This window comes from Pseudoalteromonas peptidolytica (assembly GCF_012641745.1).
In the GTDB taxonomy this organism is placed as follows: domain Bacteria; phylum Pseudomonadota; class Gammaproteobacteria; order Enterobacterales; family Alteromonadaceae; genus Pseudoalteromonas; species Pseudoalteromonas peptidolytica.
Genome location: NZ_WEHZ01000039.1, coordinates 1 through 41,905, shown reverse-complemented (window position 1 = coordinate 41,905; position 41,905 = coordinate 1). Strand labels below are relative to the sequence as shown.

Annotated in this window: 31 protein-coding genes; 27 read left to right on the top strand and 4 right to left on the bottom strand. The window is 40.6% G+C overall.

Annotated elements, in window-relative coordinates; genetic code table 11:
- Positions 1–520 precede the first annotated feature (520 nt).
- The gene (gene nosR / locus F9Y84_RS19380) at positions 521–1,846 is read right to left on the bottom strand and encodes a response regulator c-di-GMP phosphodiesterase, NosR family (protein ID WP_147389566.1); all 1,326 of its coding nucleotides are present in this window, start codon (positions 1,844–1,846) and stop codon (positions 521–523) included.
- Between the two features lie 407 nt (positions 1,847–2,253).
- Here nosR and F9Y84_RS19375 point away from each other — a divergent pair, with 407 nt between their 5' ends.
- The 6 genes from F9Y84_RS19375 (at position 2,254) to F9Y84_RS19350 (ending at position 13,377) form a co-directional block, all read left to right on the top strand.
- Positions 2,254–5,370, top strand: a complete 3,117-nt coding sequence (locus tag F9Y84_RS19375) for a glycosyl hydrolase family 18 protein (RefSeq protein WP_147389565.1) — start codon at positions 2,254–2,256, stop codon at positions 5,368–5,370.
- 49 nt (positions 5,371–5,419) lie between these two features.
- A complete protein-coding gene (locus F9Y84_RS19370) occupies positions 5,420–6,847 on the top strand; it encodes a lytic polysaccharide monooxygenase (protein ID WP_147389564.1) in 1,428 nt (475 codons plus the stop codon).
- Positions 6,848–6,893: 46 nt separating this feature from the next.
- On the top strand, positions 6,894–9,356 hold the full coding sequence (locus F9Y84_RS19365) for a glycosyl hydrolase family 18 protein (RefSeq protein WP_147389563.1): 2,463 nt from the start codon (positions 6,894–6,896) through the stop codon (positions 9,354–9,356).
- A gap of 203 nt (positions 9,357–9,559) precedes the next feature.
- The gene (locus tag F9Y84_RS19360) at positions 9,560–10,285 is read left to right on the top strand and encodes a substrate-binding periplasmic protein (RefSeq protein ID WP_128731029.1); all 726 of its coding nucleotides are present in this window, start codon (positions 9,560–9,562) and stop codon (positions 10,283–10,285) included.
- Positions 10,282–12,213, top strand: a complete 1,932-nt coding sequence (locus F9Y84_RS19355; protein WP_147389562.1) for a RecQ family ATP-dependent DNA helicase — start codon at positions 10,282–10,284, stop codon at positions 12,211–12,213. Before F9Y84_RS19360 ends, F9Y84_RS19355 begins: the two co-directional genes overlap by 4 nt.
- Positions 12,214–13,377: an anhydro-N-acetylmuramic acid kinase gene (locus F9Y84_RS19350; RefSeq protein ID WP_147389561.1), complete on the top strand. Its 1,164-nt coding sequence runs from the start codon at positions 12,214–12,216 to the stop codon at positions 13,375–13,377.
- Between the two features lie 109 nt (positions 13,378–13,486).
- Here F9Y84_RS19350 and F9Y84_RS19345 read toward each other — a convergent pair whose 3' ends face one another.
- Both F9Y84_RS19345 and F9Y84_RS19340 read right to left on the bottom strand, forming a co-directional pair.
- Complete coding sequence (locus F9Y84_RS19345; RefSeq protein ID WP_147389560.1) at positions 13,487–13,969, bottom strand: hypothetical protein; 483 nt, start codon at positions 13,967–13,969, stop codon at positions 13,487–13,489.
- Positions 13,970–14,195: 226 nt separating this feature from the next.
- Positions 14,196–15,335 carry a Na/Pi symporter gene (locus F9Y84_RS19340; RefSeq protein ID WP_147389559.1) on the bottom strand — a complete coding sequence of 380 codons (1,140 nt, stop codon included), beginning with the start codon at positions 15,333–15,335 and terminating at the stop codon, positions 14,196–14,198.
- Between the two features lie 289 nt (positions 15,336–15,624).
- Between F9Y84_RS19340 and F9Y84_RS19335 the strand changes: the two genes are divergently transcribed.
- A complete protein-coding gene (locus tag F9Y84_RS19335; protein WP_147389558.1) occupies positions 15,625–17,571 on the top strand; it encodes a sensor histidine kinase in 1,947 nt (648 codons plus the stop codon).
- Positions 17,572–17,624: 53 nt separating this feature from the next.
- Here F9Y84_RS19335 and F9Y84_RS19330 read toward each other — a convergent pair whose 3' ends face one another.
- Positions 17,625–17,807: a hypothetical protein gene (locus F9Y84_RS19330; RefSeq protein ID WP_125251300.1), complete on the bottom strand. Its 183-nt coding sequence runs from the start codon at positions 17,805–17,807 to the stop codon at positions 17,625–17,627.
- 241 nt (positions 17,808–18,048) lie between these two features.
- Between F9Y84_RS19330 and F9Y84_RS19325 the strand changes: the two genes are divergently transcribed.
- From F9Y84_RS19325 to F9Y84_RS19225, 20 genes are all read left to right on the top strand, one after another.
- Complete coding sequence (locus F9Y84_RS19325) at positions 18,049–18,546, top strand: YcgN family cysteine cluster protein (RefSeq protein ID WP_147389557.1); 498 nt, start codon at positions 18,049–18,051, stop codon at positions 18,544–18,546.
- An 822-nt stretch (positions 18,547–19,368) separates the two neighbouring features.
- Complete coding sequence (locus F9Y84_RS19320) at positions 19,369–19,884, top strand: hypothetical protein (protein WP_147389556.1); 516 nt, start codon at positions 19,369–19,371, stop codon at positions 19,882–19,884.
- 208 nt (positions 19,885–20,092) lie between these two features.
- Positions 20,093–20,413, top strand: a complete 321-nt coding sequence (locus tag F9Y84_RS19310; protein ID WP_147389555.1) for a hypothetical protein — start codon at positions 20,093–20,095, stop codon at positions 20,411–20,413.
- 203 nt (positions 20,414–20,616) lie between these two features.
- On the top strand, positions 20,617–20,925 hold the full coding sequence (locus F9Y84_RS19305; protein ID WP_208723409.1) for a transposase: 309 nt from the start codon (positions 20,617–20,619) through the stop codon (positions 20,923–20,925).
- 11 nt (positions 20,926–20,936) lie between these two features.
- On the top strand, positions 20,937–21,788 hold the full coding sequence (locus F9Y84_RS19300; RefSeq protein WP_225740823.1) for an IS3 family transposase: 852 nt from the start codon (positions 20,937–20,939) through the stop codon (positions 21,786–21,788).
- A 48-nt stretch (positions 21,789–21,836) separates the two neighbouring features.
- The gene (locus tag F9Y84_RS19295) at positions 21,837–22,301 is read left to right on the top strand and encodes a nuclear transport factor 2 family protein (protein ID WP_147389553.1); all 465 of its coding nucleotides are present in this window, start codon (positions 21,837–21,839) and stop codon (positions 22,299–22,301) included.
- Between the two features lie 107 nt (positions 22,302–22,408).
- Complete coding sequence (locus F9Y84_RS19290; RefSeq protein ID WP_147389552.1) at positions 22,409–22,702, top strand: hypothetical protein; 294 nt, start codon at positions 22,409–22,411, stop codon at positions 22,700–22,702.
- Positions 22,703–22,747: 45 nt separating this feature from the next.
- Positions 22,748–23,875, top strand: coding sequence for a serine hydrolase domain-containing protein (locus tag F9Y84_RS19285; RefSeq protein WP_147389551.1), 1,128 nt, complete (start codon positions 22,748–22,750; stop codon positions 23,873–23,875).
- A gap of 636 nt (positions 23,876–24,511) precedes the next feature.
- Positions 24,512–25,786, top strand: a complete 1,275-nt coding sequence (locus F9Y84_RS19280) for a sugar MFS transporter (protein ID WP_147389550.1) — start codon at positions 24,512–24,514, stop codon at positions 25,784–25,786.
- 352 nt (positions 25,787–26,138) lie between these two features.
- On the top strand, positions 26,139–28,028 hold the full coding sequence (locus tag F9Y84_RS19275) for a methyl-accepting chemotaxis protein (protein WP_147389549.1): 1,890 nt from the start codon (positions 26,139–26,141) through the stop codon (positions 28,026–28,028).
- A 248-nt stretch (positions 28,029–28,276) separates the two neighbouring features.
- Positions 28,277–29,026, top strand: coding sequence for a DUF3450 domain-containing protein (locus tag F9Y84_RS19270; RefSeq protein WP_125252894.1), 750 nt, complete (start codon positions 28,277–28,279; stop codon positions 29,024–29,026).
- Positions 29,027–29,040: 14 nt separating this feature from the next.
- Positions 29,041–30,408 carry a MotA/TolQ/ExbB proton channel family protein gene (locus F9Y84_RS19265; RefSeq protein ID WP_147389548.1) on the top strand — a complete coding sequence of 456 codons (1,368 nt, stop codon included), beginning with the start codon at positions 29,041–29,043 and terminating at the stop codon, positions 30,406–30,408.
- A gap of 2 nt (positions 30,409–30,410) precedes the next feature.
- Positions 30,411–30,938 (top strand): MotA/TolQ/ExbB proton channel family protein, encoded by a 528-nt coding sequence (locus F9Y84_RS19260; RefSeq protein WP_125252896.1) that lies wholly within the window; start codon positions 30,411–30,413, stop codon positions 30,936–30,938.
- Positions 30,939–30,960: 22 nt separating this feature from the next.
- Positions 30,961–31,371 (top strand): ExbD/TolR family protein, encoded by a 411-nt coding sequence (locus tag F9Y84_RS19255; RefSeq protein ID WP_010378708.1) that lies wholly within the window; start codon positions 30,961–30,963, stop codon positions 31,369–31,371.
- A 9-nt stretch (positions 31,372–31,380) separates the two neighbouring features.
- Positions 31,381–31,986: an energy transducer TonB gene (locus F9Y84_RS19250; RefSeq protein ID WP_125252897.1), complete on the top strand. Its 606-nt coding sequence runs from the start codon at positions 31,381–31,383 to the stop codon at positions 31,984–31,986.
- Between the two features lie 21 nt (positions 31,987–32,007).
- Complete coding sequence (locus tag F9Y84_RS19245) at positions 32,008–33,318, top strand: tetratricopeptide repeat protein (RefSeq protein ID WP_147389547.1); 1,311 nt, start codon at positions 32,008–32,010, stop codon at positions 33,316–33,318.
- A 191-nt stretch (positions 33,319–33,509) separates the two neighbouring features.
- On the top strand, positions 33,510–35,168 hold the full coding sequence (locus F9Y84_RS19240) for a hypothetical protein (RefSeq protein WP_147389546.1): 1,659 nt from the start codon (positions 33,510–33,512) through the stop codon (positions 35,166–35,168).
- 77 nt (positions 35,169–35,245) lie between these two features.
- On the top strand, positions 35,246–37,933 hold the full coding sequence (locus F9Y84_RS19235) for a TonB-dependent receptor domain-containing protein (RefSeq protein WP_147389545.1): 2,688 nt from the start codon (positions 35,246–35,248) through the stop codon (positions 37,931–37,933).
- A 448-nt stretch (positions 37,934–38,381) separates the two neighbouring features.
- The gene (asd, locus tag F9Y84_RS19230; RefSeq protein ID WP_147389544.1) at positions 38,382–39,497 is read left to right on the top strand and encodes an aspartate-semialdehyde dehydrogenase; all 1,116 of its coding nucleotides are present in this window, start codon (positions 38,382–38,384) and stop codon (positions 39,495–39,497) included.
- 307 nt (positions 39,498–39,804) lie between these two features.
- Positions 39,805–41,802, top strand: a complete 1,998-nt coding sequence (locus tag F9Y84_RS19225; RefSeq protein WP_168756782.1) for a methyl-accepting chemotaxis protein — start codon at positions 39,805–39,807, stop codon at positions 41,800–41,802.
- Positions 41,803–41,905: the final 103 nt, after the last annotated feature.

Below are 41,905 nucleotides of genomic sequence, written 5' to 3'. Positions count from 1 at the left end.
GGGCATTAAATGCCAGACCGAGAAAGTGTTTAGGGTATAAACAGCCTGCTGTTGTATTCAATAAATTACGCAAAGTACGTAAAGCAGCTTAATTTAGCGAGTGGTGCACTTCGGAGTTGAATTCGCGTTGATAAAAATTTCAAAATTCAACTCGGTTTATTAATTTGTAATTCCACTCATCATTGTACGATGTGTTCTTTTCAAAAAGAAATACTCACACATTTTAAATGTATGAAGAAAACTTGACGCTGTAACCTATTTTTAATAGTTCTTGCTCGCAGCTTATAACCAGTAAAGTGTTTAATAAAAATTATACCTATTTTCCTAATTCAGTGGTCTATTCTGAGGCGAGAAAATCTTGGCGATAACCCCGCTACCGCGTCCTGCTATCACCAAGGTACCTACATCCGTATCGGCAAAGCAAAATTTTTACTATTTATTTGTTCTAAATAAGAAATTTTTAATGCTGTTAGCGTCAGATTTACTCCTTCAAATTGAGCAAGTATCAAGTCAATTGGTATTAGTTACTTTTTACCATTATCCTAAAAGGGATAGGGCGCTGAGTTTGTAGTTGCTTAAGCTTATCAATAGATTTATCTGTAAATACATGGCCTTTGGGTAGTAGCAAGATCCCTTGATTGCTATGTAGAGCAAGACCTAAGGTCATCCCTGCTTGTAGCTTATCAGTTGTAATTATATCAACTGTTCCCACACTATCTTCAGCCAGATCGTTATTACTTACGGCTTTTTGCAAGGCATCAACAACTTCGGGGGCATAAAAATTTCCTCTATACGCTTTTATAAGCTCAAGAGAAGTTTGCGTTTTTTCCTCATCTGTACCGTTAGCTTGATAAAAATGATCATAATAGTCTCTCGCCACAGCCAATATTAAAGAGCCAAGAGGGATCTCCTTTCCCTTGAGTCCCTTTGGAATACCTTGTCCATTGTACCTTTCAAATTGGTGATAAATTGCTTCGGCAACATCAGATAAATGTTGTGCAGGCATTAACATAAGCTGTGCGATTGAGGGGTGTGTATAATATGTCTTTTTTTGCGCTTCGCTCAGCGTTCTCGGTGGTTTTTTGTAGATTTCAGGATCCATCGCAAGTAAGCCTACCTCAGCAAGATAACCTGACATCATTGTTGTTTCAGCAAGCTCTTTACTTAAATTAAGGCCAGAAGCCATTATTTTACATAATCTAGCAATATTCTTCGCTTTTTTCCCATCAATAAAGGGGTTGGCATTAATAAAGTTATACAGCAACTCAACTGTAGCACGGTGCTCTTTAACTTCTTTTTTATTCGCTTGCTCGAGCTGATTCAATACTTTTCTAATTTGTGTGGTACGTTTTTGTACCAATTCCTCTAGGCTTTCGTTTAGCTCCACTAGCTCCTTATTTTTTGTACTAATTTCTTTAGTAAGCTTTATATTTTGGTTCTTTAAACGAAATTTCTCGGCACACTGTTTAACTGTATGAATTAGAATTTCATTGTCCCACGGTTTTTGAATATATGCGTGGATCCCACTTTCATTTATGGCTTTAATTGTTGATGCCATGTCAGCGTATCCAGTAAGTAAAATACGTTGAGTTTCGGGCTGAATTTGCTTTACTTGTTTTAAAAAAGTAGCTCCGTCCATATCTGGCATTCTCATATCGCTAACAATGACATCATAAGTATTTTTTTTAATCGTCAACAACGCTTGCTCTGGTTCAGTAAACAATTCCGCTTCGATCCCATTTTGTCGAAACAGCCTGTTTAATGATCGCAGTACATTCTCTTCGTCATCGAGGCATAGAATACGAATGACTTTGTCTGAAGTAGTTGATTGTTCGCTAAAATCCAATGCAATACCTCCAAATTACCTTACTTTTAAACTTAGTAGAAAAACCAAGTAACAACAAGCATGATGAAAAATTCGAATTAATTCCTATATTCCTCTTAGAAATCATTTATACCATTAAGATATATCATTATAAAACAAATAGTTAAAGTAAAGATTTTGCATTCTCGCTTAATCAACTATCTATAAATCTCAAATAATCATGACATCGATTATTTCATTATCTGAGAAAGAACTAAGCATTATTTTCAATAGCTTAGTATTACATTTTTAAGTCTAAAACACATGAAATTACGTTTACGTAAACGTCAAACAAGGTGGTAAATTTCTTGTTGCCATATCCTTTTTATGTGTTAGGTTTATGTTGTTATTGTTAACCGAATACAATAAATGGTTGGAGAACCACACCTATGAAACAACATGTAAAGACCTTTAATTTATCCTATATGGCTTCGCTAATTGGTGCTGCTTTTTGCGCTAATTCATATGCTTACAATTGTGACTCACTAGCACAATGGTCACAAGGCACAGCATATAGCGGCGGTGAACAAGTACAAAAAGCACAACATGCCTATGAAGCAAAGTGGTGGACTCAAGCAGATCCCTCTACTAACTCTGGACCTTGGGATGACTGGAAAAAATTGGGACGGTGTGACAGCGCTGTCACCAACAAACCACCTCAAGTTCAATCATTACAGCCAATTGACGGAGCTTCTTTTTCAGAAAATGACAGCGTTACCATTTCAGTTGATGCAACAGACGCTGATGGTTCGGTTAGTCAAGTCGAGTTCTTTGTTGACGGTACCTCTGTAGGTATTGATACAACAGCAGTAGGTAACAACTATTCTGTTGATTGGTTGGCAACTGCAGGTAACCATACCATTTCTGTTGTTGCTACAGATAATGAACAAGCACGCTCTTCATCATTAATCAGCAATATCATCGTAAACTCAACGAGTAACCAACTACCGACCGCAAATTTAAGTCTTGAAGGTGGGATAACTGATGTCACTGTAAATCAACCAGTCATCATTACTTTGGATGGCTCAGATCCTGATGGTACAGTACAAAAATTAACGTTGCTTGTAGACGGTCAAGTCGTCTCTGAGAGTACTTCAGCACCGGCACAATACACTTGGCTACCGGCGCAACTCGGCACCGCGCAACTTAAACTAGTCGTAGAAGATAACAGCGGTGCAACAGCACAAAGTACATTAACTGTGAATGTTGTTGAAGTTCCTCCAGTTAGTAATAACTGTGTTCCAGCAGGGCTGTACGAAACTCCAAATGCTTCGCCAAATTACTGCAAAATCTATGATGAAAATGGCAGAGAGAAAATGGGTGCCGATCATCCAAGACGAGTTATTGGTTACTTTACAAGCTGGAGAACAGGTAAAAACGGTCAACCAAGTTATTTGGTTAATGACATACCGTGGGACAAGATCACGCATATTAATTACGCATTTGCACATGTAGATGCAAACAACAAGGTTTCAATAGGCAACCCAAATGCCGCTGAAAACCCAGCAACGAATATGACCTGGCCGGGAGTTGCAGGGGCAGAAATGGATCCAACTTTGCCCTATACCGGTCATTTTAACTTACTTAACAAATTTAAAAAGCAGCATCCAGACGTAAAAACGTTGATTTCAGTTGGTGGTTGGGCTGAAACTGGAGGCTATTTTGACGAAACAGGCAAAAGAGTCGCGAGTGGTGGTTTCTACACCATGACAACCAATGCTGATGGTAGTGTGAACCACGCTGGAATTGATGCTTTTGTTGCAAGCTCTATCGATTTTATACGTAAATATGGCTTCGATGGTGTCGATATTGACTATGAGTACCCCTCTTCGATGAACGATTCGGGTCACCCAGATGACTTTGCCATATCAAACCCCCGACGCGCAGCATTGAATCGCTCTTACCAAGTATTGATGAAGAAATTACGTGAGGCACTAGACCAAGCAGGTCAGCAAGATAATACCCACTACTTGCTCACTATCGCGTCTCCTTCCTCTGGTTATTTGTTGCGTGGTATGGAGACCTTCCAAGTCACCAAATACTTAGATTATGTGAATATCATGTCTTATGATCTTCACGGTGCATGGAACCAACATGTTGGCCACAATGCTTCATTATTTGATACTGGTGAAGACTCTGAATTAAAACAATGGAATGTTTATGGCACGAAAGAGTTTGAAGGTATTGGCTACCTGAATACTGATTGGGCTGTTAAATATTTCAGAGGATCAGTTTCTGCTGGGCGAATTAATATAGGTATTCCTTATTACACTCGCGGGTTTAGAGATGTGACTGGCGGTACCAATGGCTTATGGGGTCAAGCTGCATTACCAAACCAAGCGGATTGCCCTCCTGGTACTGGTAGTGGCGACAAGAATAAATGTGGTAATGGTGCAGTTGGTATAGACAACTTATGGCATGACAAAAATGATGTTGGTTTAGAGGTACCAGCGGGTTCGAACCCATTATGGCATGTTAAAAACTTACAAAATGGAGTACTGGGTAGCTACCTTTCAGATTACGGTTTAGACCCTATCAATAACCCAGCGCACCAAATTACCGGCAGTTATACACGCCACTATGATGCGGTTGCAGTTGCACCTTGGCTTTGGAATTCAACTAAAAACGTATTCTTGTCCATCGAAGATGAAGAATCCATGGCTGCAAAAGTTGATTATGTCATCAACCAAGAACTGGGCGGGATCATGTTTTGGGAGCTTGCCGGTGACTTTGACTATGACACCAGCAAAAATGAATATTTTATGGGTTCATCGCTTACCAGCTTGGCGTACAACAAGTTTAACCAAAGTGGTACGCCTTATTCGGTCAAACAGGGTAACAAAACGTTTGTGAAACCAGCTTCTGCTGTCAACGTGTCTTTTGAAGCAAAAGACTTCCCAGCAGGTGATGCAAACTACCCAATTGCTCCAACCTTCGCATTTACCAATAACTCAGGGATTGACTTAACCGGTGCAAAGATTTCCTTCGATGTACCTGTTGCAACATCAGCTATCTTCAAATCGAACTGGAATGCCCAAGAAAAACTTAAGATGGCGGTGGATGTAAATGGCTCTAACGCTGCTGGCAACAACATAGGTGGTTTTGAAAATGAATTCCATCGTTTTTCTATCACGTTAGTCAATGAGTGGGGGAGCACACCTAAGTCATTTGGCCCTGGAGAAACGGTGAACGCCCAGGTTATGTACTATATGCCGATTTCAGGTCCTGTTAATTTTGTCGTTGAGAAGGATGGTAAACGATACGCATTTGCCAGTGAATACAAAGATCTTCCAATAGCAAAGCCAGGAGATGGTTCAACGGATCCGGTGACTTCATGTAAAGGAACCCCTGTAGACCAAATTGTCACCTATCCTACTTTTCCTAAAGGCACCCATGCGGCTCAGGGCGACCTTATTAAAGATGGTAAAGCAGTGTACGAAGCCAAGTGGTGGAGTAATAAACAACCTTCAACGAGCAGTGATTATACCAAAGTTTGTAACTTATAAATAATGGATGGGGAGGACAGGCTCCCCACTTATTAGAAGGAAATTTAACATGAATAAATTCCAATCTAAGTTTGCATTTATAATGGTTGGCACCGTTTCAACGCTACTGTCCAACAACGCGCTATCTCATGGCTATATGGATTTTCCAAAGGCCAGACAAGCAATATGCCAGTCTCAAGGTGGTTACTGGTGGCCTGATGACGGCTCCAACATACCCAACCTAGCATGTAGGGCAGCTTTTCTAGAGTCAGGACACTTCCAGTTTGTACAAGAGCATGAGTTTTCAGCAAATACCGCCGATTATAACAACCTTGAAGCCGTTAAGACTGTAGTTCCAGATGGTACATTGTGTTCAGCCGGGGACACAAATAAAAAGGGAATGAGTGTTGTGTCGCCCCATTGGCAGAGAACTACGATTGAGCCAAATGCTCAAAACACAGTGGCCATTAGCTTTAGGGCAACCACACCACATAATCCCAGCTTCTGGCAGATTTTCTTAACTAAGCCCAGTTACGACGGAAATACAATGCCACTCAAATGGAGTGATTTAGAGCTCATCAATGAGTTCGACAATATCGACTTTGTTGTAGATCCAGAAGGCAAACGCTTTTACAAAATGGAAATTAATATTCCCGCAGGTCGTGAAGGAGAAGCAGTGTTGTACACCCGCTGGCAACGTAATGATGCCGGTGGCGAAGGATTTTATAACTGCTCAGATATTACCATTAAGTCCACAGGCGCGCCTGCGGATTGGGTTAGCAGTGGTTACTATTTAAAACAAGGACAAAATGCTAACGTTGGCGACAGTATCTGGTTTAGAACATTTGACCAAGCGGGTAACGAGCTAGTAAGCCATCAACTTTCCATCAATTCAACGAATGTCTCGCGCTGGCAAACTGAGCTTGCCTCATACTTAAATAGTAACTTTAGTAACCAACTAAAAATTGGTGTTATGCAGCAAGATGGCGCGATTGTTTTTGACGAAACAACATTGTTGGCCAATCAAGTATTTTTACCAAACGCACAATTTACAAGTAACCTGAGTATTGTAAAGGGGGATACCAATACACCTCCAACGATTAACCCGATAGCAAATATCGTGATTAACGAAAACACGCAAGCAACCGTTCACGCTCATGTTTTCGACGATCAAAATGATCCGTTGAGTTTTACTTGGTCAATTCCTTCACCTTTAACTTATACAGGAGATGGCGACACGATAGTTGTCACCGCCCCAGCCGTTAACACCGACCAGTCAATTGAAGGTTCACTTACAGTCTCGGATGGTAAAGCCAGTACCGCAGCGAGTTTTACTGTCACCATCAAGAATGTAAACGCAGGTGAATACCCACAATGGCAAGCAACTCAAACCTATGTTGCAGGGGACAAAGTAACTTATCAACAACAGAGCTATGAAGCGAAATGGTGGAATCGTAATGAGAAGCCAGGCAGCTCCGCTGTTTGGAAACCAATTTAATTAACCCACACTGGGTACAACATGTAACTACAAAAAGGTTGAAAATATGAAACTTAATAAAATAACTACATATATAGGACTGGCGTTATTAAGTGGGGGAGCACTAGCTGCACCATCTACGCCATCACTTGATTGGAAGCCGCAACAATACTCTTTTGTTGAAGTAAATGTTGATGGCAACGGCTCATACAAGCAGCTAGTTAAAGCCAAAGATGTGGTTAATATTAACATCAAATGGAATGCTTGGAGTGGCTCCGGTGGAGATAACTATAAAGTTTACTTTGACAATATGTTAGTCAATCAAGGAACTTTAACACCGGGAACCAAAAGTGGGGTTGTCGAATTTCCTTATACAAAATCAGGCAGACACCAACTTTATCTAGAGCTATGTGAAGGTACGGTATGTGCCAGAAGTGCAGGCAAAGAAATCGTTATCGCCGACACAGACGGTGCACATTTGGACCCACTACCAATGAATGTTGATCCGAACAACAGAAATAACGGAACAATTCCCGGACGTGTTACCGGTGCTTACTTTGTAGAGTGGGGGATTTACGGTCGCAACTACGATGTAACTCAAATCCCAGCCCACAATTTGTCACACATTTTATACGGTTTTATTCCAATTTGTGGACCGAATGAATCGTTGAAATCTATTGAAAACGGCAACAGTTGGCGTGCACTACAAACTGCCTGTGCGGATTCACAAGACTATGAAGTTGTTATCCATGATCCATGGGCAGCCGTACAGAAATCGATGCCAGGTGTAGACGCGAAAGATCCTATTCGTGGTGTATATTCTCAATTAATGGCGTTGAAGCAGCGTTACCCTGAATTAAAAATCTTACCTTCAATTGGAGGGTGGACACTTTCAGATCCATTCCATGGTTTTACAACTAAAGCAAACCGCGACACCTTTGTCGCTTCTGTTAAGCAGTTCTTGAAAACATGGAAGTTCTATGACGGTGTAGATATAGACTGGGAGTTCCCTGGTGGCGACGGCCCAAATCCAGATCTTGGCGATCCAGTTAACGATGGTCCGGCTTATGTAGCACTTATGCAAGAGCTACGAGCAATGTTAGACCAGTTGGAAGCAGAAACAGGCAGAAAATATGAACTCACATCCGCTATCGGAGCGGGTTACGATAAAATTGAGGACGTAGATTACCAAGCAGCGCAGCAGTATATGGACTACATTTTTGCCATGACCTACGATTTCCATGGGGCGTGGAATAATGATACTGGGCACCAAACTGGGATTTATTGCGGTTCACATCTAAGCACTGATGAATGTAATGGTACAGGTGTTGATGGCAATGGTAATCCTAGGAAAGGTCCTGCATACACTGGTGACCATGCAATACAGTTGTTGCTACAACAAGGAGTACAACCGTCAAAACTGGTTATGGGCGTAGCGATGTATGGCCGTGGCTGGGAAGGTGTAAGTGATGCTAACACGACTATTTCAGGAAATCCGATGACAGCACCTGGTAATGGTCCTTTAAAAGGCTCAACCAGTGAAGGGGTATGGGAACCTGGGATAATGGATTATAAAGCGATAGCGGCTAACGCTGTAGGTCAAAGTGGTAATGGTGTTAATGGCTTCGAAGTAGGCTACGACGAACAGGCTCAAGCCGCTTACGTCTGGAACAGAAGCAATGGTAAACTGATCACTTATGATAGCCCAAGAAGTGTCATCGCCAAGGGTCAATATGCAAATACTCACCAACTTGCTGGTTTGTTCGGCTGGGAAATTGACGCTGACAATGGCGACATATTAAATGCGATGTACGATGGTCTTACCGCTGGTGATATTCCAAACCGTGCGCCCACTATTGGCCTTTCAGGTCCAATTAACGTAACAGCGGGGCAATCGGTGAATGTAAGTGCGCTAGCAGCTGATGCTGACAATGATCCGTTAACATACTCATGGACTGCTCCCGCAGCATTAGTCTTGTCTGCAACCAACACAGCGTCAGTCTCTATCACTGCTCCATCAGTAACTCAGCAAACTAGCTATGATTTGTCATTAACAGTAAACGATGGCACTGTTAGCACCAGTAAGACGGTCACTGTAGTTGTCAATCCTGAGGGGGCAAATGAGGCTCCAGCAGTTACGCCGATCGCAAATGTGACGATCAATGAAGGTGATTCGACTACAATTACAGTCAACGCTACTGATCCAGAGGGCGCTGCATTGAGCTATGATTGGTCAGTACCAGCCGAGCTAAGCGTTGTTAGCAATAATAATACGGCAACCCTTACCGCTTCTAGTGTTTCTGCTGATACTACGGTGACGGTAACTGTTACAGTCTCTGACGGTGTCAACAGTGTTATTTCAAGCTTTGATGTAACAGTGAAAGACACGGCAGCACAATATCCTGCATGGGATAGTTCAGCCGTATATGTTGGCGGAGATCGCGTTAGCCATAACGGCGCCCAGTTTGAAGCCAAATGGTGGACTCGTGGAGAAGAGCCTGGAACCGCTGGCGTTTGGAAACGTCTGTAAACTGATTAACTTTAACTTAAACCCTAAATGAGCTTGTTTGCACAAGCTCATTTTATTGTTCACTTACACATTACTCTGCCCAATATTACCGATTTATCACTTTATTTTTTTCGTGAGTCTTTCATAATAACGATATGAGCTTCACAAACGAGTAACGCCTCCTGATAGTAATTTTTCGTATCACCGTATTTATATGTTGCCTGATGATGTTCACGACTCACTCGCAGGCTTGCGCCAACCGGCCTGTGTATAAAGTTGGAATAGGCTCACAGTGGCCACCTTTTGTCATGTATAATCCAACACCATACGGTATTGATATTGAAGTAACAAAGTCAGTTTTTGCTAACGCAAACCTCTGTATCGAATTTATTCAACTTCCTTCATCAGCAAGAGGGATCACCGAGCTAGAAAAAGGACTAATAGATATTCTTCCTTCAGCTAGCTTTAGCGTTGAGCGAGCAAAAGTTGCTTATTTTTCGGCTCCTTATAGAAGAGAGAGAATGAGGCTATTCTCAAATAGAGAAATCGGCCCAAACAGTAGTCTAATAGAGCTTTTTTCGTCCGGGCATACGTTTACATCAAATCCTGGGGCTTATTATGGCGAAGAGCTAAAACAAATAAAAAAAATAGAATGGTATGACAAAAGGTTATTTGAAATTTCAAGCCTAGAGCGCAGAGTAGAAATGGTTGCAAAGGGTCGTGTTGATTTTCTGATAGAAGATGAAGATGCGGGATATTATTATATTAACCAGCTTGGCTATCACAGCCTCGTATTACATCCCTATGTTGTCAATGACAATGCGATACATTTTATGCTAGGTCGACATGCCTTTAACCGCTCTGAAATTGATAGGATCAACACAGCTATTAAAAGCCTAAGCGAGACGATAAGCGATATCTCAAAAAAATACAGAAAAGACTCGGAATGAATCAAAAACAGATTTTCACAACGCTGCAGCAGACATTTGGCCATTCGACATTACGCCATGGCCAAGCAGAAGTTATAGACCTTATACTAAAAGAACAAAGCACCATTGCTATTTTTGCAACTGGAGCAGGAAAATCATTGTGTTACCAGCTCCCCGCAGTCTTAAAATCGGGTATGTGTGTTGTCGTATCACCATTACTTGCGTTAATGCATGAGCAGCGAGATTATCTATTAAAGATAGGAGTGAAATCCGCCTGCTTGGATAGTACTCAAACTCGTGCCGAAACAACCCAGGTTGAAAATGAGATCATCAGTAACACTCTGAAAGTACTCTTTATTTCAGTAGAAAGATTAAACAGTCAAAAAGCCCGTTTATTACTAAGCCGAGCTCACATTTCTTTTTTAGTCATCGATGAGGCACACTGTATCTCCGAATGGGGACACAACTTTCGCCCTGATTACCTTAAAATTGCCAAATATCGTGAAGAGCTTGGGATCAAGCAAGTGTTATTACTTACCGCCACTGCAACCAACAAAGTCGCCAATGATATGGCATGTAAGTTTAATATTCAGCAGCAGTCGATTGTTCGCACCGGCTTCTATAGAAAGAACTTACATCTGAGTGCGGTGTATATAAGAGAAAAGCAAAAAGATGAATACTTACTTGCGTTTCTTAAAAGGGCAAAAGGAGCCGGGATAGTATATGTAACGCAACAAAAACAAGCAGAAGAAGTTGCTAAAATGATTGTTGCATGTGGCTTTAAAGCAGCTGCATTTCATGCTTCGCTTAAAGCTGAAGATAAAGCACAGATCCAAGCGAACTTTCTGACTGAACCAGATTTAATCGTTGTCGCCACAATTGCTTTTGGTATGGGAGTCGATAAACCGGATGTTAAATGGGTACTACATTATGATATGCCAAAGTCCATCGAGGGTTATAGCCAGGAAGTCGGCAGAGCGGGTAGGGACTCAAAGCAGGCGTACTGTGTTGCGCTAATAAATAACGAGAAAATATCGACACTTGAGAACTTTGTCCATGCAAGCGCATTGGAGTATGCGTCTCTCAAACACCTCTTTACTGAATTATTTTCAGCGCCAGATCAAGACTATCATTTAAATGAGTATGACCTTGCAAACAAAACGAATATAAACCAATTGGTCTTAAAAACCTTGTTAGTACAATTAGAGCTACAAGGCTTATTACAAATTAACTATAGCTATTTTGCAGAGCTACACATTGCGTTTACCCAAACGAAAGAGAAGTTACTTGCTCACTTTTCTGAACAGCGGCAAGTTTTCTTGGATAAGCTATTGAGCTGCTTTGAGTTTAAGAAAAAGTGGGGAGTATTATCGTTAGCTGCATTGGAAAATAATGGGATCTCCTTGTCAAAAGCGCAAGATGCTATTGACTATTTATCGAACCGACAGCTGATCGAGGTGAAAACATCAAAGTATACTTCTGTCTACTCTAAAACGAGTGAATCAATCGACATCGATAAATTAACGGATGAGTTTTATCAACAAGCACAAATTAAAGCGCAAGGTGAACAAGCCAGACTTAAACATTTACTCCAATTTTTTCAACTAACTACCTGCTATCATTACGCTTTGGCAAGCTATTTTGGAGATAGCATGGCTCCGAAACATTGCGGGCATTGTAGCGCATGCGAAGGAAAAGCCATGTTAATGCAGGTGGAGGAAGAACCTGCCATCGATATTGAGTTGGTCCGAGAAACGTTGAGAAATGCGTCGCAATTTGCCACACAGAACAGTGTCGACTTTTCAACTCATTTAAAAACACTATTTTTACTTGGCTTAAGTTGCCCGTATTTTACGAGGTTTAAGTTTAGACAATTAACTGGGTTCGGGATCTTGAAAGGCGTAAAATACGATAAAGTGGCAGCCATCATTACAGAACGAAAGCTATAAATGAAAAGCGATATTATAAAATTAGCCAACATTGCAAATAAACCCACTAAGAGAATTTTAGGCCTGATGAGTGGGACTTCTCTTGACGGACTTGACATTGCATTATGTAAAATTACGCATCATGGAAAACGGACAAAGCTTGAAGTAGAAAAATTCAAAACCGTTACCTATAGCCAATCACAAAGGGCCTTATTGAGCCAACACGCATCAGTCCCAAAAGTCGATCTGCGTTCTCTTTGCCAGTTACATACTTGGCTTGGAAGGTTATATGCAGATATGATTAGTGAGACACTACAGTTATGGCAAGAGGAGCATCAGTCCATAGATCTGATCGCAAGTCACGGACAAACTATATATCATTGTCCGGGTCAACCGTTTTATACCGCTTCAAATTTACATAGCACCTTGCAGATTGTAGATGCCGATGTCATTGCCACAAAAACAGGTATAATTACTATTTCTGATTTCCGACAAAAACATATCGCCAATGAACTAGAAGGAGCGCCTCTGGTACAGTATGGCGATCATTTACTCTACTCAGATAAAAAAGTCGACCGCATTTTATTAAATATCGGCGGTATATCTAATCTAACTTATTTACCAAAAGCTAAGGCGATAAACGATACCATTAGTAGCGATGTAGGCCCAGGAAACACATTAATTGATCAATATTGTCAACACACTCTTGGTATTGCCTATGACGAAAATGGCAAGATAGCATCGAGTGGAAATGTTAACGATAAACTGCTAATCAAATTAAGCCAACATGCTTTTTTTGATTTGCCACTGCCAAAGTCTACGGGACAAGAGCTATTTAACCGCGCGTATATACAACGTGCGCTGAGTGAATGTGATCTTTGCCATGAGGATATCATAGCAACTCTTACTGAATTTACCGCTCGTACTATTGCAGAGGCAATAAATCAGCTCACAACAGAACTCACTGAACTTTATGTCAGTGGAGGCGGGGTGCATAATGCGTTTTTGATGCAGCGCCTTGGTGGACTTCTCAAAGGCACCATAGTGATTAAAGACTTTGCCAACTTGAACATTGACCCTGATGCCAAAGAGGCAGCTTTATTTGCATTGCTTGCAAATGAAACGTTATCAGGAGAGAAGGAAGCGTTACCCTTTTCAATGGGGAAAATATCTTTACCCAATTAAGCTAATATATTTACGGCTTAACCATAGTACTAACTCGCTTAATGTGTTGGCAGCGCGTTTTACAAATGTGCTCCATAAGTTTATAGCTTGTGCTTTGGTTATTTTGTGATCAAAAAACAGACAGCACTGCACTCATCGCAGCATTAAACAGCCGTTTAGCGCCATTGACTTCATCGCCGTTTACATCAATCTCAGGATGGCTTGGCGCAATCAAGGCTTCGGCTAGCGTGATAGTAAACTCAGCAGTATTCTTCAAATAATCATGCAATCCAACCAAATTAATTTGCATAGCATACCTATCGGCTTCTAGTGGCTGTTGGATTTTAACGTCTACTATTTTGGTTAGATAAGTGTCAGCGTCAACAGTTAATACTGATTCAGACTTAGCAACACGTTCACCAAGTTTGGTCAAGATCACTTCAACCTTATCACCAATGCGCGCGTCCTTGGGGAGCTCGATTGTCAACGATAGTCCATTATCATCTGGTCGCAAAACTGGCTTCTCATAGGGCTGAACCGATCGATATTTTCCTCTTATCGAACTTTCAATTTGTGCCGCGTTAAAGCTAAAAATACCAAGGTTGCTACTCATTTATTTGCTTCTTCATTAATAAAGACGGAAGTAATTTTCTCAAAATATGATGACAGAATTATGACTTTATACCGTTTTCGTCAATGACACTCTCGGCTTTGAGCTGTTTAAAGGTTTTGCCCAATCGATATCAACGGTAATAAAAATAATTGAAACATGTGATGATGTGTTAAAAGACATAAAGCTCGATAATTCGAGCCTTATGTCACAGGGTGCCAGGTTGCTATTAACGCACTGCCAACATAATAAGTCCCGGGAAGACAAAAAATGAACCTAGCACATAAGCAAGTGCTGCCGGTTTGTTACGAGATCCAATATCAGCGATCTTTTCGGCTAGTTGCAGTGGTATCTCGCGTAATAACGGCATGCCGTAAATAAGCGTTACCGCAAAAACGTTAAACATTACGTGTACAAGTGCGATGGTAAGGGCAACTTCTGCCGCAGCACCTGTTATCGAGGTCGCTGCCAAAAGTGCGGTAATAGTAGTGCCAATATTTGCGCCTAATGTGAATGGGTAGATTTGACGGGTCGTAAACACACCACTTCCAGCAAGTGGGATCATAAGGCTAGTTGTTGTTGAAGAAGACTGAACCATAACGGTCACCACTGCACCAGAGCCAATTCCCACCAAAGGCCCACGACCGATAGCGCTATGTAACAATTCTTTAGCTTTACCTACTAGCGCTTTTTTCAGTAGTTTGCCTAAGTAAGTAACGGCGAACAAAATCATCATTATACCGATCACCACCATAGAAACCCCAGCGGCAGTAGAATCTAAAAAGCTTACGGCATCTTTGACCACATTAACCGCTGGCTTAACTAGTGGTTTGATAAAGTTATAGCTCTTTAAAGATAAATCAGCATCGCCTACAAAAACATGTGCAAGACTAGACGCAAACTTTTCTAAGATACCAAACATAATTTCTAACGGCAGGAAAATCACAACGGCCAATAGATTGAAAAAATCATGAACCGTAGAAGCTGCAAAAGCACGTTTAAACTCTTCTTTGCTGCGAATGTGACCTATTGAGACTAACGTATTGGTGATAGTGGTACCAATATTCGCGCCCATTACCATTGGAATGGCGATACTAATAGGTAATCCACCTGCTACTAATCCAACGATGACAGAGGTCACTGTTGATGAGGATTGAACCAGAGCAGTTGCTAATGCACCAAGTAATAAAGCCACTACAGGATTAGTTGCAAATGCAAATATTTCCTTAGCACCTTCGCTACCACCAGAGGCAAGTTTAAAACCGCCACTTACAGTACCTACTGCAACTAAGACTAAGTAAACAAGTAGAATGATAGACAGCCAGTTAAAAAGTTTTGCTGAAGCTGAAGTCTGAGATTGATTAACCATAGTTTCGCTCTTAGAGTAATACGTGTTCTTTCGTTACACTTTTATTTCAGTGGCGCATTAGAACATTCAATTGTTACAGTTATATTTCAGTTTTATGTAACTCAGATTATCTGACTATTTTGCGACCATGTTTCACAAATCTCAGTAAACAGGAGTCTGTAATTGTTTGTTTTTAATACGTATATTTGATGCTTTTTATTTACAATCTTTTACTTACACACGTTTTATCCATATTTGCTTCATTATTTCAACGTAGCATTGTCAAACAAACATTGTGTATTACTTTATTATGTCCAAACTGCTTACATTAATTTTATTGCTCGTTTCGACACTGGCTAGCGCTAGTATCTCAGCTCCTAAGCAAAACGGGCGTGATACACAAGTTGAGGTCCAATTTAGCGAGATGACCCCCGCACAGTTAAGTCAACAGCTAAATGTAAGCCAACAGGAAGCGTCGATAATCATCAGCCAGCTTTCTAAATATCAACCGTCATTAACAGAGCAGCCATACCAATGGGCTATAATTGATGCAAGCGCACTCGAAACTGGTTACAAACACTATCTTTCTTTCGGATTTGCAAGACTACCCTGGCTAAGTATTTCCTACGTCAATGAGACTCAGGTATCAGCTATCGCTCAATATACCCTTGACGCTGAGTTTTCAACCAGAGCAATATCGACTCCCCAGATATACCAGCCATTGACACAGCGAGAACAGGGTAGCGGACACTTCATCGTTCGCTACCAAACTTTTGCAAATGCCGCAGCAGATCTTAAATTACTCGACGATAGAACATTACAAAGTAGCATGCTTAGTAGTACCGTAATCAATGCAACGCTTAGTGGTATTATTGCCGCTGTCTTTGTCATCGTATTAGTAAACTTTTACTTCAATGCAAATGCCGCAAATGCTTATTACTGCGTTTGGACGTTATTATTTCTTTTAATAGTACTGGATATGTCAGGGTTCACTTTTCAGTATTTCTGGCCATCTTATGGCATATTTGCATCACTATTTTCAGCAGGGTTGATGACACTAGTTCCAGTCTTCCACCTCCTGTTTATCCGTGAGTTTTTACAACTCGGTCGGTTCAACCCCACACTAAATCACTTTTATAAGGCATTTTTGCTGGGCTACTTGTTATTAATCCCAGTAGCAATCCTATCGAAGTCTGTATTTTATAATTTGATTCTGAGTCTAAGTATCATCCCGCTGTTTATCTTTACCGCTTTTTGGTCGTTTCAGCAACGTGCACCTGGGTCGATTACCTTTGCTTTAAGCCTTTTGAACCATGTTGTTTTTGTTAATATCATCGCCATAGGGGGCACGATGTTTTCAGGCTTTATCAATGTCTATCACATTTCCAGTGCGATTAAGTTAGGCTACTTGATAGAGGTTATCCTATTTACTTTTGCTCTAGCCCAACAAAATAAGTCGGCACAAAACAACTTACTCTCGACATTACAAACGCAAGTAAATGCGTTGGCAAATACGGTAAAAACTGAAAAGCAATCTAATCAACGAAATAAACAAGAACTACAAGAAAAGGAACAACAACTATTTACAGATCTGTCTCATGAACTACGCACCCCTTTGACCGTAATGAAAGTACAAGTTGAATCTTTACAATACAATATTGTCGAGAATGTACAGGAAAGTTACAGTAAGTTGATGGATAAAATCGATGAGCTGAATCAGTTCATCAATCAACTTATGCTTGTTACAGATAACGAGAAACTTGCAACTATGCTAAACCTTAGGGACTTTACTATCTGTAAGCTAGTGCATAACGTCCATACTGAAGCTGCAAGTTTATTTGCAAGTAACACGGGGCAACTGGAGGTGAACTATCAGATTTCAGGAGCAGAGAAAGTAACAATAGATCTAGATGCTATCACAAATTGTATACTCGAAATTTTAGGTAATGCAAAAAAACATGGCGGTGAAAATGTAGCCGTCAAAATGAGCTTTTTTTGTTTGGATAATAACTTAATCATCCGCATTGAAGACTCAGGCACACCACTTTCATATGAAGCACACCAGAAACTGTTTGATCCCTTATATAAATCTCAGTCTTCGCGAACAAATTCGGGGAAATCAAAAGGCATGGGTCTTGCGATGTGTAAAAAGGTGTTAGAGGCCCATAGCGGGGAAATAGAGTCTTTCAATAGCTTGTTGGGCGGCCTCAACATCGAGATCAGAATACCGTTAAAATCAGAGCCAGCGTTTGCATAGTACGCTTAATAGCACAAAGCCTCTTCAGACAAAAGCAATCCTAAAAAACTCAGCTAAACTTGTTTCTTCTGTGACTTGTGATTTTTACTTGGAGACAAACGCAGCCAAAAAAAGATTTCAAGTAATAGTCCAATCACAACAAAAATAAACAGACCCGACTTATTTCCATAACTGTATGATGCTATAGCACCTACAACTACACCAAACAGAATTAACGTCCGAACTAACAAGTGCATCGTGTTTCCTTAACTTATGCCGTACAACTTATGGTCGCTATATATCACCACAATATTGATAAAGAGTAAATAAAGCATTGTCTACAACTGACGTTGCTTTAATCATTTTTGAATTACTATCGACCTTCCTATAAAATGTGCTGTTGGCTTGCCTCTTTCAAGAGCCGCTTAATTAATAGGGGTTAAGGGCAAGTTAGCATTACAATACGATTGTACATAATGATTTAAAGGGGCTTTCACTATGGGCTTTTGGCAAGAAAAAACACTTGAAGAAATGACAACTGAAGAGTGGGAATCAATCTGTGATGGTTGTGGTAAATGCTGCTTACATTCATTTATTGATAGTGATGAGGAAGATGATTCGGAATTTGAAAGCACCGACTTCTTGCGCGAAGGTGAAGAGTTACTTTACACCGATATTGTTTGTCAATATAACGACGCTACAACATGTGGGTGCAGTCGCTACAGTGAACGCCAAATCTTAGTGCCGTCATGTGTACAATTAACTAAAGAAAATCTAAAAGATATATTCTTTATGCCAACGAGTTGTAGCTACAGGCGACTGTACGAAGGCAGAGGTCTCGCTAGTTGGCATCCGCTCAAACATAAAGGTTCCAAACAAGCCATGATAGATGCGGGGATAAGCATATTTGGAAGAGCAATATCAGAATTAGAAGTAGATTTAGAGTCAGATTTTGAGTCCCATATTATTGACTGGCCTACAAAAGACGTCAACTAAACACTAGACGACAATTGATACACGCTGCGTTTGCAACAGGTGAACGCACAAAATACATATTTTCACGTCCGTTATCGCTTAGCACCATTAAATGTAGTAGTGCTTACAGTGTCAAAAAACAAATGTAGACTTCGCCTCAAAGGCGACTTTGAACTTTCATATGGTAATCACGATATAGCTACCTTGCTGAGGTTAGTACATATTACACATACTTTTTACTTCATTTTCTCAGCTTGACTGTTAGTTCAGGTGGGTGTCATTGATTTTTTAATTCAATATAGGTAGTTTTTTCCGTTCTAATGCTGTAACCACGCATACGCATTTCTTCCTGAAGACCTTTCAGAAATGGGCTTTTTCGATTCATGATAACTCCTCACCTCACGCCGCTGTATGTATACACAACATTATCTGAAATTCTCGGATATCAAGGGAAATATTGAAAAAATTTTTGCGCGTTTACGCATTAATAAATTAAAAATATTATTGTCTATCAAAAGGTTGTGTATCTACGATCTGAGATAATAAGTTTGGGAAACGCGCATGCGCACTTTTCCAGATGGTATATTTAGCAGAATGCTGATAAGTTCTTTGCATACTGATAGTTAACTGTGCGCGTTTTCACTGGTCCAATGAGGTAAACGCGCATGCGCACGAATAAAATGTTAGTTGCCTCTGGTTCAACTGATAGAGAGAGCTTTTAAATCCAGCATTGTTTTTATTAGTTAGGAATCTCCATTGATCTTATGCTTTTTGTTTTTGCTAGTTTTAAGCGATATTGTATGCATCATTAGATTCGCAGTATCGTTAGAATGAGGATGGTTAATGAGAATATATTATCGTTCAGACTTGCTATGTGGAAAGCAAAATGGAAACAGAGGAAATATCAGCTTATCAAAAAGGATGCTGTATTCTTTATCCAGTAAATTGGATTTACAGCCATTCTCATTGGAGGAGATAAAATCAGTTTTGTTAAATAAGCATCATTCGATAGGATGTTCCATCAAGGCTCCTTTTCAATATGTCGGGTGGGAGGCAGAGTCCCAGTGGTACGAGTTATTTAAAGGAGAAGAAGAAATATTTCTTCCAAAGAATATTAATTTTACTGATGGAAAGGTGACTTACTTTATCGTTGTAATTGGTGAACAATACGAACTAAGAGTGTGGCGTGATAGCCACTGTTTTGATAAAGATAAAAATATGTGGTTTTCTCACGAACCAGTAGTTTCTGATGCAGAGTTGAATATGCTTAAAAATAGTTTTTATACTTTAATTACACATGTCCAACGGGAAGAACAGTTATTTATGTCAAGAAATTTGCGAACTGGCTCAGGCAACTAACAAACTGTTCAAGAGGGATTCGCAACGCGTGGCATTTTCACTATGCGTTGGTTTTAGTGATTAAGGTGATATGCGGCGGCTTCGGTATTGCGTTGCTCACCCCTTAACAGGGCGTTATAACGCAATTTGTGTCGTATGTCATATTCTATGGTTTTCATATAAATTATTATGTTAAGGTGAGTTTTTATTTACTCAGAGAAACCTCAATATGAGAAAAGTATTACTAGCGTTAACTTTTGGCTTGTCGATTGCTTCATTTAATTCATCAGCAGCGTTTGGTTTAAGCGATTTAAAGCAAGATAAAATCTGTCATTTTGCCAATGGTGATGAAGCTAATGTTAAGTGTAAAGATGGTGATGTGGCTATGTGGACACCAAACTCATTTGGTAATGAGCAACTACCAATCTTATACATTTCATTATTCTGTGATTTTGAGGCTCCTATTACCCACACTGTCGGGGGTGTTTCTTGCATTTTTACTACCAAACGTAAGGCTCAATGGAGTGACTTTGGTATTACAGTGAAGTAATTAACAAGCGTTATAACAAAGCGTTTAAGACAGATTCCCAACGCATGGCATTTTTCCTTCCATCGTTGGGTTTTGTGTTTAAGGTGGCATGGTTAAGTTTCGTGGTGGCGTTGCTCACTACTTAACGCGGCGTTATGTTTCCGAGTTACCCACAAAATGTAGACACCCTCTATAGTTATATTTAACAGAAGTTGAGGTGTCACATGACTCGTAAAAAGCATCAACATTACACAGAAGAATTCCGCAAAGAAGCTGTTAAACGCTCAGAGAAACCGGGTGTAACACAAGCCCAAGTTGCAAATGAGCTTGGTATCAGTGCACAGCAAATATCCAACTGGAAACGGCAATTTAAACGACTCTCAGATAAACAGTTTAATACCTTGGATGGCGTAGACTACTCCAAACAAGAAAGTGAAGAGTTGCGTCGTCTTCGCAGAGAAAATAAGCGTTTAAAAGATGAAATGGAGTTTTTAAAAAAGGTCTCTGCGTACTTCGCGAAAAACCAAGAGTGAAGTACGCACTCATGATGGAATACTTGGCTCAATATAGTATCCAACTTATGTGCCGGGTACTTGGTGTTCACCGTTCAGGCTTTTATCGTTGGCGCTTACAGCCGACAAGTATACGGTCAAAGCGTCGTGACGCCATTACATCACTAGTCAAAGATACCTTTGAAGAATTCGAAGCAGCTTATGGAGCACCGAGAATAACGCAAGAATTGAATGCTTTGGGTCATCGCTGCTCAGTAAATTACATTGCCAAGATAATGAGTGAGCAAGGCATAGTTGCACGTAACGGTAAGGCATTTAACTATGGTAGCCATACGTTAACGATGCACAATGTTGCAGAAAACTTACTATGGCGAGACTTCAGCACAACGGGCCCAAACCAAAAATGGGTGACGGATATCACTTATGTGTGGGTACACAAGCGATGGCTTTATTTGGCGACAGTGATGGACTTATATTCCCGTAAGATAATAGGTTGGCGCTTAGATGTGAATATGACAGAGCAACTTATTACGCAAGCGATGAAAATGGCGACGGCGGCAAGAGGTGTAGCACCTGGGCTCATTATTCACTCAGACAGAGGTTCTCAATATAGGTCAACAAACTACGTCAATTACCTTGAAAGGTTAGGTGTAAAGCGAAGTATGAGTAGAAAAGGAAACTGCTGGGATAATGCGGTGATGGAGTCCTTCTATGCGAGGTTGAAAGTTGAATTAATCTTAGCGAAGAATTATCAGTCGATTGCGGAAGCACGTTCAGGTATATTTGGGTACATAGAGATATTTTATAACCGCAAAAGAAGACATTCAGCAAACGATGGGTTGAGTCCGGTCGAGTTTGAAGAACGAGCAGCAAAGGCTGCATAGTTAGGTGTCTATTTTTTGTGGGTAACACCAGCATACAAGGAGAATTCGGTGATAAAATTAACTTTAGCATTCATATTCCTTATTTTTTCTTTCTCAATTTCTGCAAATGACAAGTTCACGGCAGAACAATTAATTGAAAAAGCAAAGGCATTTGTATCAGCCAAAAATTCACGTCAACAACCAAATACAACCACTAAAGAAATCGACCATTATATATCTTTATTGTCAGATAACTTTATCGATGAACATGTTAAATTTAAGTTTACGTATACTGATAAAACGAAACTCCGTTCAGACATGGTTGGTAAACTAAAAGATGAAGTTATAAACAGTAATATAGAAATAAAGGAAATCATGGTAGGTGCTAATGTTGTATTTATCAAAATGACTGAAATGGGTAAAGTTAAGCCTGCACATTTAGATAAAACCATTGAATATAGTAAAATTAATATTGTTTCATTAGAATTTAACGAAGCAGGTTTAATAAAGCATATCCGTCGACACCACGGTTAATGTATGCCTAACAAACGCTTTAACCAACAGGACACAAAACAGCAGGCTTGTGCTCCTTCGTCGCAAATTTTAGCCTGCTATTTTGTGCCGTTTACGGCAAGCGTTAGGTGCACTTGGAAATACGGAGTTTAGTTTTAATTTTTGTACTTTTATCAGGTTACGCAACAAAACCAAATGGCTGCAGTTTCGATCTGAAAGCTTGGGAAAAACCACTTGAGTTACCAGCTTCGTTAAACACAGATTTTAAAGCAGACATTAAAAATTGGCATAAAGCTGATAATGGTGATTTAATCTACTGCAAAAGTTATATCGCAGAAGATATTTGTGGTGCTGAGTTTGAAATTCATTTCAAACAGCAAAACGGTACATATAAGTCCGAGGAAATAATGTGTATGCAATAGCACACCTAACAAACAGTTCAAAAGCGGACAAACTTAGGAGTATTTGTGAATAGATCAATAACCCGAGCCATATCATTGATATTTACAGTTTCATTAATGACAGTTTTAGCTTCCTGTAAAAATTATGATGCCACTAATTTTGAGTCAAATACGAAAGCTGAGATCATTGAATTTATTGATGGAAATGTTGGGCAAGTGGTTTCAATTTCTATTGTAGATTCAGAAAATACTTACCAATATCATTTAGGGGTATTAAGTAATGGGGATACTCCCAATAACCAAACAGTATACGAAATTGGCTCTTTAACCAAAACTTATACAGGCTTAGTTGCTGCTAAAGCCATTCTCGACGGAAAAGTTGAGCTTGATAATGATATCCGTCATTACCTCAAAAGTAATGAATACAAAAATTTGGAGCTGTCCAACCAATATATAACTTTACGACATCTTATGACTCATACTAGTGGGCTTCCACAGGGTTTTGCTTACAGTCGCGAAGATATTGAGCAAGGCACATATTTTGAAAAAATATCAAAATATTCCAGAGACAACTTTTTTGATGATCTCAAAAAAGTGAAACTTAACTCTATTCCTGGTGAGGAATATCAATATTCAAACTCCGGTACTGATTTAGTTGCATATATTTTGGAGTCTGTTTACCAAAAGCCTTTTGAATTGCTCGTTTCTGAAATAATTACAGCTAAGTCTGGAGAGCTGGACACGAAATTTAGAGGTACTAACTTTAAGCCGGGTGAAATTACTGTAGGAACGGATGAAAATGGTGATCAAATGCCTTTGGCCAGTGGATATTGGTTTGCTAGTGGCGGGTTAACTTCAAACGTTGAGTCAATCACTCGTTATATGCAACATCAACTATCCTCAGAACCCGAAGTGGCTACTTCTCATCAACTTCTCGATGAGAGTTGGACGGGGCATGGTACGGCATTTTATTGGTACACAAATAAGTATGATTCGAATGAACAAATGTTATACCAAAGCGGTGGCTCAATGGGCACGTCTAGTTGGCTTACCATTTACCCGAAGAAAAACATCGGTATCTTCATCGTAACAAACTTCGCAGGTAGCAATACTCAACCAGAATTAGAAGCCATTTCAGATAAGATTTTTGACCATTTAGCAGCATATAACAAAGCCTTAAAGTCGGATTCGTAACAGTTGGCTCGGTTCCGCTTCACTACACATTTTAGCCAACGATTACTCACCGCTTAAGGCGGCGAAATTGCAACGGGAAAAAGATATTAAGTTGCTATTGAATGGACGAAATTGGCTTATGCGACTATCAGATTTGATTAAGCTCTAACAATCAAGTCTAGATTACTACAAGTCAAGACTTATTCACATTACACCAAAAACAAGGTCGTAAACTTTATCTTCATATAAATTTATGCTGCCATACTGCTTTTTTAATTAAGCAGTGCAATTGCGTCTGTACATACATTGTTTTTTACACTTTTCCTCATTGATGACGCACGCCAGTAAAGCAACGTGCAACTTCTGTTGTTTTATATCCAGTTTCCAACAACCAGTGCCGAAATCGCAGCTCGCCATGATGAGGAAAATATTGAAGGCTTTCCCCATAACCCACCAACTTGGTTACGTAAGTTATAGTATTAGATAAAGGTATACCACCGCATAATGCAATTGTTCTGCTAATAAGCCACCTCTCTTCTATGACCCAGTAAGCTGGATTCAAAAGCCAAACAAAAATCGGAACGTTCCAACAAATCATTTGTGACTTTCTTGTAACACTGTGTAGAATCAAAGTGAAAATAAACTGGAGTATCACTTGTGAGCGAATTAAATACAAAGCAAACCTTCGTCACAAGCGCGAACGCCGAGAATAACAATTATCGACTTCCGCTTATTGCAATGACAACACTATTCTTCTTATGGGGATTTATCACCGTATTAAATGATGTGCTTATTCCCAGATTGAAGGGAGTTTTTGACCTTAGTTATACTGAAGCCATGCTTATTCAATTTTGTTTTTTTAGTGCCTATTTTATAATCTCGTTACCAGCGGGGCATTTGGTAAAACGGTTCGGATATAAAAATGGAGTGATGACAGGGTTAATCGTCGCATCGCTCGGGTGTATGATTTTCTACCCAGCAGTGGTGGTCCATGAATATTGGATTTTCCTGTCTGCATTATTTGTACTTGCATCAGGGATCACTATTTTGCAAGTGTCTGCAAACCCCTATGTGGCAGCTTTAGGCGATCCTAAGACAGCATCAAGTAGATTAAATCTTGCACAAGCACTTAATGCGTTAGGTACAACTGTTGGACCCATTGTTGGTGGCATTTTATTATTTGGAACTGCAGGAACATTAACAGTGGAAGCCGCTGCAAACGCAGATTCTGTGAAGATCCCTTATTTAATTTTGGCCGCAGCGTTACTAAGCATTGCCATCGTATTTGCATTCCTAAAGCTGCCAATTATTGCAGAGCACACTGAAGCCGTAGATTGTAAAGCAAAAAACCACAAACTTATCCAAGCGCCACATCTTGTCATGGGTGTATTTGCTATTTTTAGTTATGTAGGTGCTGAAGTTGCGATAGGTAGCTTTTTAGTGAATTATTTCGCACAGCCTGAAATAGCAGGGTTAAAGGAACATGCAGCAGCTAAGCTCATTGGTTATTACTGGGGCGGTGCAATGGTTGGACGTTTTATTGGTTCAGCGGTATTAAAAACAGTTGCCCCATCTAAAGCCGTAGCATTTAATGCGGTGGTCATTATTTTGTTGCTTGCACTGACAATGAGTACACAAGGCAATATCGCAATGATTGCTGTATTAGCGATTGGCCTATTTAACTCAATTATGTTCCCAACGATTTTTTCTATGGCCATCGAAGGGCTTGGCTCATTGACCAGTAAAGGTTCTGGTTGGCTGTGTCTAGCGATAGTAGGGGGCGCAATTGTGCCTTTATTACAGGGCGTTGTCGCCGATAATTTCCACATTCAAATTAGCTTTATCGTACCTTTGGTATTTTATGTCTACATCGCCTGGTATGGTCTAAATGTTATCAAGCTCTCTCAGAAATGGCAGACAAGACTAAATTAATACAGCCTAGCCTAATTTTTTAAGACCCCTTAACAATAAGGTAAAGGTGAGCAGCGCTATGCTCACCTTTTTATTTTCCCCTCCAATCATCATAGTGACTGAATACGTATTCATAGCCGCAATTCTCGGTAACCCGTAGGAACGTTCCAAAAAATCATAATCGTTTTATGAATAGGCTAGATATCTGTTCTTAAATCTAAACTTAGCGAATTTACTGCCGATAAACAAAGACAAGTCTTAGGATTTTTGATAAAAATGGTGCTATCGGAATTAACTTTCCAATACCATAATAAACAACTAATTAGCTGCGCATACGCCTAATTACTAAAAGAACAAGTTCAACAGGATCATCATGTTTAAAGCGCTAAAGTTCACCACCAAAGTAACCGTAGCAGCCTCTCTTGTACTCGTAATTGTACTTGGCTTGTTTACTATCAACAATTTTTTGGTCATGCGAGATCAAACGCAAACTCGACTCACTCTGGTTTTGCAAGAGATCTCCAGTTCTGTTTCGCAGAATATCGCTAATTGGCTCAATAACAGGCTTGAAATCGTGGTGTCCATCGCCCAAGGGCATAAAGCTGATGACTCAATAGAACAAATAAGAAGAAGATTAAAAACTGCTGATGTCGCTGGGAACTTTAAAAACGTGTTTATCGGAACACCTGATGGTACGTTTGTGTTGGACGATCCAAGCATTCAACTTCCCGCTGATTTTGATGCCACCAGCCGCCCTTGGTATAAGCTCGCGGAACAAAAACAAGACACCGCTTTTACTGCCCCGTATATTGATGTAACAACAAATGAATTTACAATTTCAGCCGTGGTACCGGTTAAATTTCAAGGCCGCTTTGCTGGAGTCGCTGGCGGTGACATTGACATGTCAACTATCACAAAAATTATCAATGAAATTGACTTTTTAGGATTCGGCTACGGCTTTCTACTTGATAAAAGCGGAAAGATACTTAGTCACCCCAATGCCGAGCTGAATGACAAGCCGATGTCCGACTTGTTCGGCCAGAATTTACCGTTGAGTAGGGAGTTTACGGAGCTTGAAATAGACGGTACAGAAAAGATAGTGTCATTTGTAAAGATGAATGGCATTAAAAACGTTGACTGGTACCTTGGTGTTGTTATCAACAAAGAAATTGCTTATTCATCAGTGTCCTCTTTTAGAAATATGGCAGCTATCTATATGCTACTTGGTGTAATTGCTATTGTTGTGATGCTGCAACTATTGCTCAAGTATCTTATGCGCCCTATGTATAACCTAAACGCTGCCATCAAAGATATCGCTCAAGGTGAAGGCGACCTTACCCGCAGGTTGGTGATAGAAAATCAAGATGAGTTTGGCGAGCTATCTGATTATTTCAACCAATTTATCGATAAGATCCATGCTTCAATCACACAAGTTAAAAATACGACTGTGACACTTGAGAATGTAGTAAATAGTCTGGTAGCACAAACACAAGACACGTTATCTATGTATACTGATCAATCTAAACGAACTGATAGTGTTGCTACAGCAATAAACCAGCTTTCTTCAAGTGCACAAGAGATCTCAAGCAGCGCCACTCACGCATCTGAACTTGCGAGTAATGCCAACAAGCTTTCCGTGGAAAGCCAGCATTCGCTTACTGAAAATATCGAAGAAATAGCCGCACTGACGCAAAAAATGTCACAAGCCCAAGAAACCTTAGATGGGTTAGACAAGCTATCAGGTAGCATAGGCCAAGTACTAGAAGTCATAAAAGGCGTAAGTGAGCAAACGAATTTACTTGCTCTTAATGCTGCTATTGAAGCTGCTAGGGCTGGAGAGGCAGGGCGTGGTTTTGCTGTAGTTGCTGATGAAGTAAGACAATTAGCGCAGCGTACCCAAGAATCAACACAAGAAATTGAAAGCACCATCGCGCAGTTACAACAGGGCTCATCATCCGCAGTTGCAGTAATGAAAGCAAGCCTCGAAGACTCCGCTCGAAGTGCCGAAAGGGCGAACGCTTCTGGTACGAAAATGCAAGAAGTAAGCAACTCGATTGATGCTATTGATGGTGTCAATCATGCGGTTGCTAGCGCGACCAATGAACAAAATACCGTGATCCAATCACTTGATAGCGATATTCATCACATAAGCGACTTAAGTATTCAAGGTAGTAACAACCTCACCGCAACACTCGACGAGTGTAAATCATTGAAAACACAGTTTGATGAATTAGAACAAATGGTGCTCAAATTTAAGGTTTAAACAAGTTTACCCTAAGATGAAAAGCCGCTTAACATAAGCGGCTTTTTTATGATGTTTTTATTACAAACATAGCTATAAACATTCCATTAACAACACAAAGAATAAAAAAATCAGAAACTTACACCTAAAGCGTCGAAATCATGACAACTGTAATAATTATGTATTAGTTGCGCAACATGGTTGTCATTTTCACTATTTAGACTGCCCGCAGTTTTTAAGTAACTAGCAATAATTATAAGGTGTATGCGATGAAGTGCGTTAACCACTTGCTTATAGCAGGTATGCTAGCGACGGCCTCTGCCGGCGCAACAGAATTAGATCAAGCCATGAATAAAAGCATGGCAATTAATGGATCCGCATTAAAGTCACAGGAAAAGATCGATAATATTGCAGATGACATGCAATCTCGACTGCAAAAATTTAAAACTCTGAACAAAGAGATTGATGGGTTATCTGTTTATAACGCTCAGTTAGAAAAACAAATAACAAACCAACTTGAAGAAATGTCAGCGATTAATACGTCGATGGATCAAGTTTCGGTGATTGAGCGCCAGATCACGCCATTAATGATGCGCATGATCACAGGCTTGCAACAGTTCGTCGAATTAGACGTACCATTCCTTCCCAAAGAGCGTGCTGAACGTATCACTCAACTTAATAACCTGATGGATCGTGCAGATATTTCATCTAGTGAAAAGTTTCGTCGCGTATTAGAAGCTTATCAAGTTGAAGTCGATTACGGCCGAACAATCGAAGCATATACCGCACTATTAGACGTGAATGGACAGGAGCGTGAGGTAGAGTTTCTGAGAATTGGTCGACTTGAGCTACTTTACGTCACTAAAGATGGTAGCCAAGCGGGTTTCTGGAACAAAGACAGCCAAGCTTTTGAAACACTTCCAGATACCAACATTAGCCAAATTAATAAAGGCATTCGCATCGCACGCAAACAATTAGCACCAGACATGCTAACGCTTCCAGTTCAAGCTGCTGAGTAATAGGTGAGGCTATCATGAAATTCCTACAACAATTCACTAAACACGCTATTTTCGCAACAACACTTGCGTTGACCGCATCTGCGCATGCTGAGCAGGCATTAGATTTGGATTCACTGCTAAAAACCTTAGAGCAGGGTCAAACGGCACAAACAGCGCAAAACAAGCAACGTGAAGCTGACTTCAAAGCACAGCAAAACAACCAGATCCAAATGTTGAACACATTAACTGCAGAGCGCAACCAAGCGCTCGCAAAATCAGAGCGTCTAGAAACTAATTTTGAAGAAAACGAGATTAAACTGGCGAATTTAAGTGACACCCTTAGTAAGCGTATGGGAACGCTAAAAGAGCTATTTGGTGTACTTCAGCAAGTTGCTGGTGATAGTTCGAACAAGTTCGCAACATCTGTGGTATCAGCGGAAATTAAAGGTCGTGATGACTACATGACTGAGCTTGCTAAAAAAATGGGTTCAACGTCGCGCCTTGCATCAATCGAAGACATAGGAAAAGTCTGGTTTGAAATGCAGCGTGAAATGACTGAACAAGGTAAAGTATCGCGCTTTAATACCGAAGTGATTGTAGCCGGTGGTGCAAAACAGAATAAAGAAGTACTTCGTGTTGGTGCGTTTAACTTAATCGCTGACGGGAAATACCTAACTTACAACAATGATACACAAACCATTTCAGAACTGACTCGTCAGCCAGCCTCTCGCTTCACCTCAACAGCGGGTGAATTACAAGATGCGAAGACCGGTTCTGTCGATTTTGCCCTTGACCCAACAGGTGGTTCAATTCTCGGTCTACTAGTACAAGCGCCAAATACGGAAGAACAAGTACACCAAGGTGGCGCGGTAGGTTACGTTATCTTAGGTGTTGGTTTGTTAGCACTTCTAATTGCGATTGAGCGTTTTATATCCCTAATGTTAATGGGCTCAAAAATCAATCGTCAACTAAAAGATAGCGTTGCCCGTGACGACAACCCGTTAGGACGCGTGATGAAAGTAAAAGAGCAATACCCAAATGTTGCTTATGACACGCTAGAGCTAAAGCTTAGCGAAGCAATCCTTCGTGAAATGCCAAAGATCACACGTAACCTGACATTAATCAAAATTATTTCCGTCGTCGCGCCGCTACTTGGTCTACTAGGTACAGTGACCGGTATGATTAACACCTTCCAAGCAATTACCCTGTTTGGTACCGGTGACCCTAAACTCATGGCTGGTGGTATTTCTCAGGCACTCGTGACCACCGTACTTGGTCTGGTTGTCGCTATCCCAACGGTATTCCTTTATACCTTATTAAACACTCGTTCTCGTAACTTGCTGCTTATTCTGCAAGAGCAAAGTGCAGGGATCATTGCTGAGCGTAGTGAGAAAGGAGCGTAATCGTGGTTGTATTGCTTGATGCAATTAACGCTTTACGTGAATTCCTTGACACGGGTGGCCAGGTTCTCCTGGTCATCGGCTTCGTAACCTTCGCTATGTGGCTACTTATTCTAGAACGTTTTATGTTTGTGTTCGGAAAGTACAGAAGCTACAAAAACGACGTCCTACAAGCTTGGAACTCTCGAGATGAGCGTAACAGTTGGAACGCAGAGCAGATAAGGCAAGCCACTATCTCTCGCGTAGGGATCAAACTCAATGCCAACTTACCTTACATTAATGTCATGGTTGCGCTTTGTCCGTTATTAGGACTTCTTGGTACGGTAACCGGCATGATTGAAGTGTTTGATGTGATGGCTATTACAGGCTCAGGGAGCGCACGCTCGATGGCATCTGGGGTATCAAAAGCGACTATACCAACAATGGCGGGCATGGTTGGCGCACTTTCAGGTGTATTTGCATCAACCTATTTACAACGTAAAGCCAAACGTGAAGTTGAATTGTTAGAAGACAAACTGCTACTAGACCATTAGTTGGCAGTGTGAGGAAAGAATTATGAGAGCACCACTTGCAAAAGTATTCCAAGAAGAAGAAGCAGAAGAAATCAACATGACACCTATGCTGGACGTTGTATTTATCATGCTTATCTTCTTCATTGTTACAGCTTCTTTCGTCAAAGAGGCGGGTATTGATGTTAACCGCCCAGAAGCGGCTACCGCAGTGAAAAAGCAAAGAGCCAATATCCTAGTTGCAATTTCAGATACTGGTGAAATTTGGATTAACAAACGCCAAGTAGATATCCGCGCAGTTCAAGCAAACATTGAGCGTCTTAAAGCGGAAAATCCGCAGGGGAGTGTAGTTATTCAAGCTGATAAAAAGGCAACTACTGACACGCTAATTAAAGTAATGGATGCATCACGCGCAGCTGGCGCATTTGATGTTTCAATTGCGGCACAGGAGTCATAGGAATATACCATGCGTTACTTAATTGCTTTAGTAATTGCGGGCATAGTTACCTTCTTTCTCTTCTTGGGTATGCAAGCGCTAATCCAAGGAGGGGAAGGCGCAATGACCGATCCTGTAAAAGGACAAGTGTTAGACTTTGTTCGCCTTAAAAAAGAAGAAACTGTCGAGAAGAAAGAGCGCAAACCACAAAAGCCGCCAACGCCAAAAGAGCCTCCACCGCCAATGGAAGCACCACAAACACAGAGTAACAATCTGGATACCAACGCAGGAAGCTTTGACTTTACTGCTAACGTCGATGCTGACGTAGATTTGGCAGGTGGTTTGGCGCTTGAGTCCAGTGATGGTGAATATCTGCCAATCGTGAAAGTTGCGCCGGTATATCCAAGACGGGCGTTATCACGCGGAATTGAGGGGTATGTGATTGTTGAGTTCATTGTAACTAAACAAGGCACTGTGAGAAACCCTGTTGTAGTAAGCGCTGAACCGGAATCAATCTTCGACCAAGCAGCGCTTGATGCGGCATTGAAATTTAAATACAAACCTCGCGTAGTTAACGGTGAACCGGTTGAAGTTGCGGGTGTTCAAAATAAGATTTCATTTCAAATTAATGGCTAACCGTCATTAAGGATTGCGATTATGAAAATGTTTAAAAAAATTACTTTATTAAGTGCATTATTTAGCACAGGGTTAATAATGCCAAGTCTCATTTCAGTCTTACCAAATGTTAATTTGGCAACGGCTTATGCAGACTCAGAAACGAAAACCAAACGAGTACCTGCATTACGCGAAAAAGTGTATAGCCAACTAGCTCGTGCGCAAAAACTCGCAGACGACGGTCAAGTAACTGAAGGCTTAGCAGCTCTTGATTCAGTCAAAGAGCGTGCATCCAGTATGAATAGTTATGAAGTTGCTATGATGCACAACTTTTATGGTTTTATTTACTACAACGAAAACCAGCTTGATAAAGCGATTGAGTCATTCCAAGCAGTCATTAAGCAAGAAGCTATTCCTGAGTCATTACGCCTTTCGACCACATTTAGTTTGGCTCAATTGGCAATGGCCAACAATGACTTCAATCTGACTCTAAGGTTTCTTGACGAGTGGAGCGCAGCAACACCTCAAGCCCCTAAAAGCAACTTTTATATTTTAAAAGCACAAGCGCAATATCAGCTAAAAATGTATAATGATGCAATTGATAATATTAACTCGGCTATTAATATAGTTGAGTCAGAAGGTGATTTACCAAAAGAGAACTGGCTAGTTTTACAACGTGCTATTTATTATTCACTTGGACAGCATAAAAACGTTGTTAAGGTGCTAGAAAAAATGGTTAACCTTTATGACAAACCTCAATATTGGATCCAATTGGGTGGAATGTATGGGGAAGTAGGTGCAGATAAAAAACAGCTGGCTACATTTGAAACTGCGAAGCAACGAGGTTTCATTAAATCAAAATCTGACTATATGCAGCTTGCACAGGTATATTTAATGAACTCACTGCCTTATAAAGCCGCTGAAATATTAGATAAAGGAATAAAAGCAAAGGTTGTTGAGGATAATGCCAAAAATCTTACCTTTATCGCCGAAGCATTCGTACAAGCTAGGGAAGATAAAAAATCGCTTCCATATTTTATTGCTGCCACTGAGAAAGTTGAACATGGCAATTTAGATCAACGGCTTGCTGAGATCTATCTAAACCTTGAAAAATATGAAGAAGCGGCTGATTACGCACGTATGGCACTAAATAAGGGCGAACTAAACTTTGAATCAAATGCTTACGTTGCACTTGGTATGGCACAATTTAATCTGCAAAATTTTGACGCATCCATATTAGCATTTGAACAAGCTGAAAAGCATAAAAAATCAGCAAATTTAGCCAAGCAATGGATTAAATATGTTAAAAGAGAAAAAGTTAATGCTGAGACATTAAAACAAGCATTATTATAACATTTTATAATCGCAACACCAAAGCCGCCTTCGGGCGGTTTTTTTTATTTATAAAGTTCCATTTTTATTTATGAAGATTTAATTACAAGCACTTGGTGTAATCTTCATGTAATAAAACACCATTAATTTAGTCACATCATTTAAAAACAGTAAAAAAATAATTTTTTAAAGTCTACTACTTGGAGTTAGCAATGGAACTAAAAAACCTCTTCAGAGTCTCTGCAATCGTCGCTGCTATGGCATTAACTGGTTGTGGTGGTGACATCGAAGTTACGCCTACGGTAAACGATAACAGCGTTAATAATTCAAATAACACCAGCAACAATGGCGGCGAAACACCTCCTCCGGTAGCAGAAAACCCATGTACAGCACGTACTGTGGGCAGTACTGAAGTTCAAGGTCAATTCCAAGCACCTCACTGTGTATACGGTACCGACTTTGCATCTAAATCGTTAGAAATAGAATCTGATATTTCATTTGCAAAACTTGAAAATGGTGGTGCACATGTATTTAAAGGTGCACTACTAATTGGTAAAGATTGTAATACCGCAACAAGCTGTACTATTTCAGAAACTGGCCCAACACTTGAAATAAAGCCGGGCGCGGTAATGGCATTCACATCAGGTGAATCTGTCGTGCGTATTGCTCGTGGTTCAAAAATTAACGCCGTTGGCACAGCAGCGGATCCTATTCGCTTTACTTCAGCCGCTGAATTTGAAGCGTTTGACTTGGCAGGAATTGGTCCACAGTTCGCTGACTGGGGTGGGATCATGGTAAATGGTTTTGGTATTACTAACGAATGTACAGATGCAGAACGCAACGCTAATTTATGTAACGCTGACTCTGAAGGTGTAACCAGCTACTACGGTGGTAACAATAATGCAGATAGTAGTGGTCAAATCAAATATGCCCACATTTGGTATGCAGGTTCAGGCCCTCGTGATGGTGGCCCTGGGGACGACTTGAACTCGCTAACGCTAAACGCTGTAGGCTCAGGTTCTAGCTTTGAATTTTTGCATATTCACCAAGGCTTTGACGATGGTATCGAATTCTTCGGTGGTGCTGCAAGCATCAAAAACATCGTCGTAACTGATACGCAAGACGACGCGATAGACGTAGACGCTGGTTGGCAGGGTAAAGGCCAGTTTATCTTAGTGAAGCACGGTACTATCGAAACTAAACGTGATGTTACTTATGCAGACGACGATGGTAATCCAGTACTTCTACCAGCTGGTACGGTAGGCTTCATGGGTAACAACGGCTTTGAAACTGACGGTGAGAAGGCATCAGGTGACGATTATAGCCAAGCACCAGCCTCAACACTAAACTTTGCAAATGTCACTGTAATTACTACAGATGGTAACTCTATTCGAGATGATGACGAGTCTCAAGGCATGAAGTTTGACGACGCTATCCGTGGCATGTATTACAACGCACTAATTGTTAAAGCAGAAGCATCGAACGGGACTGAATGTTTAGAGTTTAAAGATGGTGACGCAGCTGCAAATGCTGAAGCTGATACGCTAAATTATGACAGCTCGGTACTTGCTTGTGCAGCAAACTTTAAAAACGGCTCCGATCCACTTCCTGCAGGTGAAGGTAAGGAAGATTGGTTTGTAAATGGTGGTGTAAATCAAATTCTTAATGGTGCGCAAGATGTGTTGGCTGCTGATGGTTTCTCAACAAATTCGAGCTCAACAGCAATCACCGTTGATGCGAATAACCTAAGTGGATTAAATGACGCTTTCTTCACAACAGTCGATTACATTGGTGCAGTATCAGATACAGACACTTCATCTGAATGGTATCAATGGGCTAAGAAAGCAATTGAGGCTTCAAACGCAGACTAATTATCAGTAATGACCTTAGTTATTACAATTAAGGCGCAGTCATTGCGCCTTTTTTATGATTTTTGGCAGGATTGCATATGGATACTCAAATGAAATTTAAAAAAGTTGCTTTAGCCATAAGTGCGGCAGTTACTGTTGCAACTTCTCTACCTAGTGTGGCGGAAGAAGAACAGGCAATTGAAGAAGTTGTTGCTGTAGGTACTCGTTTGCAAGGCAGTGCTGCAGCAGTAATCGAAGAGCGTAAAAACCAAGCGTTCGTTGCAGATATTTTAGGTGCAGAACAGCTTTCTCGCACCGGCGACAGTGATGCGGCATCAGCACTTCGTCGTGTAACAGGTCTGACACTCGTTGACGGCAAATTTATTTATGTTCGTGGTCTAGGCGAGCGTTATTCTAGTGCACGATTAAATGGTGCCGCTGTACCAAGCCCGGATCTAACTAGAAACGTTATTCCGTTGGATATATTTCCCGCTAGCATTATTGAAAGCCTAGCGGTGCAAAAAGCGTATTCACCTTCAATGCCAGCTGCATTTGGTGGCGGTAACATAGATATTCGTACCAAGTCGGTTCCGTCGGAGTTCACAGCTGGAATAGAATTGGGAATTGGACAAAATATTAATTCCGATAAGGGCTACACCTTTAGTGGAACCGCTGAGGGAATACCACAAGTACTGCAAGATGCTGTAGTAAGGTATCGTGGTAACTTTGACATCGGAGAAGTCGTAGACAAAAACGGCTTTAAGGATCAAGACGGACTCACTCGCGCAGACCAAGCAATAGACATCATAAAAGGCTTTGTTACGTCTCTTCCTCGCGATATTGAAGTGAAAAATGAGTCACTTGATCCCAACTTTGATGTAAAAGCAAACATTGGTAATAGCTTCCAAGAAGATTGGTTTGGTGGCACCGTAGGCTTTATGCTAGCTGGCTCTTACGATAATGACTGGAATTATAGCGACCGCACTACCGGCGTAATTGACGATAGCCTATCCGAAAACTGTACTTCAAAACTTGAAACCGCAGAAGATACTATAAACTCTTGTTATGTCACCCTCAAAGCGTCTGAAGTGACGACTGAGACCGAGCGTATGAATGGTGTGCTTAATCTGGGTTATCGCCTCGATCAGCATAACATTTCATATTCTAAGATATATTTAGAAGATAATGAGCGTGAATCTGACCTTTCGGTTTTACAAAGCCCAAATGGTAGTACTGTAAGAACCATTGCAGGGACTGGTGCAGCGCAGCGCTCACACCAGTTTAATTACGAAGAACGCACGTTAGACATTGATCAAGTGGTTGGCCAACACACCTTCTTGGACTACTGGGGACTGGGTGTAGACTGGCAATACACCGAATCAAAAGCACAGACAGATATTCCAACAGATATCGATTTTAAATTTATCGATAACTACAACGATGATGGAAGCTATAAAAATTCTATTGTAACTGGTGATGATAACCGCGTAACATACGCGTTTACTGACATGGAAGACAATGTCAAATCGTACAGCGGAAACGTAACTTTACCATTAACCTTTGACGGTATCGAGATAACCCTTAAAGGTGGATATGACTTTATGGATCGTGCTCGTGTTTATAACACCAGCAATTTCGTTGTAAATAACAAAAGCGGGATTTCTATTCCGGTTAATTTTGACAGCTCAGAAATTAACTCGATTACTAGTTACCTAGATAGTGAGTTTATAGACAACAACACCTTCTTATTAACGTTTAACGAACCTCAAGCACCTGCTGCTGACGATTATATTGCAGCTCAAAAAATAGATGCAGGTTACGGCGAATTTGATATTTTCTTTGATAACACTTGGCGGATCAGTGGTGGTATTCGTTATGAAGACTTTAAGCAGGTGTCACTTGCGACATCAAGTTTAATCTTCGATAGAGTCACCATGGAAACCATTTACGACGAAGAGCGTATTCTGGCAGGAACAGTAAACGAAGATAATTTCTTTAATGCTTTATCACTTACTTACCTGTCGGATGGTAACTATCAGATACGTTTTGGTTATGGTGAGACTACCGTTCGTCCTGATTTACGTGAGCTTGTACCTGTTGCTTACTATGATCCATTAACTGACATCCGTACTTTTGGTGTTGCGGGTCTTAAAAGTAGTGATTTAAAGAACTATGATGCTCGTTTTGAATATTATATGGATAATGGCGACAACTTCTCTGTGGCGGCATTCTATAAAGATATTACCGCACCAATCGAGACCATCCTACGCGTCGGTGATGAAGATTACACCGCTACCTTCGTAAACGGTGAGGAAGGCGAAGTATATGGTATCGAAGCGGAGTGGCTATATGACTTATCAGGTGTCGCCAGTGGCTTTTTCACTTCAGGTAACATCACTTTAAGTGACTCAGAAGTATCCATCGATCCGGCGCGAGCAGGAAACTTGACCAACCCAACCAAACGTATGACTGGGCACTCAGAGTACGTTGTCAATATGCAGCTAAACTATGACTCTGCAGATGGCCAGCATAGTGGTTCATTGGTATACAATGTGTTTGGCGAGCGTATTTTGGCTTCAGGTATTGGTGGTCGTGATGATGCGTATGAGCAACCATTCCATTCACTAGACCTTGTTTACACTTGGTATCCCGACTTTAACTCAAAGGTTAAGTTTAAGGTGAAAAACCTATTGAACGAAGACCAAGAAGTCACTCAGTCTGATGTTGTCGTTCGACAAAAAGACGTTGGAACTTCAATTAGCTTGAGTTATAGCTACGAATTCTAGAAGAAAACTAAGCTTACCAATCTAGCCAAGGTTTTTCCTTGGCTTTTTTTGATCTTTATCAAGATTTCTAAATTTTTTCTATTCTTCATCGTTATTTCATAGACTTGATTCTGTAACTTTGTGTATAGTTGGTCTATATACTATAAATATATCCAAATACTTCAGTAAGTTACTATGCTGTTAATATAGTTGTAACAGATAATTAGTAAAATTACTTAAGCACTTTAAAAACAAAACTATAACTTATTTTGTACCGAGTTCTCATTAACGCTGATGCGTTTAATTAGGACAACCTTTACATGTTGTATCCAAACCCCGCTTTGCGGGGTTTTTTATTCTTAAATATTCACCATTTGTAGCTAGTCCAACTTAAATTCTTTTGCTATGGTAGCCATCTAGACATACGACTCACGCAATAAACCGTATAAACATTATAAAGGCATATAACATGAAAAAAGTAGGACTCGTCGGCTGGCGTGGAATGGTTGGCTCCGTGCTTATGGAGCGTATGCAGCAAGAAAATGACTTCGACAACATAGAAGCGCACTTTTTTACTACCTCTCAAGCAGGTCAACTGGGACCAGTGGTCAATGGGGCTGGCGATCCAAAGCCCCTCAAAGATGCAAGTGATATAGACGCACTCGCGCAGATGGATGTAATCATCTCCTGTCAGGGAGGGGACTATACCAAATCAGTTTACTACACATTGCGTGAGCAAGGCTGGGATGGGTATTGGATAGATGCAGCGTCAGCGCTGAGAATGGAACAAGACAGTATCATTGTACTTGATCCAGTTAACAAAGATGTTATCCAACAGGGGTTAGAACAAGGTGTTAAAACCTTTGTTGGCGGTAACTGTACAGTGTCACTTATGCTATTAGCGTTAGGTGGACTGTTTGAGCAAGATCTCATTGAATGGGTAAGCCCAATGACCTACCAAGCTGCATCCGGAGCTGGCGCGAGGAACATGCGTGAATTAATCACGCAAATGGGAGAGATACACAGTAGCGTTAAGACACAGCTTGACGACCCAAGCTCTGCCATTTTGGAAATCGATAAGATTGTTGCGGATAAAATTAAAGACGACTCATTACCAAAAGATCAATTTGGAGTACCGCTTGCTGGTAGCTTAATTCCTTGGATAGACGTTCCAATGGAGTCTGGTCAAAGTAAGGAAGAATGGAAAGCACAAGTTGAGGCAAACAAGATCCTAGGCTCATCTAAGCAACCAATTCCTATCGATGGCTTGTGCGTTCGGATAGGCGCGATGCGCTGTCACTCACAAGCACTGACGATTAAACTGCGAGAAAATCGCACCGTCGATGAAATTGAAGCTATCTTGGCTGAACATAATGAGTGGGTTAGGGTAATTCCTAACGAACGCGATATCACAGCCAAAGAACTGACACCTGTAAATGTTACCGGTACGCTAGATATTCCAATAGGAAGAATAAGAAAGCTAAGCATGGGTGAAAAATATATCAGCGCATTCACAGTAGGTGACCAATTGCTGTGGGGCGCAGCTGAGCCACTACGCAGAATGTTAAGAATAATTACCGGATAACGTTTTCGTCACTGAAAGCGCTTTGACCAGATTATTACCGCTTTGTCTTGATACTTACTCAACTTGAGTAAGTATCAAGACGCTAGTTACTGCCTGCACAACTTTTATATCGTTATCCGTCCCCACTTACTATTCTTAGTGATTATCCACAGCACAGCTTTAAACTGCATTCCTTACCTAAATCGAGCTCTGAAGCAATAATTCCTTTACGATGTTGGTCACAAAATGTCTCACCCTTGTAATGATGGTCTATAGTTACCCTGAATGAACAGTAATCTGCGCTCACAACACGGAGAAATGAAAGGGTATGTTAAACAGATTCTCAATTATGCAGCTCACCTTGATAAGCTCTGTATCTCTACTCAGTTTGCTTGTGCTTTTAGTCGGGAAAAATGTATTTAACAATTTTACTCAGTATGCCAGTGCCGAAAGAGATATTAAATATGTCACCCTTTTAGATGCTATGGAAAAGGTAGCTCATCAGCATGCCGTTGAGCGGGGCCTTAGCGCAGGTTACCTTGGTAATCCGAGCGCCCAAAATAAGAAAAAAGTTGATGAGCAACGGGTCATTGCTGACCAATCAATCGAGACACTAAAGTCGGTGAGTAACACATTACTGAAAAATGACAAGAGTGTTCACAAATGGCTTCCATATATCTTCGAAGTAGAAAAGAACAAACGGCAAATACGCTCGGAAATAGATCGTCAAAATGGGACAAATGCGTTTGACTACTACGCCAAATTGAATCAAGTAGCACTTAACACAGCTGGCCGGATCCAGTCTTATGTTTCGGATAGAACATTGTCTTCAGATTTATCCATTGCATTTTTGATTGCTCAAAGTAAAGAAAGGCTTGGGCAAATAAGAGGAAAAGTAAATGGTGTTTTAGCAAAAAAGGCGATGTCAAACACAGTTAAGGACGACATCGGCTATTTTCGTACGCAGTTAAAAATGTCATTACATCAACTTGAAACGGCACTCGAAGGAACCCAGCTAGACAATATTCAAGATTTTTTAACAGATCCAGCTGCGATTGAGTTCAACAGAATACTAGATCAACTTGAAAATCAACAACCGCTTGACTTCCAAACTTTACCTTCCAGCGCTCAGTGGTTTAGCAGTGCAACACAGAGAATTACTCAGCTAAAAAGTAAATTAGACAACATATGGGCAGAAACGATTCACGATAGCCAACAAAATAAAGCTGATATTGCGTTTGATAGCATCATAATTTTCAGCCTGTTCATTGTTGTACTCACCGTCATTGCGCTCATTAATTTGCATTTAATCCGTTCACTTCGCTCAGAACTTTCGAAGTTAACCACAATACTTAAACGTGTTGCGGAAGAGGGCGATCTCACTTTGGACATGCGATTGAACACCCGAGATGAGTTAGGTCAGATTTCAGAGTCCATTTATAACACTATTTTTGCGTTCAAAGATCTTATGGTTGGATTGGCAAAGTCCGTTGAGGTTGGCACACATCTTGGGGAAAAAATGCACACAGCGGCATCGAATGTTAACGACGACGCGAAAAAAACGCAGGAAATGGCCTCTAGCATTGCTGTAGCGATTGAAGAGATGGCGACTACTAGCCAAGAGATTGCTAAGTTAGCTCAGGAAACACTCGATGCCAGCGACCAATTAAATAGTGAGTCTGCGCAATTATTATCGGACAACCAAAAGAATTTAGAGACGATGCAAACTTTATCAAACAGCATGAATGATGTTGATGTAATGGCTGCAAGCATGGAAAAGCAAGTATCTGAAATTAATACCATTCTTGACTCTATTCGTAGTGTCGCGGAGCAAACCAATTTGCTTGCATTAAACGCCGCAATTGAAGCTGCTAGAGCTGGAGAACACGGAAGAGGATTTGCAGTGGTTGCAGATGAGGTTAGGGGGCTTGCTAACAACAGTAAGCAATCATCAGAGCAAATATCAACATTACTGATCAGCTTATCTGAAATTAGTCAAAACGTCGTAAAGTCAATTAGAGACAATACTCGCCTTACACAAAATACCATGACAGAAGTGGAAGAGACCCGACAAGTATCACTGCGAGTAAATGAGCACAGTTCTCATGTTGAAAAACTTACCATGTCCGTTGCAACAGCAGCTTCACAGCAGTCTGAAGTGGCAAATGATATTTCGCAAAATACGGCAGCCGTGCTTGAAGCTGCTAATCATGAATTAGATACCTCAAGAGCATTAAACACACTCTTTAAAGACATGAAGCTCAATAGTGATACATTACAACGAACAATGGATGTATTTAAATGTACTAGCTCAGACTTGATCTGACAGTTACCCGTTTTTCAATCGGTGGCTGTCAGTTTAGATTTGAGCTAAATTTTTCTCAGCCCAAATTGATTTTCCATCAAGCAATGTTTCAAATGGCGTTCTG

Coding starts and splice junctions, on each gene's coding strand:
- F9Y84_RS19375 (WP_147389565.1), top strand. CDS start 2,254: ATGAAACAACATGTAAAGACCTTTAATTTATCCTATATGGCTTCGCTA.
- F9Y84_RS19370 (WP_147389564.1), top strand. CDS start 5,420: ATGAATAAATTCCAATCTAAGTTTGCATTTATAATGGTTGGCACCGTT.
- F9Y84_RS19365 (WP_147389563.1), top strand. CDS start 6,894: ATGAAACTTAATAAAATAACTACATATATAGGACTGGCGTTATTAAGT.
- F9Y84_RS19360 (WP_128731029.1), top strand. CDS start 9,560: ATGATGTTCACGACTCACTCGCAGGCTTGCGCCAACCGGCCTGTGTAT.
- F9Y84_RS19355 (WP_147389562.1), top strand. CDS start 10,282: ATGAATCAAAAACAGATTTTCACAACGCTGCAGCAGACATTTGGCCAT.
- F9Y84_RS19350 (WP_147389561.1), top strand. CDS start 12,214: ATGAAAAGCGATATTATAAAATTAGCCAACATTGCAAATAAACCCACT.
- F9Y84_RS19345 (WP_147389560.1), bottom strand. CDS start 13,969: ATGAGTAGCAACCTTGGTATTTTTAGCTTTAACGCGGCACAAATTGAA.
- F9Y84_RS19340 (WP_147389559.1), bottom strand. CDS start 15,335: ATGGTTAATCAATCTCAGACTTCAGCTTCAGCAAAACTTTTTAACTGG.
- F9Y84_RS19335 (WP_147389558.1), top strand. CDS start 15,625: ATGTCCAAACTGCTTACATTAATTTTATTGCTCGTTTCGACACTGGCT.
- F9Y84_RS19330 (WP_125251300.1), bottom strand. CDS start 17,807: ATGCACTTGTTAGTTCGGACGTTAATTCTGTTTGGTGTAGTTGTAGGT.
- F9Y84_RS19325 (WP_147389557.1), top strand. CDS start 18,049: ATGGGCTTTTGGCAAGAAAAAACACTTGAAGAAATGACAACTGAAGAG.
- F9Y84_RS19320 (WP_147389556.1), top strand. CDS start 19,369: ATGAGAATATATTATCGTTCAGACTTGCTATGTGGAAAGCAAAATGGA.
- F9Y84_RS19310 (WP_147389555.1), top strand. CDS start 20,093: ATGAGAAAAGTATTACTAGCGTTAACTTTTGGCTTGTCGATTGCTTCA.
- F9Y84_RS19305 (WP_208723409.1), top strand. CDS start 20,617: ATGACTCGTAAAAAGCATCAACATTACACAGAAGAATTCCGCAAAGAA.
- F9Y84_RS19300 (WP_225740823.1), top strand. CDS start 20,937: ATGATGGAATACTTGGCTCAATATAGTATCCAACTTATGTGCCGGGTA.
- F9Y84_RS19275 (WP_147389549.1), top strand. CDS start 26,139: ATGTTTAAAGCGCTAAAGTTCACCACCAAAGTAACCGTAGCAGCCTCT.
- F9Y84_RS19270 (WP_125252894.1), top strand. CDS start 28,277: ATGAAGTGCGTTAACCACTTGCTTATAGCAGGTATGCTAGCGACGGCC.
- F9Y84_RS19265 (WP_147389548.1), top strand. CDS start 29,041: ATGAAATTCCTACAACAATTCACTAAACACGCTATTTTCGCAACAACA.
- F9Y84_RS19255 (WP_010378708.1), top strand. CDS start 30,961: ATGAGAGCACCACTTGCAAAAGTATTCCAAGAAGAAGAAGCAGAAGAA.
- F9Y84_RS19250 (WP_125252897.1), top strand. CDS start 31,381: ATGCGTTACTTAATTGCTTTAGTAATTGCGGGCATAGTTACCTTCTTT.
- F9Y84_RS19245 (WP_147389547.1), top strand. CDS start 32,008: ATGAAAATGTTTAAAAAAATTACTTTATTAAGTGCATTATTTAGCACA.
- F9Y84_RS19240 (WP_147389546.1), top strand. CDS start 33,510: ATGGAACTAAAAAACCTCTTCAGAGTCTCTGCAATCGTCGCTGCTATG.
- F9Y84_RS19235 (WP_147389545.1), top strand. CDS start 35,246: ATGGATACTCAAATGAAATTTAAAAAAGTTGCTTTAGCCATAAGTGCG.
- asd (WP_147389544.1), top strand. CDS start 38,382: ATGAAAAAAGTAGGACTCGTCGGCTGGCGTGGAATGGTTGGCTCCGTG.
- F9Y84_RS19225 (WP_168756782.1), top strand. CDS start 39,805: ATGTTAAACAGATTCTCAATTATGCAGCTCACCTTGATAAGCTCTGTA.